The organism is Streptomyces sp. NPDC019396 (genome assembly GCF_040632375.1).
GTDB lineage: Bacteria > Actinomycetota > Actinomycetes > Streptomycetales > Streptomycetaceae > Streptomyces.
Genome location: NZ_JBEYBS010000008.1, coordinates 113,414 through 171,084 on the forward strand (window position 1 = coordinate 113,414; position 57,671 = coordinate 171,084).

At 69.4% G+C, this 57,671-nt stretch carries 40 protein-coding genes, 1 tRNA gene, 1 pseudogene and 1 riboswitch (2 of these 43 running past the window's edge); of the genes and pseudogenes, 26 read left to right on the forward strand and 16 right to left on the reverse strand.

The genetic code is table 11. From position 1 onward, the window contains the following. On the forward strand, positions 1-539 hold the 3' end of the coding sequence (gene ppc / locus ABZ532_RS11845) for a phosphoenolpyruvate carboxylase (RefSeq protein WP_361281390.1). Its footprint begins 2,191 nt before the window's first position; 539 of the gene's 2,730 nt are visible here — the last part of the coding sequence; the start codon falls outside the window, past its left edge; the stop codon is at positions 537-539. Between the two features lie 66 nt (positions 540-605). On the opposite strand, the gene ABZ532_RS11850 is transcribed toward ppc, so the two are convergent. The 7 genes from ABZ532_RS11850 to ABZ532_RS11880 form a co-directional block, all read right to left on the reverse strand. Next, complete coding sequence (locus ABZ532_RS11850) at positions 606-1,115, reverse strand: hypothetical protein (protein ID WP_361281392.1); 510 nt, start codon at positions 1,113-1,115, stop codon at positions 606-608. Between the two features lie 65 nt (positions 1,116-1,180). Then, a complete protein-coding gene (gene pth / locus ABZ532_RS11855) occupies positions 1,181-1,777 on the reverse strand; it encodes an aminoacyl-tRNA hydrolase (RefSeq protein WP_361281683.1) in 597 nt (198 codons plus the stop codon). Between the two features lie 96 nt (positions 1,778-1,873). Continuing rightward, positions 1,874-2,482, reverse strand: a complete 609-nt coding sequence (locus ABZ532_RS11860; RefSeq protein WP_361281394.1) for a 50S ribosomal protein L25/general stress protein Ctc — start codon at positions 2,480-2,482, stop codon at positions 1,874-1,876. 198 nt (positions 2,483-2,680) lie between these two features. After that, complete coding sequence (locus ABZ532_RS11865; RefSeq protein WP_361281397.1) at positions 2,681-3,655, reverse strand: ribose-phosphate diphosphokinase; 975 nt, start codon at positions 3,653-3,655, stop codon at positions 2,681-2,683. A 152-nt stretch (positions 3,656-3,807) separates the two neighbouring features. Continuing rightward, complete coding sequence (gene glmU / locus ABZ532_RS11870) at positions 3,808-5,256, reverse strand: bifunctional UDP-N-acetylglucosamine diphosphorylase/glucosamine-1-phosphate N-acetyltransferase GlmU (protein ID WP_361281399.1); 1,449 nt, start codon at positions 5,254-5,256, stop codon at positions 3,808-3,810. 111 nt (positions 5,257-5,367) lie between these two features. Then, a tRNA-Gln gene (locus ABZ532_RS11875) sits at positions 5,368-5,439 on the reverse strand. Beyond that, positions 5,425-6,324 (reverse strand): hypothetical protein, encoded by a 900-nt coding sequence (locus ABZ532_RS11880; protein ID WP_361281402.1) that lies wholly within the window; start codon positions 6,322-6,324, stop codon positions 5,425-5,427. Before ABZ532_RS11880 ends, ABZ532_RS11875 begins: the two co-directional genes overlap by 15 nt. A 154-nt stretch (positions 6,325-6,478) precedes the next feature. Here ABZ532_RS11880 and ABZ532_RS11885 point away from each other — a divergent pair, with 154 nt between their 5' ends. Further along, entirely contained in the window at positions 6,479-7,888 is a 1,410-nt protein-coding gene (locus ABZ532_RS11885) for a histidine kinase (RefSeq protein ID WP_361281405.1), read from the forward strand. 28 nt (positions 7,889-7,916) lie between these two features. On the opposite strand, the gene ABZ532_RS11890 is transcribed toward ABZ532_RS11885, so the two are convergent. Then, positions 7,917-8,405, reverse strand: coding sequence for an SUKH-3 domain-containing protein (locus tag ABZ532_RS11890; protein WP_361281407.1), 489 nt, complete (start codon positions 8,403-8,405; stop codon positions 7,917-7,919). Between the two features lie 41 nt (positions 8,406-8,446). Beyond that, a complete protein-coding gene (locus ABZ532_RS11895) occupies positions 8,447-8,956 on the reverse strand; it encodes a YwqJ-related putative deaminase (RefSeq protein WP_361281409.1) in 510 nt (169 codons plus the stop codon). A gap of 279 nt (positions 8,957-9,235) precedes the next feature. Here ABZ532_RS11895 and ABZ532_RS11900 point away from each other — a divergent pair, with 279 nt between their 5' ends. Further along, positions 9,236-10,249 carry an SMI1/KNR4 family protein gene (locus tag ABZ532_RS11900; RefSeq protein WP_361281686.1) on the forward strand — a complete coding sequence of 338 codons (1,014 nt, stop codon included), beginning with the start codon at positions 9,236-9,238 and terminating at the stop codon, positions 10,247-10,249. Between the two features lie 7 nt (positions 10,250-10,256). Then, positions 10,257-12,650, forward strand: a complete 2,394-nt coding sequence (locus tag ABZ532_RS11905) for an SUKH-4 family immunity protein (RefSeq protein WP_361281412.1) — start codon at positions 10,257-10,259, stop codon at positions 12,648-12,650. Between the two features lie 105 nt (positions 12,651-12,755). On the opposite strand, the gene ABZ532_RS11910 is transcribed toward ABZ532_RS11905, so the two are convergent. From ABZ532_RS11910 to ABZ532_RS11920, 3 genes are all read right to left on the reverse strand, one after another. Further along, positions 12,756-14,354 carry a cation acetate symporter gene (locus ABZ532_RS11910; RefSeq protein ID WP_361281414.1) on the reverse strand — a complete coding sequence of 533 codons (1,599 nt, stop codon included), beginning with the start codon at positions 14,352-14,354 and terminating at the stop codon, positions 12,756-12,758. Continuing rightward, positions 14,351-14,770 (reverse strand): DUF485 domain-containing protein, encoded by a 420-nt coding sequence (locus tag ABZ532_RS11915; protein WP_361281417.1) that lies wholly within the window; start codon positions 14,768-14,770, stop codon positions 14,351-14,353. Before ABZ532_RS11915 ends, ABZ532_RS11910 begins: the two co-directional genes overlap by 4 nt. Positions 14,771-15,013: 243 nt before the next feature. Continuing rightward, positions 15,014-16,642, reverse strand: coding sequence for an MFS transporter (locus ABZ532_RS11920; protein WP_361281420.1), 1,629 nt, complete (start codon positions 16,640-16,642; stop codon positions 15,014-15,016). Between the two features lie 408 nt (positions 16,643-17,050). On the opposite strand from ABZ532_RS11920, the gene ABZ532_RS11925 reads away from it, so the two are divergent. From ABZ532_RS11925 to mfd, 3 genes are all read left to right on the forward strand, one after another. Continuing rightward, on the forward strand, positions 17,051-17,839 hold the full coding sequence (locus ABZ532_RS11925) for an ABC transporter ATP-binding protein (protein ID WP_361281422.1): 789 nt from the start codon (positions 17,051-17,053) through the stop codon (positions 17,837-17,839). Next, entirely contained in the window at positions 17,836-20,418 is a 2,583-nt protein-coding gene (locus tag ABZ532_RS11930) for an FtsX-like permease family protein (RefSeq protein WP_361281424.1), read from the forward strand. The genes ABZ532_RS11925 and ABZ532_RS11930 overlap by 4 nt, the downstream gene beginning before the upstream one ends. Positions 20,419-20,698: 280 nt before the next feature. Then, complete coding sequence (gene mfd / locus ABZ532_RS11935; protein WP_361281426.1) at positions 20,699-24,241, forward strand: transcription-repair coupling factor; 3,543 nt, start codon at positions 20,699-20,701, stop codon at positions 24,239-24,241. Between the two features lie 36 nt (positions 24,242-24,277). Here mfd and ABZ532_RS11940 read toward each other — a convergent pair. Further along, positions 24,278-24,517: pseudogene (locus ABZ532_RS11940) on the reverse strand (helix-turn-helix domain-containing protein); the annotation flags it as partial. 116 nt (positions 24,518-24,633) lie between these two features. On the opposite strand from ABZ532_RS11940, the gene ABZ532_RS11945 reads away from it, so the two are divergent. The 6 genes from ABZ532_RS11945 (at position 24,634) to ABZ532_RS11970 (ending at position 38,558) form a co-directional block, all read left to right on the forward strand. Further along, positions 24,634-25,398 (forward strand): HNH endonuclease family protein, encoded by a 765-nt coding sequence (locus ABZ532_RS11945; protein WP_361281428.1) that lies wholly within the window; start codon positions 24,634-24,636, stop codon positions 25,396-25,398. A gap of 48 nt (positions 25,399-25,446) precedes the next feature. Beyond that, positions 25,447-26,211, forward strand: a complete 765-nt coding sequence (locus ABZ532_RS11950; RefSeq protein ID WP_361281430.1) for an N-acetyltransferase — start codon at positions 25,447-25,449, stop codon at positions 26,209-26,211. A gap of 158 nt (positions 26,212-26,369) precedes the next feature. After that, positions 26,370-26,714, forward strand: coding sequence for a hypothetical protein (locus ABZ532_RS11955; RefSeq protein ID WP_361281432.1), 345 nt, complete (start codon positions 26,370-26,372; stop codon positions 26,712-26,714). Between the two features lie 116 nt (positions 26,715-26,830). Beyond that, a complete protein-coding gene (locus ABZ532_RS11960) occupies positions 26,831-27,340 on the forward strand; it encodes a BMP family ABC transporter substrate-binding protein (RefSeq protein ID WP_361281435.1) in 510 nt (169 codons plus the stop codon). A 237-nt stretch (positions 27,341-27,577) separates the two neighbouring features. Beyond that, entirely contained in the window at positions 27,578-38,233 is a 10,656-nt protein-coding gene (locus ABZ532_RS11965; RefSeq protein WP_361281438.1) for a LamG-like jellyroll fold domain-containing protein, read from the forward strand. Positions 38,234-38,240: 7 nt separating this feature from the next. Continuing rightward, entirely contained in the window at positions 38,241-38,558 is a 318-nt protein-coding gene (locus tag ABZ532_RS11970; protein WP_361281440.1) for a hypothetical protein, read from the forward strand. Positions 38,559-38,838: 280 nt separating this feature from the next. Here ABZ532_RS11970 and ABZ532_RS11975 read toward each other — a convergent pair whose 3' ends face one another. After that, positions 38,839-39,720 carry a class I SAM-dependent methyltransferase gene (locus ABZ532_RS11975; RefSeq protein ID WP_361281442.1) on the reverse strand — a complete coding sequence of 294 codons (882 nt, stop codon included), beginning with the start codon at positions 39,718-39,720 and terminating at the stop codon, positions 38,839-38,841. Positions 39,721-39,928: 208 nt separating this feature from the next. Between ABZ532_RS11975 and ABZ532_RS11980 the strand changes: the two genes are divergently transcribed. From ABZ532_RS11980 to ABZ532_RS11995, 4 genes are all read left to right on the forward strand, one after another. After that, a complete protein-coding gene (locus ABZ532_RS11980; RefSeq protein WP_361281444.1) occupies positions 39,929-40,906 on the forward strand; it encodes a glycosyltransferase family 2 protein in 978 nt (325 codons plus the stop codon). After that, a complete protein-coding gene (locus ABZ532_RS11985; RefSeq protein WP_361281446.1) occupies positions 40,903-41,391 on the forward strand; it encodes a GtrA family protein in 489 nt (162 codons plus the stop codon). Before ABZ532_RS11980 ends, ABZ532_RS11985 begins: the two co-directional genes overlap by 4 nt. 352 nt (positions 41,392-41,743) lie before the next feature. Then, positions 41,744-42,397 carry a SurA N-terminal domain-containing protein gene (locus ABZ532_RS11990; protein ID WP_361281448.1) on the forward strand — a complete coding sequence of 218 codons (654 nt, stop codon included), beginning with the start codon at positions 41,744-41,746 and terminating at the stop codon, positions 42,395-42,397. Between the two features lie 46 nt (positions 42,398-42,443). Then, positions 42,444-43,418: a nucleoside triphosphate pyrophosphohydrolase gene (locus ABZ532_RS11995; protein ID WP_361281450.1), complete on the forward strand. Its 975-nt coding sequence runs from the start codon at positions 42,444-42,446 to the stop codon at positions 43,416-43,418. Positions 43,419-43,430: 12 nt separating this feature from the next. On the opposite strand, the gene ABZ532_RS12000 is transcribed toward ABZ532_RS11995, so the two are convergent. Then, the gene (locus ABZ532_RS12000; RefSeq protein WP_361281452.1) at positions 43,431-44,072 is read right to left on the reverse strand and encodes a Uma2 family endonuclease; all 642 of its coding nucleotides are present in this window, start codon (positions 44,070-44,072) and stop codon (positions 43,431-43,433) included. A gap of 292 nt (positions 44,073-44,364) precedes the next feature. Between ABZ532_RS12000 and ABZ532_RS12005 the strand changes: the two genes are divergently transcribed. From ABZ532_RS12005 to ABZ532_RS12045, 9 genes are all read left to right on the forward strand, one after another. Continuing rightward, positions 44,365-45,621, forward strand: coding sequence for a cytochrome P450 (locus tag ABZ532_RS12005; RefSeq protein WP_361281454.1), 1,257 nt, complete (start codon positions 44,365-44,367; stop codon positions 45,619-45,621). A 129-nt stretch (positions 45,622-45,750) separates the two neighbouring features. Continuing rightward, positions 45,751-46,719, forward strand: coding sequence for a transglycosylase family protein (locus tag ABZ532_RS12010; RefSeq protein WP_361281456.1), 969 nt, complete (start codon positions 45,751-45,753; stop codon positions 46,717-46,719). 273 nt (positions 46,720-46,992) lie between these two features. Further along, positions 46,993-47,209, forward strand: a riboswitch (cyclic di-AMP (ydaO/yuaA leader). 4 nt (positions 47,210-47,213) lie between these two features. Further along, entirely contained in the window at positions 47,214-47,870 is a 657-nt protein-coding gene (locus ABZ532_RS12015) for a transglycosylase family protein (protein ID WP_361281458.1), read from the forward strand. A gap of 354 nt (positions 47,871-48,224) precedes the next feature. Beyond that, on the forward strand, positions 48,225-49,511 hold the full coding sequence (eno, locus tag ABZ532_RS12020; RefSeq protein WP_361281460.1) for a phosphopyruvate hydratase: 1,287 nt from the start codon (positions 48,225-48,227) through the stop codon (positions 49,509-49,511). A gap of 101 nt (positions 49,512-49,612) precedes the next feature. Then, entirely contained in the window at positions 49,613-50,077 is a 465-nt protein-coding gene (locus ABZ532_RS12025; protein WP_361281462.1) for a septum formation initiator family protein, read from the forward strand. A 62-nt stretch (positions 50,078-50,139) separates the two neighbouring features. Continuing rightward, positions 50,140-50,691: a DUF501 domain-containing protein gene (locus tag ABZ532_RS12030; protein WP_361281464.1), complete on the forward strand. Its 552-nt coding sequence runs from the start codon at positions 50,140-50,142 to the stop codon at positions 50,689-50,691. After that, positions 50,688-51,602: a Ppx/GppA phosphatase family protein gene (locus ABZ532_RS12035; RefSeq protein WP_361281466.1), complete on the forward strand. Its 915-nt coding sequence runs from the start codon at positions 50,688-50,690 to the stop codon at positions 51,600-51,602. Before ABZ532_RS12030 ends, ABZ532_RS12035 begins: the two co-directional genes overlap by 4 nt. A gap of 528 nt (positions 51,603-52,130) precedes the next feature. Beyond that, entirely contained in the window at positions 52,131-53,513 is a 1,383-nt protein-coding gene (locus tag ABZ532_RS12040) for an NAD(P)/FAD-dependent oxidoreductase (protein WP_361281469.1), read from the forward strand. A 213-nt stretch (positions 53,514-53,726) separates the two neighbouring features. Next, positions 53,727-55,073, forward strand: coding sequence for a cyclopropane-fatty-acyl-phospholipid synthase family protein (locus ABZ532_RS12045; protein ID WP_361281471.1), 1,347 nt, complete (start codon positions 53,727-53,729; stop codon positions 55,071-55,073). A gap of 82 nt (positions 55,074-55,155) precedes the next feature. Here ABZ532_RS12045 and ABZ532_RS12050 read toward each other — a convergent pair whose 3' ends face one another. After that, on the reverse strand, positions 55,156-57,671 hold the 3' portion of the coding sequence (locus tag ABZ532_RS12050; protein ID WP_361281473.1) for an FtsX-like permease family protein. 25 nt of this gene lie beyond the right edge of the window; only the last 2,516 of its 2,541 coding nucleotides appear in the window; the start codon falls outside the window, past its right edge; the stop codon is at positions 55,156-55,158.

A 57,671-nucleotide genomic window follows, 5' to 3' on the forward strand; every position in this document is an offset into this window, starting at 1 on the left:
GCGGTGCGGGACTCGACGGACTGCGGGCCATCCCCTGGGTGTTCGGCTGGACCCAGTCACGGCAGATCGTTCCGGGCTGGTACGGCGTCGGCTCGGGACTGAAGGCGATGCGCGACGCCGGACTCGACTCCGAACTCGCAGAGATGTACGAGAAGTGGCATTTCTTCCGTAACTTCATCTCCAACGTCGAGATGACCCTCGCCAAGACCGACCTGCGCATCGCCCGGCACTACGTCGACACCCTCGTACCCGGACACCTGAAGCACGTCTTCGCCGGAATCGAAGCCGAGCACCAGCTCACCGTGCAGCAGGTCCTGCGGATCACCGGCGGCGAGCAGCTGCTCGACTCCAACCCGGCGCTCCAGCAGACCTTCGCCATCCGGGACGCCTACCTCGACCCGATCTCCTACCTCCAGGTCTCCCTGCTCGCCCGGCAGCGGACCGCGGCCGAACGCGGCGAGCCGGCCGACCCGCTGCTGTCACGGGCACTGCTGCTCACCGTCAACGGCGTCGCGGCAGGACTGCGCAACACCGGCTGACACCCGGGGCACGAACAGGTGGGAGGGGCCCGGTCGCACCCGGCCCCTCCCACCTGTTCACCCGCCTCATCCGAGTGCGAAGAACGCCCCCAGCAGCAGCGCCCCGCCGGCCGCCGCCGCACCCCAGGCGACCCGCGTCCACCGCAGCCCGCCCCCGATCACCAGCGCCGCCAGCAGCAGCGCCCCGCCCAGCGGCATCCAGGCGTGGAGCACACCCGGCCAGCCCGCACGCACCACCTCACGCGTGCCCGGCTTCACCACCACATCCAGCTTCTCGCCCCTGGCCACCGCCACGGAGCGGCCTATCGACATGCCCCCACGCGCCGCCGCCGACCCCTCCGGATCGAACGGCCCCGTGCAGGTCTCCTCGCCACAGCGCGCCACCGTCAGCCTGCCGTGCTCACGCCCCTTGGACAGCACCACATGCTGGGCCGTATCCCAGGACGACCACACCCCGGCGACGAGCAGCAGCACCGCGACCGCGACCATGGCGGCACGACGGCCATGGTCGACCATCCGGCCGGACGGCTTCCGCTTCCCGGCGGGCTTCCGCCTCCCGGACGACTTCCGCTTCATGGAGCGCGATACTTCGGTACCCGCCCGCACCAGGTCAACCTCACGCCGGTGCTATGCGGGGCTTGTCAGGAGTTGTACGTGCCCTGCGCCCGCTCCAGGCCCTCCGTCACCAGACACTCCACCGAGTCCGCCGCCCGGTCCACGAAGTAGCCCAGCTCCTTCCGCTCAGCCGCCGCGAAATCCTTCAGCACGAAATCCGCCACCTGCATCCGGCCCGGCGGACGACCGATACCGAACCGCACCCGGTGATACTCGGCACCCATCGCCTTCGTGATCGACTTCAGACCGTTGTGGCCGTTGTCCCCGCCACCCAGCTTCAGCCGCAGCACCCCGTAGTCGATGTCCAGCTCGTCATGCACCGCCACCACATGCGCCACGGGTACCTTGTAGAAATCCCGCAGCGCCGTCACCGGACCGCCCGAGAGATTCATGTACGACATCGGCTTGGCCAGGATCACCCGGCGGTTCCCCGGACCGGGAGGACCGATCCGCCCCTCCACGACCTGCGCCTGCGCCTTCGTCGCCCGCTTGAACTTCCCGCCCATCCGCTCCGCGAGCAGATCGGCCACCATGAACCCCACGTTGTGGCGGTTGCCCGCGTAGTCCGGCCCGGGGTTACCAAGTCCCACGATCAGCCACGGGGCCGCCGCATCCGTCGTCATCTGCTGCATGTCTCCTTCATAGCGGCACCGCCCCCCGCACCGGACGGTACGGGGGGCGGTGCCGGAAAAACAGAAAGGACGGGCCGATCAGGCCGCTCAGCCCTCGGCGCCCTCGGCGGGAGCCTCGGCCTCCACGGCCTCCTCACCCTCGGCAGCCGGCTCCTCGGCCTGCGCGGCCAGAACCTGGAGCACCACGGCGTCCTCGTCGACGGCCAGGGTGACACCCTTGGGCAGCTCGACGTCCTTCGCCAGAACCGAGGCACCGGCCTCAAGGCCCTCGACCGAGACGGTGAACGACTCGGGGATGTGGGTCGCCTCGGCGTCGACCGGCAGCGCGTTGAGCACGTGCTCCAGCAGGTTGCCACCCGGGGCCAGCTCGCCCTCGGCGTGCACCGGAACCTCGACGGTGACCTTCTCGCCGCGCTTCACCAGCAGCAGGTCCACGTGCTCCAGGAAGCCCCGCAGCGGGTCACGCTGCGCCGCCTTCGGGATCGCCAGCTCCTGCTTGCCCTCGATGTCCAGGGACAGCAGGACGTTCGGGGTACGCAGCGCCATCAGCAGCTCGTGGCCCGGCAGCGTCACGTGGATCGGGTCGGAACCGTGGCCGTACAGAACGCCGGGCACCTTGTTGTCGCGGCGGATACGGCGCGCGGCACCCTTGCCGAACTCGCTGCGGATCTCGGCGGTGATCTTCACCTCGGACATGTGCACTCCTCGTATGCGGTGACGAAATGGAACTGTCACCCGGCCACGACTGGCCTGCTACGAAGAGCGCGTCGATAACGGACCGCCGTACATACGTAAGAGCACGTATGAGTACGGCCTCCCTCGCCGAGCAACCCGTGCAGTCTACTCGGCGGGGAGGCCGCCCCGGAAATCGATCTAGCTAGATCCTCGTGAAGCTCACTGCTCCTCGAAGAGGCTCGTCACCGAGCCGTCCTCGAACACCTCGCGCACCGCGCTCGCGATGGTCGGAGCGATCGACAGGACCGTGATCTTGTCCAGCTCCAGATTGCCGGGATCCGGCAGCGTGTTGGTGAACACGAACTCGCTCACCTTGGAGTTCTTCAGCCGGTCCGCGGCCGGACCCGACAGCACACCGTGCGTCGCCGTCACGATCACATCCTCGGCGCCATGCGCGAACAGCGCGTCAGCCGCCGCGCAGATCGTGCCGCCCGTGTCGATCATGTCGTCGACCAGCACACACACCCGGCCCTCGACATTGCCGACCACCTCATGGACCGTGACCTGATTCGCCACGTCCTTGTCGCGCCGCTTGTGCACGATGGCCAGCGGAGCGTCCAGTCGGTCACACCAGCGGTCAGCCACCCGCACCCGGCCCGCGTCCGGAGACACCACCGTCAGCTTCGAACGGTCGACCTTCGCGCCCACGTAGTCCGCCAGCAGCGGCAGCGCGAACAGGTGGTCCACCGGGCCGTCGAAGAACCCCTGGATCTGGTCGGTGTGCAGGTCCACCGTGAGAATCCGGTTGGCACCCGCCGTCTTCATCAGGTCCGCCACCAGCCGCGCCGAAATCGGCTCACGGCCCCGGTGCTTCTTGTCCTGGCGGGCATAGCCGTAGAACGGGACGATCACGGTGATGCTCCGGGCCGAAGCCCGCTTCAGAGCATCAATCATGATCAACTGCTCCATGATCCACTTATTGATGGGAGCCGTGTGGCTCTGGATCAGAAAGCAGTCCGCACCGCGCGCCGACTCCTGAAAACGGACGTAGATCTCACCATTGGCGAAATCGAACGCCCTCGTCGGCACCAGGTCCACGCCCAACTGGTGCGCGACCTCCTCGGCCAGCTCGGGGTGGGCGCGGCCCGAGAAGAACATCATCTTCTTCTCGCCCGTCGTCTTGATCCCGGTCACAGCACTGTCTCCTCAGACGTGTCGCTCTGGTGCTGATCCGCCCGTCCCTACATGCGGCGAGCCAGCCAGGGGGTGTTCACCCAAGGGACATCCCCAGGTCCCCTGCATGTGCACGTATCACGGTACGCCGAGATCGGCGCACCCGTTTCCGGTCAACCCTCGTCGTTGAACTGCCTTACCGCCTCGGCAGCCGCCTGCGCCGCAGCACTCCCCGGCCGCTTCCGAGCCACCCAACCCTCGATATTCCGCTGCTGGCCACGGGCCACAGCCAGCGAACCGGGCGGCACATCCTTCGTGATCACCGACCCGGCGGCCGTGTAAGCACCGTCCCCCACTGTGACGGGAGCAACAAACATGTTGTCCGAACCCGTCTTGCAGTGGGAACCGATCGTCGTGTGATGCTTCGACTCACCGTCGTAGTTCACGAACACGCTCGCCGCCCCGATGTTCGAGAAGGCGCCGATCGTCGCATCACCCACATACGACAGGTGCGGCACCTTCGTCCCCTCGCCGATCGTCGCGTTCTTCATCTCCACATACGTGCCGGCCTTCGCCCGCACACCCAGCCGCGTACCCGGACGCAGATACGCGAACGGACCCACCGACGCGCCCTCGCCGATCACGGCCGACTCGGCCACCGTGTTGTCCACCCGCGCGCCGCTGCCGACCGCCGTGTCCCTCAGTCGCGTGTTCGGACCCACCTCGGCGTCCCCGGCGACATGCGTAGCACCCAGAAGCTGCGTACCCGGATGGATCACGGCATCAGGCTCGAACGTCACCGTCACATCCACCAGCACCGACGCCGGGTCCACCACCGTGACACCCGCCATCATCGCCCGCTCCACCAGCCGCCGATTCAGTAGACCGCGCGCCTCGGCCAACTGCACACGGTTGTTGATCCCCAGGATCTCCCGGTGATCACCCGCCACCGACGCACCCACCCGGTGCCCCGCCTCACGCAGGATCCCCAGCACATCGGTGAGGTACTCCTCACCCTGCACATTGTCCGTACGCACCTTGCCCAGCGCGTCGGCGAGCAGCTCGCCGTCAAACGCGAACACCCCGGAGTTGATCTCCCGGATACCCCGCTCGGCCTCGCTCGCGTCCTTGTGCTCCACGATCGCCGTCACCGCACCCGACGCCGCATCGCGCACGATCCGGCCGTAGCCCGTCGCATCCGGCACCTCGGCCGACAGCACCGTCACCGCATTGCCGTCCGCACCATGCGTCGCAACCAGCGCGCCGAGCGTCTCGCCGGAAAGCAGCGGGGTGTCACCGCAGACGACCACCACGGTCCCCTCGGGCGCACGCCCCAACTCCTCGAGCGCCATCCGGACCGCATGCCCGGTGCCGTTCTGCTCCGCCTGGAACGCGGTGCGCGTACCCGGGTAGTGCGCCGTCAGGTGCTCCCTGACCTGCTCGCTCGCATGGCCGACCACGACGACAAGCTCATCCGGCTCCAGCTCGCGAGCGGCGGAGACGACATGCCCGACGAGCGAACGCCCGGCGATGTCATGGAGGACCTTGGGGGTCTTCGACTTCATGCGGGTGCCCTCACCCGCTGCGAGGACGACGACGGCTGCCGGGCGGTTGGCGCTCACGGGAATGCCCTTCGGCTTCGGGTGGTGGACAACCGAAGGATACCGGGGGGTTTCAGGAGCGAAATGAGGGCGGGTCCTGACCAGAGCGGTCAGGACCCGAACCAAGGAAGGCTCCCCCGCCAGGACTCGAACCCGGACATAGGGCACCAAAAGCCCCAGTGCTACCCATTACACCACAGGGGAATATAAACCAGGCGAACCGGACATTTGGTCGGGCTGCCGAGTTGCACCCAACACTATGCCGTACCAAGCGCCTTCCATGCGACGGTAGAGATCGGCGCTCTTGGTGACGTAGATGATGAGGCAGCCCCGATATGCCTCTGTGATGTTCTTCCGAGTGGTCCTGGGGTTGTGGCGCTTGAGTGACGCCTTCTTGAAGTCCGACGGGGCGACCCCGGCGAGATCGGCCCAGAATCGCTCAGCCTCGCCCACGTCGGCGCTTTCGTGAATGCTCACCCGGAAGTGCATGCGGTCGCGGGTGACGCCGAGAAGCTCGAGCCATCTCAGGTACAGGGTGATCACATTGGGGTCGCTGTTGATGAACTGGAGCACCTCGGTTCGCCGGTACGCCTTGTCCTTGGAGCCCTCGGCCCAGTAAAGCGTGACGCCGGCGATCAACAGTTCCCGGTCTGACAGTCGGCCGATCGCGGCGCGGGCCGCGCGCTTGGTCTCCTGACGTGCCTCGTCCTGTGCGGCGCGGACGCGGGCGAGGCCGGCCTGCATCAAGGCGCGCTGCTCCTCGTCGGTGTAGCGCGGCTCCGGCTTCGGCAGGTCCCGCACCCACAGAGAGATCGAACTCTTCGAGCACCCCAGCTCCACCTGGATCTGGTCGTAGGTCATCCCCTGGAGGCGTAGCTCGCGGGCCCTCTCCCGGAGGTCGTCCCTGGCGTTCGGGCGTCTGGTCCAGTCGGGGGGTGGTTCGCCTTTCACGAGTCTGTTGAGGATGTCGTTGTTGTCGATGTGGAGCCGGTCGCGGATCTGGCGGAGGCTGAGGCCTTCGCGGCGTAGGGCGATCGCTTGGGCGCGGAGGCCTTCGAAGTCGGCGTATTTGCCGCTTGCGGTTGTCATGGGGCCAGGTTCCGGCGGAACGCGGTGTTCCGTGTCGAAGATGTACTCGATTCACCAGTTCGAGCGACCGTGCGGGCTTGTGTCAATGTTCGATCGCATTGTGTGCGGTTGGCGTCACGGAAATTCGATGGCGGGCTTCCGTAGTCTGTGAGACATGACCACAACGGGGGCACACCAGGACTCCACGGGCACCACTGCCCGTTCCTGGCTGTGGTGGGGGAGACGGCGCAGTGTGGTGCTGGATGTGGGCCTGGGGCTCGTGTCTGCGCTGGAGTGTGCGCTGGAGGGGGTGCGGTTCGCGCAGGCGGCTGGGCTTCCGGTGCCGTTCGGGGTGGTCTTCGGGCTGCTCGCCGGGTCGGTGCTGGTGCTGCGGAGGCGGTGGCCGGCGAGTGTGGTGCTGGTCTCGATCGCGATCACGCCCGCGGAGATGGGCTTCCTGATGGGGATCGTGGGGCTGTACACGCTCGCCGCCTCGGAGGCGCCACGGCGGATCATTGCCGCCCTGGCGGGGATGTCCCTGCTGGGGACGTTGATCGTGACGTTTGTGCGGACCCGGCAGGACGTGACGTCGGCGGATTTCGATCCGGGGTCCTGGTACGTGCCGCTGGTGTCGCTGGTGATGTCGGTGGGGCTGACCGCGCCGCCGTTGTTGCTGGGGTTGTACGTGGGAGCGCGGCGCCGGTTGATGGAGAGCCTGCGGGAGCGGGCGGACAGCCTGGAGCAGGAGCTGTCGCTGCTGGCGGATCGTGCGGAGCAGCAGGCGCAGTGGGCGCGTACGGAGGAGCGGACGCGGATTGCGCGTGAGATGCACGATGTGGTGGCGCACAGGGTGAGCTTGATGGTGGTGCATGCGGCGGCGTTGCAGGCGGTGGCTCTGAAGGATCCGCAGAAGGCGGTGCGGAATGCGGCGCTGGTGGGGGATATGGGCCGGCAGGCGTTGACGGAGCTGCGGGAGATGCTGGGCGTGCTGCGTGCGCATGACGTGGGTGGTGGTGTGACCGGCGAGCGCCCGCTGGCTGCGGGGGCCGGGGGCGCTGCGGGGCGTACGGCTGTGGACGGGGCGGACCGGGTGGGTGGGGCTGCCCGGGCGGTGGTGGCCGGGGCGGCGCTGTCCGTGCCGTTGGCCGCGGTGGGAGAGGCGGCTGCTGCCGCGGCTGCCGCTGCGGCGGAGGAGGGTCCGTCGCTGGCGGATCTGGAGCCGTTGGTGGAGCAGTCCCGGCAGGCGGGGATGGCCGTGGAGCTGGTGGTGCAGGGTGAGGCGCGCCCGTACCAGGCGGTGGTGGAGCAGACGGCGTACCGGTTGGTGCAGGAGGCGTTGACGAACGTCCACAAGCATGCGGCGGGGGCGAGGACGTGGGTGCGGGTGGCGCATCGTGCGGGGGAGATCGCGATGCAGGTGGAGAACGGTCCGTCGGAACGCGGTGCGGCGGACGCGGGTCTGCCGAGTGGCGGTAATGGCCTGGTGGGGATGCGGGAGCGGGTGTCGGTCCTGGGTGGGGTGTTTGTGTCGGGGCCCACTGAGGCGGGTGGGTTCCGGGTGTCTGCGGTGCTGCCTTCGGTGTGAGCCGGGGACCGGTTGGTGGGGTCGCGGGTCAGGGTGCGGTGAGCCGGGCGGGCTGGGTGCCGGTGATCAAGGTGCCGAGTGCGTGGTCCAGGGTGGGGCCGAGGTACCAGTCTCCGGTGTGGTCGAGGCTGTAGACGTGGCCGTCGGCGTCGATGGCGAGTACGGCTTGTGCGGTGCCCTCTTCGCCGAGTGGTGCGAGTTCGGTGTCGAGGGCTCGGCCGAGGTCGCCGAGGGTGCGGGCGAGGTGGAGTCCGGCGAGTGGGTTGAAGTGGATGGCGGTGGGGGCGATCTGGCGGCCCTGGCCGGGTGGGGTGATGTGGAGGGCGCCGAATTCGGCCCAGGCTTCGACGGCTGCGGGGAAGACGGTGTGGCGGTGGCCGCCGGGGGATCGGTGGGCGCGCAGGGCGTCGGCCCAGTGTTCGGCTTGTTTGATGTCCCAGCGTCCGGGTTGCCAGCCGGCCTGCCGTAGTGCGGCGTCGACGGGCACGGGGAAGCGGGTGGTGTTGTGCTCGTTCACGATCCGGGTCTGCCGTCCTTGTTCTGCTTCTGGCTGTGGGGCTATTTCTGGGCCGGGTCGACGGTTCGTACGCCGAAGTGGGCGAGCATCGCGGCGCAGGAGCGGCAGGGTGCCGCGTAGCTGCCGTGGAGGGGGTCGCCGTCCTCGCGTATGCGGCGGGTGGTGATTTTTGCTTGTTTGAGGAAGCGGCGGGCTTCGCCGGGCGTGAGGGGTTTGCGCTGGGCGCGTTTGGAGCGGGTGGTTTCGGCGGCGGCGAGGTGGCGGGAGAGCAGGATCGCTTCGGGGCAGCGTCCGGTGAAGCGTTCGCGCTGGCCGCTGGTGAGGGTGTCGAGGAAGTCCTGGACGAGGGGGTGGAGGGCCGGCGGCTGGTCCGCTTTGCCCGCGGTGCAGGTGAGGGTTTCGCCGCGGACGGACAGTGCTGCCGCGACGGTGGGGAGTATTCCGTCGCGTCTGAAGCGCGGGACCGGGGTGTGTCCGGTGTCGTCCGCGTCTTCGGAGTAGGTCCAGTTGAGCCTGGGGTCTCCGGTTGTTCCTGATGGCGCCGTGTGCATGGTGCGTGTTCGTCCCTCCCGTGCCCGTGACGCCCGCCGTCGCTGTGCACGCCCCCGAGTTGAAGGGACAGCCTGCCAAATGGGACGTGCCGTGTGGAAGCGGGGTGGTGGAAACGTGTAGTTGTGTCGCTGTCGCCCGGGCTGTGGGTCACGGTGCGGTGACGGGTCGTTACCGGGGTGGGGTGCGGGGTGCGGGTGGTGGTACCGGGGGCGGCGGCACCTGTTGTCCCACCGCATAGGCTGTGGTCAGTCAGCCAGATCCAGCAGGGGGCAACCGCCATGACGACAGGTCGGCAAGGGCTGGGGGTCACTCCCGGTCATCAGGCCGGTGGACAGGCCGCGCCGCCGAACGCGGCCTATGCCGGGCAGCTCGTGCACTTCCCGGATCCGGTGCGTGCCGCCAGGTACCCCTCGGGGGTGCGGATGGACGAGCGCGGCTATCCGGATTTCTCGCCTTTCGCGCGTGCTGCCGCGGAGATCGCCGAGCCGCCTGAGGGTTTCGGTGTGGATGAGCTGCGGCTCACGGACTATGTGTCGGCCAATGCCGCGCTTGCGGCTGCCGGGCATGAGTTGTGGGACACGATTCCGGCGGTGGCGACGCCGCATGGCTGGACGTGGCATCACGTGGCGGGTGGGCGCCGGCTCGAGCTGGTGCCGGTCGAGGTGAAGGCGCTGCTGAGGCATCACGGTGGCGTGACGACGGCCGGGGTCGACCACGAGAAGCGGGGTACGCGCCCGTTGCAGGAGGTCAGGCCGGTTCATTTCGGGCTGCCGAAGGGTTCGGTGGCGGTGACCGAGCAGCAGCTTGCCGGTGTGGAGGAGGACTTGGGGTATCGCCTGCCGGGCGCGTACCGCTCCTTCCTGAAGGCGGCGGGTGGCTGCGCTCCGGTGGGTGCGGCGCTGGACGCGGGTCTCGGGCTGCTGGTCGACCAGCCGTTCTTCACCGTGCGTGACGAGGCAGCGGTCAATGACCTGGTGTTCGTCAACAAGTGCCTGCGGGACCATCTGACGAAGGACTACCTGGGTGTGGCCTTTGTGCAGGGTGGGCTGCTGGCGGTGAAGGTCCGTGGCAGTGCGGCGGGTTCGGTGTGGTTCTGCGGCTATGACGATGCCCGGGACCGGGACGGTTTGTCGGTGAACGAGCGGGTGGAGCGGTTGCTGCTGCCGTGCGGTGAGGATTTCGACGCGTTCTTGTCGCGGCTGGCGGGTAATCCGCCGGAGCTGGAGACGGTGGCGAACCTGATGGTGGACGGCGGCTTCGCGCGCGTGGTCCCGGTTGCGGTGGAGGGGTGACGGCCGGATGGTGACTTTCGCGCAGGCGCAGGAGCGCGCCGAGGAGTGGGTCAACGGTGACGTGCCTGCGTACCAGCATCGCGAGGTGCACGTACGGGAGTTCGAGCTGGGCTTTGTGGTCTGGGCCGAGGACCGTACCGACGGGCCGACGTCCGACGGGGGCCGGCAGCGGCTGGTGATCGCCCGGGACAGCGGTGAGGCCACGCTGTGGCCTGGTCTGCCGGTGGGCGAGGTGATCCGGCGTTACGAGGAGGAGTACGGCACTCCTCAGGGTGAGCAGGCTCCGGCCGCGGCGCCGCCCGAGCGTATCGATCTGAACCAGACGTCGTTCCTGCTGAGTCCGCCCGAGTGGCTTCAGGACGCGGCGGACAGGCTGGGTATCCCGGATCAGCGGAAGGGTGGCGGCGCTACGCCGGAGGAGCCCGGTACCGGTACGGGTGGGCAGGGTGCCCCCGGTGTGGACGACTCTCCGTCGGCGCGGCCCGCGGTGAGGGGCGTGGACTACGAGCCGACCGCGTCGGACCGGGTGACGCCCGCGTCCGCGCCTGGGGCCGCCTCGTACGGTGGGGCGACTCCCTGGGCCGGGACGGATACGAGCTCCCGTCCCGGTGAGGGTGCCGATGGCTCCGACGGCTCTGTGCCGCTGCCCGAGACGGTGTTCGCGCCGGCGTTGTCGGGTTCCGATGACGATGATGTGCCGCCGCCGTCGGTGGGCGCGGACCTGCCGACCGCGTTGATGTCGGGCGGCAGTCAGCTGCCGCGGACCGCGGTGACCCCTGCGTTCGACGTGCCGGGGAGGCAGGGCCGGCCGGGTCAGCCGTCGGACCAGTCGTCCGGGGCCGCAGGCACGCCTGCCGCCGCGCAGGCCGGCGATATCTCCGACGCCGCCACCAGCAAGGCCGTGCTTCCGCCGCGTGGTTCGCGTAGCCCGCGGGGCAACGGCGCGTCGGCGCCTCCGCCGCCGGCGCCGCCCGGTGTGCCCGGTGCGCGGCCGGGTGCGTCCCCGCCGCCGCCGGCGCCGCCCGCCCCGCCGTCGGGGCCCGGGGTGCCGGGTGCTCCCGCGGGGGGTTATGTGCCGACACAGCTCGTCTCGCAGCTGGGACCCGACGGCCCCCGGCAGCCCCAGCCTCCGGGTCCTCCCGGTGCTCCGGGTGTGCCCGGCACTCCTGCGGGCGGTGTGCACCACGCGGCGACGATGCTGGCGAACCCGACGGCGAATCCGGCGCAGGGCGGCCCGGGTGCTCCCCAGCCGCCGCAGCCGCCGGGTCCTCCCGGTGCTCCTGGCGTGCCCGGCACTCCTCCCGGTGGCGTCCACCACGAGGCCACGATGTTGGCGAACCCGAACCCCAGCGCGGTGCAGGGTCCGCCGCCCCCGGCCCCGCGGCCCCCGTCGGCGTACGGGTATCCGCAGCAGCCCCCGGTCGGTGTCCCGACCGTCGGCCCCGGCTACCAGGCCGTGCTGCGCTACCGCGCGCCCGACGGTTCCGAGCAGCAGCTGATCCGCCGCTCCGCGCCGGGTACTCCGCACCCGGAGTGGCAGATCTACCACGAGCTGCGTGGGATGAACGTGCCCAACGACCAGGTGCTCGAGCTGCACACCGAGCTGGAGTCCTGTGAGCTGCCCGGAGGTTACTGCGCCCGGATGATCCGGGAGACCTGGCCGCAGGCGCGGATCACCAGCATCGCCCCGTACGGCAAGGACCATACGAGTCGTCAGGGCGGGATGCGGCAACTGCTCACCCACCAGGGCGAGCTGCACCAGGTCGCGGACGGCCCGGCCCGGCCGGCGCCGGTGCGGGCGCCGCTGCCGCAGGTCCAGCCGGCCCCGCCGATCGCCCCGGAGGGGATCGCGCAGGAGCTGGCGGGGGCGTTCGGACCGCAGGGCATCTGCCGCTTCGACCAGCGCGCGGTGTCCCGGCAGGGTGTGCCGGACGCCGTGGCGCACACGCTGGTGTGGGCGGGTCTGCCGGGCGACTTCGGGCCGTTCTTCTGGGCGCAGCCGGCCCAGCCGGTGGTGCCGACGCTGGCGGAGCTGGCGCAGCAGCGCCAGGTGCAGCCCGCGTCCGACGCGGGCTCGTACCTGGTCCTGGGCACCGACTTCGGCAAGGCGATCTGTGTCCAGTACGGCACGGCGCATATCGTCGCGGTGCCGGTGGAGGCGGGTCCCGGCGGTCAGCCGGTGGCGCCGCAGTTCGTGAACAGCGGTCTGCCGGAGTTCACGCGCTGTCTGGCCCTGCTGGGCCGGATGTGGCGACTGCGTTTCGGTCTCAATCCGGAGCAGGCGGCCCGCTGGACGGTGGACTTCCAGGCCCAGCTCGCCGCGCTCGACCCGGCGGCGCTGTCGTCGCCGGAGAGCTGGTGGTCGGTGCTGCTCGAGCAGATGTGGGACGGGCTGATCTGATCACCGGTCCCTGCCGCGTGTGACGTACGAGGGGCGTCCGGCCCGCATCGCGCGGATCGGACGCCCCTCGTGTGCCCTGAGCCAGTCGTCAGTCGTCAGTCCGGGTCACTGCGGAGCCGCCGCACCCGCCAGGATGGTCGGCTCCACCGCCTCGTAGCGCTGTTGCTGGGCCAGGGCGTCCTCCGGGGAGAGCACGGTGCCGAGCCATCCCGCGAGGAAGCCGAGCGGCACCGAGACCAGACCCGTCGTGGTGTACGGGAACCAGTTGAAGTCCTCGCCCGGGAACACCGCCTGGGGTGAGCCGGAGACCAGGTTGCTTCCGGTCATCAGGATGATCGCGGCGAGTGCGCCCACGATCAGGGTGTACAGCAGGCCGGTGCGGGTGTACCGGCGCCAGAACAGGCTGTAGACGAGGGCCGGGGCGACGGCGGACGCGCCGACGCAGAAGGAGAGCGTGACCAGTGCCTGGAGGTTCCAGTGCTGGACGAACGCGGCGACGGCGATGGCGCCGAGGCCGACGACCGCTGCCGCGGCCCGGGCGACGCCCATCTCGGCGGCGTGGCTCAGCCGCTTGCGGCGCAGCCCGTGGGCGATGAGGTCGTGGGCGAGGCTGTTGGCGCAGGCCAGCGTGATTCCGGCGACCGATGCGAGCAGGGTGAGGAAGATGGCGGTGGCCACGGCGGTGAACAGAAGTGATTCACCGGTGCCGGGGTCCTTGCCGAGGAGTGCCTGGCTCACCAGCAGGAACGAGGTCTTGCCCTGGGGGTCGGCGATGACCAGGCCCTTGTGCCCCACGATCGCGGCTGCGCCGAAGCCGATCACGGCGATCAGCAGGCAGGTCACGACCACGGTGGACACGGCCCAGGACATCGAGCGGCGTACGGCGGTCGCGCTGCGCGCGGTGAACATGCGCATGGTGATGTGGGGCAGCACTGCCGCGCCGAGCACGACCGTCAGCTGGGCGCTGATCATGTCGAGCCCGTCGTCGAACTGGAGTCCGGAGGTGAGGTAGGCGTCCCCGGCGCCGCTGCCCTTGGCCGCCGCGTCGAGCAGCGCGGGCAGGCTGAAGTCGAAGCGGTCCAGGACGAGCACGGCGATGGCGGTGGCGGCGCCGAGCAGCACGACGGTCTTCACGATCTGGATGAACGCGGTGCCCTTCATCCCGCCGATCGCGGCGTACGCGATCATCAGGATGCCGAGGCAGATGATGGACCCGGTCTTGAAGCCGTCCGAGTCGAAGCCGAGCACGAATGCGAGCAGGTCTCCGGCCCCCGCGAGCTGGAAGATCACCAGGGGGAGCAGCGCGGTGAGGGTGACGGCACTCGCGGTGATCCGCACGGCGGGTCCGGGTGCGCGGCGGGTGAGGACGTCGCCCATGGTGAAGCGGCCGGCGTTCCGCAGCGGTTCGGCGAGCAGGAACATCATCAGCACCAGGGAGAGCACGGTGCTGAGGGCGAGGGTGAGCCCGTCGTAGCCGGCGAGGGCGATGACGCCGATGGTGGCGAGCACGGTGGAGGCGGAGATGTAGTCGCCCGCGATGGCGAGGCCGCTCTGCATGGGGCTCAGGGAGCGGTAGCCGGTGTAGAACTCGCCGAGGTCGTCACGGTCGGGCCCGGTCATCACGCACAGCAGCAGGGTGACGGTGACGACGGCGATGAACGCGACGAACGACATGGTCTGGGCATCGGAGCCGTAGGTGGTCATGCCTGCGCACCTCCCGCGACCCGTGCGGTCTGCTCGGCCTGGTTCCTGATGCCGGCGGCGAGCGGGTCGACGCGCCGCCGGGCGATCTGCTCGTAGGCGGCGATCGCGGCAAGGGTGACGGGGAGCTGGAGGAGCCCGAGCAGCAGTCCGATGGTGAGCCCGCCGCTGACTTCGCCGCTCATCAGGCCGGGGGCATAGCCGGAGAGGAACAGGAACAGGACGAAGTAGCCGAGGGCGGTGAAGGTGGCGACCCGGCGCAGCCTGCGGTAGCTGGCGCGTAGTCCGGGCAGCTCCCGGTGGGGGGCGGGTGCCGGATCACCGGCCGTGTACGCGAAGGAGCCGCCGGGTGGGGCGGCGGGCTGGTTGCCGGGGTAGCCAAAGTCGACGGGATCGTCGAAGTACCGCTCGTACGACATGGGGGGTGCTCCTTGCGGTGCCCTGGTGCGGGCGGGGTGGTGCGGGCGGCGCGGGGGGTGAGCGGGTACGTTACTTGCCGGTACGGGCTGGCGTAAGAGGCTTTCAGACTGGTTGGTATGTCAGTTCGGCAACGTTCGGGTCACGTCGTGGGGGGCCGTGGGGGGCGCTGTGCGCAGGGCTCTCACCTGCGAGGGACCGGTGTGCGTGGTGCGTGCGCGCTGTGCCGGCCGGGACGGTACGCGTCAGTCGTCGTGCGGGTCGGTGCGTACGGGGAAGGTGCGCGGAGCCAGCAGCACCAGGACGACCAGGGCGAGCGCGGCGGCGCCCGCGGCCCCCAGGTACACGTAGTCGACCGCGGCGTCCACCGCCTGCCGCAGGTGTTCCGCCGTGCCGGGGCGGGCGTCGGCCAGGGAGCGGGCGACCTTGTCCAGATCGCCGTCCGGATCGCCCGAGCCGCGGATACGGGACGCCAGCACGGAGTTCGCGAGCGCGCCGAACAGGGCCGCTCCGACGCTCTGCCCGACCTGGCGGCAGAACAGCACGGACGCGGTCGCCGTGCCGCGTTCCGCCCAGGGCACGGTGGACTGCACACCGACGATCAGCGGTAGCTGGAAGATCCCGAGCGCCGCCCCGAGCAGCAGCATCACCAGCGCGGGCTGCCATGCCCGGCCCGGATACGGCAGCAGCAGCGGGAACGCCAGCAGGATCAGCAGGGCCGCGCTGATGCCGATGACGGCGGTGTTCCGGAAGCCGATGCGGGTGTAGAGGCGGTTCGCGTACGCCGCGCTGACCGGCCAGCTCAGGGTCATGACGGACAGCACGAATCCGGCCGCCACGGGGCCGAGACCCAGCACCGTCTGGGCGTAGGTGGGCAGGAACACGGTGGGTGCGACCATCAGCAGCCCGAGCGCACCCAGTGCCAGATTCACCGCGGCGATGGTCCGCCGCCGCCATACCCAACCGGGGATCACGGGTTCGGCGGCCCGGCGTTCGATCAGCACGGTGGCGGCGACCCCGGCGGCGCTGCACACGAGCAGCGTGACCGAGGGTGCGGAGAGCCAGGGCCAGGCGACTCCGCCCTGGACGAGCGCGGTCAGCAGCAGACTTCCGGTGACGAAGACGGCGAGCGCGCCCGGCCAGTCGACCCGGGGGCGGGTCTTCCGCTCCCGTACGGACCCGGTTCGGGTCCTGCCCCCGCTTCCGGCCCTGGCCCCGTCTTCGGTTGCGGTCGTGGCCGCGTCCCCGGTCCCGGCCCGGGCCGGTTCGTTCAGATGGCGGGCGACCAGCCACAGCGCGACTGCCCCGACCGGCAGGTTGACCAGGAAGATCCAGCGCCAGTCGGTGTATGTGGTGAGCAGTCCGCCGATCGCCGGTCCGGCGACCGCTGAGACCGCCCAGACCGTCGACAGCTTCGCCTGGATCCTGGGGCGCTCGTCCAGCGGGTACAGGTCGGCGGCGATGGTCTGCACCGTGCCCTGGAGCGCTCCGCCGCCGAGGCCCTGGACGACGCGGAAGGCGATGAGCGAGGTCATGCCCCAGGCGGCGCCGCACAGCAGTGAGCCGGCCAGGAACAGGACGATGCCCGTGATCAGGACGGGCTTGCGGCCGAAGGTGTCGGAGAGCTTTCCGTAGACGGGGATGGTGACGGTGGCCGCGAGCAGATAGCCGGAGAACAGCCAGGAGAACACCGAGAACCCGCCCAGCTCGCCGACGATCTGCGGGACGGCGGTGGACACGACGGTGCCGTCGAGTGCGGCGAGCGCCATACCGAGCATGAGCGCGGCGACCACAGGGCCGCGGCGTGTGGTGCCGGGATCGGCGGAGGGGGACTTCCTGACGGTCTCCCCCGCGCCGGCGTGTCCCCCGCTCATCGAAATCCCTTCCCTATGCACGTATCTCCGTGGGCCAGCTTCCCACTTGCACCTCACGCGACGGGAGGGGCCAGGCTCTGCGGGTAGCTGCCGGTTCGGGAGACCCAACCCCTAGGGGGAGCTCCTGACTTGCGGCCAGGGTCGGTTCGTCCCGTTGGAGGAGGAGGGACGCAGGGCCCGTTCCCTACCTTGTTCTTACGGCGCTCTTACGGCCGGATCGGGGGACTCCCGGCGCACCCGAGTGGCTCCCATGGGGGCCTTCGGGGCGTCGGGGGTGGGGAAAACCCCCGGCCGAAGAGGGTGCCGTGCACCAGCGCGCCACCACCCCGGCGCGCACCAGACTTACCGCCGGAGCCACCGGATGGTGTGGCGTCCGCTGCTTCCTGACACCGAAATAGGAGACACACTGTGACAACGGCTGTGACCGTCCCCACACACGGGGGCACGGGAGGACGGACGGTCGTCGCCGCACGAGCGCGACAGGTCGTCAAGGCCTACGGCTCCGGGGAGACCCGGGTCGTCGCGCTCGATCATGTGGATGTGGACATCATGCGCGGGCAGTTCACCGCGATCATGGGTCCGTCGGGTTCCGGCAAGTCCACCCTGATGCACTGTCTGGCCGGTCTGGACACGGTGACATCGGGTGGGATCCACATCGATGACACCGAGATCACCCGGCTCAAGGACAAGAAGCTCACCCAGCTGCGCCGGGACCGGATCGGCTTCATCTTCCAGGCGTTCAATCTTCTGCCGACGCTCAGCGCCATCGAGAACATCACGCTGCCCATGGACATCGCGGGCCGCAAGCCGGACGCCGAGTGGCTGAACCGCGTGGTGGAGACGGTGGGGCTGGCCGGCAGGCTGAAGCACCGGCCCAACCAGCTCTCCGGTGGCCAGCAGCAGCGGGTCGCCGTGGCGCGGGCGCTGGCCGCCCGGCCCGAGATCATCTTCGGGGACGAGCCCACCGGGAACCTGGACTCGCGCGCCGGTGCCGAGGTGCTGGGCTTCCTGCGCAGGTCCGTCGACGAGCTGGGGCAGACCATCGTCATGGTCACCCATGACCCGGTGGCGGCCTCCTACGCCGACCGTGTGCTCTACCTGGCCGACGGCCGCATCGTGGACGAGATGTTCAACCCCACGGCCGACCAGGTGCTCGACCGCATGAAGGACTTCGACGCCCGGGGGCGTACGTCGTGACCGTACTGAAGACCTCGCTGCGCAACTTCTTCGCGCACAAGGGACGCATGGCGCTGTCCGCCATCGCCGTCCTGCTGTCGGTGGCGTTCGTGTCCGGCACGCTCGTGTTCTCCGACACCATGAACACCACCTTCGACAAGCTGTTCGCGGCCACCGCCGCCGATGTCACCATCACTCCCAAGACCGCCGCCGGCGACGACGAGGCCCCGGCGACGGGCAAGCCCGAGGCCCTGCCCGCGGCTCTGCTGCCCCAGGTGCAGAAGGCCGACGGGGTGCGGTCCGCCGAGGGCAAGGTCATCTCCATGAGCGTGACCGTCGTCAACGCGGACAACGAGAACATGGGCTCCACCAACGGCGCCCCGACGATCGCCGGCAACTGGACGCAGGGCGAGCTGCGCTCCATGGAGATCGGCTCGGGCCATGAGCCGCGCGGACCCACCGAGGTGATGGTCGACGCCGACACGGCCGAGAAGCACGGTCTGAAGCTGGGCGACGAACTGCGCACCATCGCCGTCACCGGCGACTTCACCGCACGTGTCTCCGGTATCGCCTCGTTCAGGGTCACGAACCCGGGTGCGGCCGTCGTCTACTTCGACACGGCCACGGCCCAGCGCCAACTGCTCGGCAGGACCGGCGCCTACACCCAGATCGAGGTCACCGCGAAGCCCGGCACCGGCCACGAGCAGCTGAAGAAGAACGTGGCCGCGGCGGTCGGCGCCGCCCCGTACACGCTGCGGACCCAGCAGGAGGCGGCTGACCAGGGCCGTGAGGACGTCGGCGGCTTCCTCGACGTCATGAAGTACGCGATGCTCGGCTTCGCCGGGATCGCCGTGCTCGTCGGCATCTTCCTCATCGTCAACACCTTCTCGATGCTGGTCGCCCAGCGCACCCGTGAGATCGGGCTGATGCGGGCCATCGGATCGAGCCGCAGGCAGGTCAACCGCTCGGTGCTGATCGAGGCACTGCTGCTCGGTGTGTTCGGATCGGTCGCGGGTGTCGCGGCCGGGGTCGGTCTCGCCGTCGGGCTGATGAAGCTCATGTCGGCGACGGGCATGAACCTCTCGACGCAGGACCTCACCGTGAAGTGGACGACGCCGGTGGTCGGGCTCGTCCTCGGGATCGTGGTCACCGTGCTCGCCGCCTACATCCCCGCGCGCCGGGCGGGCAAGGTGTCCCCGATGGCCGCGCTGCGGGACGCCGGTATGCCGGCGGACGGCCGCGCCGGGCTGGCACGCGGTGCCGTCGGACTGGTCCTCACTGGCGCCGGTGGCCTGATGCTGTGGACCGCCACACGGGCGGCCGAGGCGAGCGAGGGCTCGCTGTGGCTGGGCCTGGGCGTGGTGTTCAGCCTCGTCGGCTTCATCGTGATCGGTCCCCTGCTGGCGGGCGGAGTGGTCCGGGTCATCAGCGCGCTGGTGCTGCGGATGTTCGGCCCGGTCGGGCGGATGGCCGAGCGCAACGCCCTGCGCAACCCGCGCCGCACGGGCGCCACCGGCGCCGCGCTGATGATCGGTCTGGCGCTGGTCGCCTGTCTGTCCGTCGTCGGCTCCTCGATGGTGGCGTCGGCGACCGACGAGCTGGACCGGACGGTCGGTGCGGACTTCATCATCCAGTCGAACAACTTCCAGCCGATGGTGCCGCAGGCCGAACAGGCGCTGAAGAAGACGCAGGGCATCGAGTACTTCACCCGCTACAAGCTGGTCGAGGCCGAACTGACCGCCCCCGGCCGCAAGGGCAAGCCGGAGAAGAAGATGCTGTCCGCCGCGGACCCGACCTACGCCGAGGACCTGCGGCGCGAGACGACCGCGGGCGAGCTGGCGGCGGCGTACGGCAAGGACGCCATGTCGGTCTCCGGGGACTACGCCGAGGAGCACGGCGTCAAGGTCGGCGACACGCTGACGGTGCGCTTCAAGGGCGGTGAGGCGGCGCGGCTGAAGGTCGCGGCGATCACGTCGGAGGACACCAACGTCGACAAGGGCTCGATGTACGTCAACATCACGACCGTGGCCCGCTACCTTCCCGCCGACCGGATGCCGCAGAACCTGATGATGTTCGCCACCGCGCAGGAGGGCAAGGAGAAGGAGGCGTACGCCGCCCTCAAGAAGTCGGTCGCCGGCTACCCGACGTACCAGGTGAAGGACCAGACCGACTACAAGCAGGATCTGAAGGACCAGATCGGCCAGCTGCTGAACATCGTCTACGGACTCCTCGCCCTCGCGATCATCGTCGCGGTGCTGGGCGTCGTGAACACCCTGGCGCTTTCGGTGGTCGAGCGGACCCGTGAGATCGGCCTGATGCGGGCGATCGGTCTCTCGCGCCGCCAGCTGCGGCGCATGATCCGCCTGGAGTCGGTGGTCATCGCGCTCTTCGGTGCGCTGCTCGGACTCGGCCTGGGCATGGGCTGGGGTACGGCGGCCCAGAAGCTGCTGGCCCTGGAGGGGCTGGGCGTGCTGGAGATCCCCTGGCCGACGATCCTGACGGTGTTCGTGGGGTCGGCGTTCGTGGGCCTGTTCGCGGCGCTGGTCCCCGCCTTCCGGGCGGGCCGGATGAACGTGCTCAACGCCATCGCCACGGAGTAGCCCGGGAACGGGCGGCCGGTCCCCCGCCCGGTGAGCGCCGCACTGCGCGCTCACCGGGCCGGGGCCGTTCCGGATCCTGCCGCGGCGCCCCGTCATCCCCGAGGGGGCGCGCACCCGGTTTTCCCGCGCACCGGAAATCCCGGCGGTTTACCCTGGAGATCCCCGGCACTCCCCTTGTCAGGAACCGCCGTCCCGGAGCCCGGGACGGCCGCCCACGACAGGGGGGACTTCAAAGGCGTCGGGTCATTCGTGTTGTCGGATCCCGGACGGAACCCCCTTCATGAGCTTGCACGGTCTGCTCGACGCCGTGGTACGTGACCCGGCGCTCGCCGAAGCGGTGAAGGCCGCCACGGAGGGTAAGCGTCGCCACGTCGACCTGGTCGGCCCCGCGGCCGTGCGGCCCTTCGCGGTGGCCGCACTGGCCCGGGAGGCGGGGCGGCCGGTGCTGGCGGTGACGGCGACCGGCCGGGAGGCCGAGGACCTGGCCGCGGCGCTGCGCACCCTGCTCGACCCGGACACCGTGGCCGAGTACCCGTCCTGGGAGACCCTCCCGCACGAGCGGCTCTCGCCCCGCTCCGACACCGTCGGCCGGCGCCTCGCGGTGCTGCGCCGCCTTGCCCACCCCTCACCGGACGACCCGGCCGCCGGTCCGGTGAGTGTGGTCGTCGCACCTGTGCGGTCCGTGCTCCAGCCGCAGGTCAAGGGGCTCGGGGAGCTGGAGCCTGTGGCGCTGCGGTCCGGGCAGACCGCCGATCTGAACGGGATCGTGGAAGGGCTCGCCGCCGCCGCGTACTCCCGGGTGGAGCTGGTCGAGAAGCGCGGTGAGTTCGCGGTGCGCGGCGGCATTCTCGACGTGTTCCCGCCCACCGAGGAACACCCGCTGCGGATCGAGTTCTGGGGCGACGACGTCGAGGAGATCCGCTACTTCAAGGTGGCCGACCAGCGCTCCCTGGAGGTCGCCGAGCACGGCCTGTGGGCGCCGCCGTGCCGTGAGCTGCTGCTGACGGACGCGGTACGGGAACGGGCCGCCGCACTCGCCGAGGCCCACCCGGAGCTCGGCGAACTGCTCGGCAAGATCGCTGAGGGCATCGCGGTGGAGGGCATGGAGTCGCTGGCCCCGGCCCTGGTGGACGACATGGAGCTGCTGCTCGACGTGCTTCCGCCGGGCGCGATGGCCGTGGTGTGCGACCCGGAGCGGGTGCGTACGCGGGCGGCGGACCTCGTGGCGACCTCGCAGGAGTTCCTCCAGGCCTCCTGGGCGGCGACGGCGGGCGGCGGTGAGGCCCCGATCGATGTCGGCGCGGCCTCGCTGTGGGGCATCGCGGACGTCCGGGACCGGGCGCGCGAGCTGGGGATGATGTGGTGGTCGGTGTCGCCGTTCGCCGCCGACGAGGAGCTGGATCTCGACAGCGCCGACACGGTGAAGCTGGGGATGCACGCGCCCGAGACGTACCGGGGTGACACCGCACGCGCCCTCGCCGACACCAAGGGCTGGCTCGCGGACGGCTGGCGCACCGTGTTCGTCACGGAGGCGCACGGCCCGGCGAGCCGCACCGTCGAGGTGCTCGGCGGCGAGGGGATCGCGGCCCGGCTCGACACGGACCTGAAGGAGATCTCGCCCTCGGTCGTCCATGTGGCCTGTGGTTCGATCGACTACGGCTTCATCGACCCCGGCCTCAAGCTGGCCGTGCTGACGGAGACCGACCTGTCGGGCCAGAAGGCCGCCGGCAAGGACGGCACCCGCATGCCGACCCGCCGCCGCAAGCAGATCGACCCGCTCACCCTCGAAGTGGGCGACTACATCGTGCACGAGCAGCACGGTGTGGGCCGCTACCTGGAGATGGTGCAGCGCACCGTCCAGGGCGCGACCCGCGAGTATCTGCTGGTCGAGTACGCCCCCGCGAAGCGCGGCCAGCCCGGCGACCGGCTCTACATCCCGACCGACCAGCTGGAGCAGGTCACCAAGTACGTGGGTGGTGAGGCGCCGACGCTGCACCGGCTCGGTGGCGCCGACTGGACCAAGACCAAGGCGCGCGCCAAGAAGGCGGTCAAGGAGATCGCCGCCGACCTCATCAGGCTCTACAGCGCCCGGATGGCCGCGCCGGGCCACACCTTCGGCCCTGACACGCCGTGGCAGCGCGAGCTGGAGGACGCCTTCCCTTACACCGAGACGCCCGACCAGCTGTCCACCATCGCCGAGGTGAAGGAGGACATGGAGAAGTCGGTCCCCATGGACCGGCTGATCTGCGGCGACGTCGGTTACGGGAAGACCGAGATCGCTGTGCGGGCGGCCTTCAAGGCGGTCCAGGACGGCAAGCAGGTCGCCGTGCTCGTCCCGACGACCCTGCTGGTGCAGCAGCACTTCGGCACGTTCAGCGAGCGGTACTCGCAGTTCCCCGTGGTCACACGGGCGTTGTCCCGCTTCCAGTCGGACGGGGAGGCGAAGGCGACCCTGGAGGGACTGAAGGACGGCGCGGTCGACATCGTCATCGGTACCCACCGGCTGTTCTCGTCCGAGACCAAGTTCAAGGATCTGGGCCTCGTCATCGTGGACGAGGAGCAGCGTTTCGGTGTCGAGCACAAGGAGCAGTTGAAGAAGCTGCGCGCCAACGTCGATGTGCTGACGATGTCCGCGACGCCGATCCCGCGGACCCTGGAGATGGCGGTCACCGGCATCCGTGAGATGTCGACGATCACCACCCCGCCGGAGGAGCGGCACCCGGTGCTGACCTTCGTCGGCCCGTACGAGGAGAAGCAGATCGGCGCGGCGATCCGCCGTGAACTGCTGCGCGAGGGACAGGTCTTCTACATCCACAACAGGGTCGAGTCGATCGACCGGGCAGCGGCGAGGCTGCGCGACATCGTCCCGGAGGCGCGGATCGCCACCGCGCACGGGCAGATGAGCGAGGGCACCCTGGAGCAGGTCGTCGTCGACTTCTGGGAGAAGAAGTACGACGTCCTGGTGTCGACGACGATCGTCGAGTCCGGTATCGACATCTCCAACGCCAACACGCTGATCGTGGAGCGCGGCGACAACTTCGGCCTCTCGCAGCTGCACCAGCTGCGCGGCCGGGTGGGCCGTGGCCGTGAGCGGGGTTACGCGTACTTCCTCTACCCGCCGGAGAAGCCGCTCACCGAGACCGCGCACGAGCGGCTCGCGACCATCGCCCAGCACACCGAGATGGGCGCGGGCATGTACGTGGCGATGAAGGACCTGGAGATCCGCGGCGCGGGCAATCTGCTCGGCGGCGAGCAGTCCGGCCATATCGCCGGGGTCGGCTTCGACCTGTACGTGCGGATGGTGGGCGAGGCGGTCGCCGACTACCGCAAGTCGTTGGAGAGCGGCGGGATCGAGGAGGAGCCGCCTCTCGAGGTCAAGATCGAACTGCCGGTGGACGCCCACGTCCCGCACGAGTACGCGCCGGGTGAGCGGCTGCGTCTCCAGGCGTACCGGGCGATCGCCTCCGCCAACTCCGAGGACGACATCAAGGCGGTACGGGAGGAGCTCACCGACCGCTACGGCAAGCTGCCGGAACCGGTGGAGAACCTGCTGCTGGTCGCGGGGCTGCGGATGCTGGCACGGGCCTGCGGGGTGGGCGAGATCGTGCTCCAGGGGTCCAACATCCGCTTCGCGCCGGTGGAGTTGCGCGAGTCGCAGGAACTGCGGCTGAAGCGGCTGTATCCGCGTACGGTCATCAAGCCGGCCGTCCACCAGGTGCTGGTGCCTCGCCCGACGACGGGCAAGATCGGCGGGAAGCCGGTGGTGGGACGTGAACTGCTGGCGTGGACGGGCGAGTTCCTGACGACGATCCTGGGGTCCTGAGCCCGGCCGGGCTCAGGCGCCGGGGCCGCTCTGCTGGAACATGACCTGGAAGTGCGCCGGGTGACCGGCGGCGAAGCGCACGTACCGCACGCCGAGGTCCTGTAGGTCCGCGGCCTCGGCGAACCGCGCGGCCAGGAGTTCGTAGCCTTCCACGGCGATCGCGGTGAGCAGCCCGGCGCGGTCCTTGAAGTGGTGGGTGGGCGCGGCGTGGGAGACACCCGCGCGGCGGGCCAGATCACGCAGGGAGAGGGCGGACGGGCCGCCGGCGGCGATGACGTGCCTCGGTCCCCTCTGGCTGGGCGTGCTGGGATCGGGCCCGCTGCCCCGCGCGACCACGCTCGGCATCGGCAAGCTCTGAGCCACGGGGCGGGCCGGCCCTATGCTTCGTCGACATGAACAGATCACGCGTCGCCAGCCCGGCCCTGGCGCTTCTGCTGGCCGCCGTGATCCCGTACGTCTCGGGCTGCGACGCCCTGGAACAGGGCGGCCCGGAGGCAGGTTCGGCACCGGACACGTCGCACGGGCGGGCGGTGAGCCCCCTGGCGAACCCCGACGGCACCGAACCGGGCCTCGCCGCGCTGACGTCGGAAGCGGACAAGGCCAACGCACGCAAGCTCATCCAAGGACTCACCACAAAGAGGCGTGGGCCCAAGACGGGCTACGAACGGGACGAGTTCGGCCATGCGTGGATGGATACGGCGGACGGGGTACCGCTGGCGAGGAATGGTTGTGACACGCGGAACGACTTGTTGAAACTCCATGGGAGGCACGTGCAGTTCCGTTCAGGTTCCGACTGCGTGGTCGTTGCGATGGACCTGTACGACCCGTACACCGGCGAGGACATCGCCTGGAAGAAGTCGAAGGCCGCCGAGGTGCAGATAGACCACGTGGTCCCGCTGTCCTACAGCTGGCAGATGGGCGCCGTCCGGTGGCCGGAGAACAAGCGCAAGCAACTGGCGAACGATGTGCTCAATCTGCTTCCTGTCGAAGGGCGCGCCAACTCGGCGAAGCGGGACTCGGGGCCCGCGTCCTGGTTGCCGCCGAACAAGAAGATCCGGTGCGCCTACGCGGTCCGCTTCGCGCAGGTCGCCACCAAGTACGCCCTCCCGGTCACCGCGCCGGACAAGGCCGCGATGCTGCGCCAGTGCGGCGGTTGACGTGGAAAACCGATGGGCCGACCGCCTCTTCGCGGTTAGCCTCCCGGCATGAACACGCCGCGTGATCCCGCACTGGCCATCACCACGCTCGCCGAGCGGCCCGAGCTCCGGGACCCCATGTGGCAGATGGCCGAGGACTGGCCTCAGTTCATCCTGCACGATCCTGTGGGATGGGCCTACATGGGCCGGATCATCGCCGAACTGCCCGAATACGTGGTGGTCGCGACCGACGCCGAAGGGTCCGTCGTGGCACGGGGCTTCAGCGTGCCGTTCGTCCTGGACATGGACGGGCGACGGGAGTTGCCCGGGACCGGCTGGGACCAGGTGCTGCTGTGGGCGTTCTCGGATCTCCGTCACGGGCGGAAGCCGGACACGGTGAGCGCGATCGAGATCACCGTGACCACCGGGATGCTGGGCCGGGGGATATCCGGGCGGATGGTCGCCGCGCTGCGGGACAACGCACGTGCCCGTGGGTTCCGGGAGCTGGTCGCGCCGGTGCGGCCGAATGCCAAGCACCTTGAGCCGGAGGTGCCGATGTCCGAGTACGCCTTCCGGACCCGGGAGCACGACGGGCTGCCGTGCGACCCCTGGCTGCGCGTCCATGCCCGCGCGGGCGGGGCCATCCACGCGGTAGCTCCGGCCTCGATGACGGTTTCGGGCTCGCTGGAGCAGTGGCGCGCGTGGACCGGTCTGCCGTTCGACACGGACGGGCCGGTGCTGGTGCCGGGCGGGCTGGTGCCCGTGCGCTGCTCGCCCGAGCACGGGCATGCCGTCTACGTCGAGCCGAACGTGTGGGTGCGGCACCGGCTCTGATCACTCGCGGCCCACTTCGGATCATTGGCCGGCGCCCGGGGTGTGGCGCCCGGGGCTGACGGGGTCCGGATCGGCATGTACCGTACGGCGGCGTCCCTAAAGTCGTATAAGCGTGTCCGTATCCGGACGGACACAGGTCCCCCGAGAGGTAGCCGAACGTGAACCCCGAAGTCTCCGCCGTGCCTGCGGCCCAGCCGGTGAAAGGTGAGGTGCCCGGCTTGTTGCCCCGGGTCCTGCTGGCGGCGGTGCCGGTGTTGAGCCTCGGGATGCTGGGCGCGATTCCCTCGTACGTCATCGCCTCGCGCCGCGGCACGCGCGCCGACTGGGTGGCCGCGATCGTGTTCACGGCCGCGACGGTCGGCTGGGTTTTCCAGGCCGCGCTCACTCCGGTGGAGACGCACGGCGGGCAGTTCGCCCTGGACCTGGTGCTGCTGGGAGTCGCGTCTTTCGGCGCCTCGCTCCACTGCCTGTTCGCCGGACCGCAGGCCGGTGAGTCCCGGTGAAGATCCGACGTAACTGGCGGAACGCGTCGAATTCCGTCGATTCCGGATCCACGGCTCGTATCGGGCACTGGTTGGCTCTCGGGGCGGGATCGCTGCGCGGCCGGCGAGGGTGGGCGGTGGGCAGCGCCGCTGTCGTCGTTCTCGGGCTGCTGGCGGTGTGGCTGTTCGTCCCCGGTGGGCAGGCGGGGCCGCCCGACGCGCGAGCGCGGCAGTACAAGGACGTCGACGCCTGTCTGCTGACGGGAGAGAAGGGCGTCGCGGCCGGCACCCCGGCCGCACCGGTCTGGGAGGGGATGCAGAAGGCGTCCCTGGAGACCCGGGCCCGTGTCAACTACGTCCCGGTCATGGGGGCACAGTCGGTGGAGAACGCCCGGCCGTTCTTCAACGGTCTGATGCAGCGGCAGTGCGAGGTCGTGCTGGCCGTCGGGGCGCCCCAGGTCCAGGTCGCCGAGGCGGGCGCCAAGCAGTACCCCGACGTCCGTTTCGTCGTGGTTGACGGCACACCGGCGGATAGTGGTGTTGATGGCGCTGAGGGTGGAAATCTCACGGTTGCCAAGTCCGGGGAGGGGCTCACGGATTCGGTGGCCGATGTGATCAGAGGGGCCGTTGAGGCGTCCGATTCATGACGGTCGGGCGGCAAATCGTTCCACTGAACGATAAAAATCGCATAACTTGACCGCCCCCGCTTGGAGCTGGCGTGCGGGTATCGGGCAGTCTTGCGAAGCTTCTGTAGGCTTCGTGTAAGTAAAGGCTCGCCCATGCGCGTTCGCTGGGTCCGTAGCCCTCGCTTGTTCCCGCCGGGTCGCACCGGCAGGCGCAGGGCGAGGGCTACTGCTCTGTCTGTCCTTGTTTCGTTCTCCCTCATGCTCACGACGGAAACCGCGGTGGCCAGTGGTGCCACGCTGCCTCCGCTGAGCATGCCGGAGCTTTCTCTCTCCGGCCTGTGGGAGTGGGCCAACAAGTCTCCGCTGGACACACCCGGCCAGGACGGCGGCACCGCGCGGGGCAAGAGCCACAGCGCCTCCACCGGGGACACCAGCGCCGACGGCGGCGTCGGCCGCAAGCCCGGCAAGGGCAAGGGCGAGCTCGACGCCTACGAGCGGCCCGAGGACTCCACGGCGGCGGCCACGACCGGCAAGGCCCGCGGCACGGCGAAGAGCTTCGACGCCCGCACCAGCAAGCGCGACGCCAGGAAGTCCACGGCAACATCGGACTACTACGTCAACGCGGACGGCTCCACCACGATCCGGCACTTCTCCGGCCCCGCCAACTTCAAGGGCGACGACGGCACCTGGAAGCCGATCGACCCCGCGCTGGTCAAGGAGGAGGACGGCCGCTTCGAGGAGAAGTCCAACAAGCTCGGTGTCGACTTCGCGCCGCACGCGGCAGACCAGCAGCTGGCCTCGGTCGACTTCGGGGGCGACCGCAGTCTGGCGTACGGGCTGAAGGGTGCGCGCAAGGTCGCGGCGTCCAAGGACGCGAACGGCGCGCTCATCTACGCCGGGGTCCTGCCGGACACCGATGTGCAGCTCGTCCCGCTCGCCGACGGCTTCAAGGAGAACCTCGTCCTCCACTCGAAGGACGCGGCGAACTCCTGGGTCTTCCCGCTGGACCTCAAGGGCCTGACCCCGCGGATCGCGGAGGACGGCGATGTCGAGTTCACCGACGCCGACGGCAAGGTGACCGCCACCATCCCCCATGCCTTCATGGAGGACTCCAAGATCGACCGGCGCTCCGCCGACCCCACCCGTTCCCAGGCCGTCACCTACGAGCTGACCACGGTGGACGACGAGCCCGCGCTGAGGATGACCGCGGACCGGGAGTGGTTGGACGACCCGGAGCGGGTCTACCCCGTCACCGTCGACCCGACGACCGTCACCGCCAGCAACTCGACGTACACGCAGAACACGATCTCCGGTGATCACTCCAGCGAGTCGATGACGAAGATCGGTTCCTACGACTCGGGCACCAACAAGGCGAACACCTTCCTCCAGTTCTCCTCGCTGGGCACCACGCTCGCCGGGAAGAAGGTCTCCGCGGCGACCCTGAACGTCTACGCCCTGTGGTCCTCCACCTGTGCCGCGCAGTCGTTCTCGGTGTATCCGGTGACCCAGTCCTGGACCCCGTCCGCCGTGACCAGCTACCCCGGTCCGTCCTACGGGTCCGCGATCGGAACCGCCACCCCCGCGCCGGGTGCCTCGTGCTCCAACACCGACGGCGGTACCGACGTCGGCGTGAAGATGCCGGTGACCCTGAGCACCAGCTGGTTCACGCAGGTCGCGACCGGCGGCGCCAACTACGGCCTCGCGATCGCCGCGCCGACCAGCGACGGGCTGCACTGGAAGAAGTTCCACTCCGACAACTCGGCCACCGCCGCCTGGCGGCCCGCGCTGGAGCTGACCTACGCGGCCAACACCAAGCCGCAGGTCAATGCCCAGTACCCGCCGGAGAACCACCAGGCCAACACCCTCCAGCCGGAGCTGCTCGTCTACGCGAGCGACGCGGACAAGTGGCCGCAGTCCGCGCTCACCTACACGTTCGAGGTCTATGACGCCGACACCGGGAGCACCACTGCGGTCGCGACGTCCGGTGCCATCTCGTCGGGTGCCTGGAAGGTGCCGTCGGGCAAGCTGACCTGGAGCAAGAACTACCTCTGGTACGTGGGCGTCAGCGACGGCTACGAGGAAGTGACGTACTCCAGCCGCTTCTCCACCGTCGTGCCGCAGCCACCGGTCACCTCGGGTCTGGCCATGAACACCGACGGCCATGAGTTCGACCCCAGCGACGGCAACTACACGACCGAGGACACCGACGCGGACGTCGAGGTGGTCGGACCCTCCCTGGAGATCGACCGCTCGTACAACAGCCTCGACCCCCGTATCGACAGTGCCTTCGGAGCCGGTTGGTCGACCGTCGTCGACATGAAGGCCGCCGAGGTCAAGGACAGCTCGGGCACGGTCTCCAGTGTGGTGATCACCTACCCGGGAGGCGAGCAGGTCGCGTTCGGCCGCAACGGCAACGGAACGTTCCAGCCGCCGCTCGGCCGCTACGCCCGGCTCCAGACCGTGACCGGCGGCTACACGCTGACCGACAAGGACTACACCGAGTACGCGTTCAAGCAGGCCACCGCCAAGGCCGGCACCTACGCGATCTCGGCCATCAAGGACTTCGCCGGCCGTACCGAGACGTTCGCGTACGACACGAACAAGCGGCTGACGAAGATCACCAACGACACGTCCAAGCGCTCCCTGGCCCTCACCTGGTCGCAGCCGTCCGGAGCGTCCGCCTGGCACGTCGCCACGGTGGCCACCGACGAGGCCAAGACGGGTGACTCGAGCACGGTCCAGACCTGGCAGTACGGCTACGCGGCCGACCAGCTCACCTCGGTCTGCCTGCCCGCCGACCCGACGAAGTGCACGACGTACACCTACGCCACCGGCAACCACTACCGCACCACGGTCCTGGACGCCGACCCGTTCGCCTACTGGCGGCTCGGCGAGACGTCCGGCACCGTCGCCAAGGACACGGTCGACGTCAACCAGGGCGCGTACAACGGCACGTACCGCAATGTGACCCTGGGCAGCTCGTCCGTCCTCGCGGGCTCCACGCAGAAGACGGTGACCTTCAACGGCACCACCTCCTACGTCGAGATGCCGAGCTCCCCCGGCGCCACACCCTCGTACACGTCGATCTCGCTGTGGTTCAAGACCACCACGGCCGGCGGTGTGCTCTTCTACTACGGCGACAAGCCGCTGAGCGACTCCAACCCGGTCGCCAACACGACGAAGAACACCCCCGCGATCTACGTCGGCACCGACGGCAAGCTGCACGGCTGCCTCGCCACCGGCGCCTGCGGCACGGTCATCACCTCCGCGGCGACGGTCACCGACGGTGCCTGGCACCAGGCCGTGCTCACGGGCGCGGGTGACACCCAGACCCTCTACCTGGACGGTGTCTCGCAGGGCAGCAAGGCCGGCCAGATCATGGACTGGGACACCCCGTACATCGCGCTCGGCGCTGGAGTGAACAACCGTGGCTGGCCCTTCATGTCCGCCACCGACCAGCTGGGCCACTTCGCCGGCCAGATGGCCGAGATCTCCCTCTACTCGGAGCCGCTCGACTCCTCGGTGATCACCGCGCAGTACCAGGCCGCCAAGCGGTCCGCCGGACTGCTCAGCAAGATCACCACGCCCAACGGGAAGACCCAGGCATCGGTCGTCTACGGCACCACCGACGACCTGGTCGAGCAGGCCACGGACGCCGACGGCGGTACCTGGAAGCTCAACCCGGCCACCGTCACGGGCTCCTCGCAGGTGTACCGGTCCGCGGTGATGGGCTCCACCCCGCGCGGCTACTGGCGCCTGGACGACACTCAGGGCGCACCGCAGGCCGCCAACGAGCTGCACACCGGCTTCGGCACCTACAACTCCGTCACGCAGGGTGTCGCCGGTCCGTTCGGTGCGGGCGATGTGACCGCCACGCAGTTCGACGGGACCACCTCGTACGCCGAGGTGCCTTCCGGCACCTGGCGCCCCAGCGGCGACCGCGCGGTCGAGCTGTGGTTCAAGACGAGTACGCCCGGTGCCCTGATCGCCAACCAGACGGCAGGCGTCAACGAAGTGCCGGCCAACTGGAACCCCGTCCTGTACGTGGGCTCGGACGGCAAGCTGCGCGGCCATTTCTGGGCCGTTGGCTGCAGCAGTCAGACGAACGTGGCCTCCACCAAGACGGTCAACGACAACGTCTGGCACCACGCGGTCATGTCCGCCTCCGGTTCGGCGCAGACCATGTACCTGGACGGTGTGAAGCAGGGCACCTGCACCGGCGCACCGCCTGCCGCAACCACCGACCGCACCTTCATCGGTGCCGGCTACGTCAAGAACTGGGTCAGCGCCCCGGCCGCCGAGACCAGCTTCTTCAAGGGTTCCATCGCCGAAGTGGCGGTCTACTCGGACCCGCTGACCGAGGACGAGGTCGGGCAGCACTGGTCGGCGTACAAGGCGTCTTCCGGTGTCGCCCCGGTGCGCACGGTCACGCTCACCGACCCGACCGACAAGACGCTGAAGTACGTGTACGACGCGGAGATGGGCAACCGCCTGCTGGCCGCGACCGACACCAACGGCAAGCGGACGACCTACGGCTACGACACGGAGGGCTTCCTGCACTCCGTGACCGACGCCAACGGCAACCGCAGCGTCACCGGTCACGACATCCGCGGCAACACGGTCTCCCAGACCGACTGCCAGGACACGGCAGCCAACAAGTGCGCCACCGAGTACTACACGTACTACCCGGACGCCACCACGGCGTTCCCGGCCATGGACCCCAGGAACGACCTGCTCCTCACCGAGCGGGACGCCCGTTCCACGGGCCCGACGGACAACGCGTACCTGAGCAGCTACAGCTATGACACGAGCGGCAACCTGCTGTCCGTGACCACCCCGCCGGTGGCCGGTCACCCCGGCGGCCGGACCGCTTCCACCACCTACACCACCACCGCCACCGCGGCGGCGGAGGGCGGCACGGCCAAGACGCCGGCCGGTCTGGTGGACACGGTCACCACACCGGGCGGCAAGACGACCCGGAACGTCTACTTCGCCAACGGTGACCTCGCCGAGGTCATCGACGCCAACGGCGCCAAGGTGAAGTTCACGTACGACAACCTCGGCCGGAAGCTCACCGAGACCGAGGTGTCGGACTCCCAGCCCGGTGGTCTGGCCACCAGCTTCACCTACGACAAGAACGACCAGGTGGCCACCGAGACCGGGCCCGCGGTCACCAACCGCGTGACGGGTGCGGTGCACCAGGCCAGGACGACCACCGTCTTCGACCCGGACGGAAACGTCACCTCGCAGACCGTCGCCGACCTCAGCGGCGGTGACACCTCACGTGTCACGTCGCTGACGTACGACGCGTACAACCGCGTGACCACCAGGAAGGACCCGGGCGGCGACACCACGTCGTTCGAGTACGACGCCTACGGGAACAAGGTCAAGGAGACCGACCCCGCGGGGAACGTCAACACCTACACCTTCGACGCCGAGGGCCGTCCGCTCACCACCAACCTGCTGAACTACACCGGCGACCCGAACAACCCGTCGGCGCCGACCACGCTGGTCCAGGAGTCCCGGGCCTACGACCCGGCCGGCCGGCTCGCGTCGATCACCGACGCGATGGGCTGGGTGACCGAGTACACGTACACCGACGACGGCCTGTCCGCCTCGGTCGTACGCAGGGACCCGGCTAACGGCAAGCAGTTCACCGAGCAGGCGAACACCTACGACATGGCCGGAAACCTGATCAGTCAGGTGACCAACGACGGCCAGACCACGACCACCTTCTCGGTGGACGCGGCCGACCGTGTCACGTCGTCCGTGCTCGACCCGACCGGTGCCAACCGCGCCACGAAGGTCTCGTACGACCCGGACGACAACGTGGTGTCGGAAACGGAGACGGACCCGGCGACCGGTGACGTCAGCACGACGGACACGACGTACGACAACCTCGGCAACGTCACGGGCAACACGGTCCACGACGGCACCACTGCTCCGGTGGGCCGCTGGAAGCTCTCGGAGACCAGTGGCCTCGCGGCCGCCGACTCCTCCGGCGGCGCCCGCAAGGCCACTCTCGGCAGCGCGGTCACCCGCTCCACCGAGAAGGGCGGTTCGGCGGTCTTCAACGGGACGGCGAACGCCTACGGCGCGACGGACGGCTCCGTGGTCAACACCGCGGGCAGCTTCACCGTCTCCGCGTGGGTCAAGCTCGGCTCGACGGCCGCCAACAGCACCTTCGTCGCCCAGGACGGCGAGATCGGGAGCGGCTTCCAGCTCTACTACTCCACGGCGTACGGCTGGACCTTCAACCGGCACGCCACGGACACCATGAACCCGGTGATCGCCCGGGCGAGTTCGGGCACCGCCGCGGTCAGCACCGGCACCTGGACGCACCTCACGGGTGTGTACGACAAGGAGGCCGGACAGGTCAGGCTGTACGTCAACGGCGCCGCGTCCGGCACCCCGGCCGCGTTCACCACGCCCTGGGCGGCCACCGGACCGCTCCAGATCGGCCGCAGGCTCGCCAACGGCGTCTACGCCGAGAACGTGAACGGCTCGATCGCCGATGTCCAGGTCTACGGGGAGGCGCTGAGCGGATCCCAGGCGTCCGCCGTGTACGGCGGCACGCTCCCGGCAGCGGGCAGCTCGGTCCGCGGTGCCTCGTGGAAGCTGGACCAGCGGGGTCTGCCGCTGTCCATGACCGACGCGAACGGCAACACGACCGACTACGGCTACGACGAGGCCGCTCAGCAGACGACCGTCACCGAACCGGCCGTGAACGCGGAGCAGAACGGCGGGACCCCGGTCTCCGTCCGCCCCGTCTCGATGACCGGCTACAACACCTTCGGTGAGGCGACGGAGGTCTCCGACCCGCTCGGCAACGTCACGGTCACGGCATACGACGCAGAGGGCCAGGAGTCCTCGACGACGATGCCGGACTACACCCCGGCGGGGTCCTCGACGCCGATCACGGCCAGGGCCTGGAACGAGTACAACAGGCTCGGCCAGGTCACGGCGGAGATCGACCCGCTGGGCAACCGCACCGCCTATACGTACACGCAGCTCGGCGATCTGGCCTCGGTCACGGACCCGGGCGGCGGTACGACGACGTACACGTACGACACCAACGGCGACCAGCTGTCGGCCACCCGGCCGAACGGTGCCCGTCAGGAGAGCACCTGGGACTACCTGGGCAACCAGCTCACCAGCACGGACATCGTGCGTCAGCCGACGCAGCGGGCGTACACGGCGATCAACGAGTACAGCGCTCCGGGCGGCGAGCTGTCCCGGACCGTGAGCCCGACGGGTGTCTCGGAGTCGTACAAGTACAACGCGATCGGCGAGACCACCGAGGTCACCGACAGCGCAGGTCAGAAGTCCACGTTCACCTACGACATGGACGGCCAGGTCCTCACCTCGACGGACCCGGACGGCACCAAGACCAAGAACACGTACGACGGCTTCGGCCAGCTGGTCTCCACCAGTGACCTGGACGCGAGTGGCGCGACGCTGCGCACCATGAGCTCCACGTACGACCGTGCGGGCAACCCGGCTTCGGTGACCGACTACCGCGGCCACACCAGCACGTTCGAGACGGACGCGACGGGTGTGGTCACCAAGGCGGTGCAGCCGGTCTCGGCCACCGAGTCGATCACCACGACCTTCGGCTACGACGCGGCGGGCAACCGGACGCGCTTCACCGACGGCCGCGGCAACGCGTTCCTGACGACCTACAACAGCTGGGGTCTGCCGGAATCGCTGATCGAACCGTCCACCCCGGCCCATCCCAACCCGGCGGACCGCACCTTCACCACGGTGTACGACGCCAATGGCCAACTGAAGGAGCAGCGCTCCCCGGGCGGCGTGGTCATCACCAACGACTACGACGTCAAGGGCCGTCTGACCCGTCAGTCGGGTACGGGTGCCGAGGTCGCCACGACCGACCACACCTACGACTACGACTCCGACGACCGGGTCACGGCCGTGGCCGGTGCGGGTGAGGACAAGAACACCTTCACCTACGACGACCGAGGACAGCTGCTGTCCACGTCCGGCCCCTCGGGCTCCTCGTCCTTCGCCTGGAACGGCGACGGTGCGATCACCTCGAGGACGGACGCGTCCGGCACGTCGACCTACGGGTACGACACCGCCGGCCGGCTGAAGACGGTCGCCGACGGAGCCACCGGCTCCTCGCTGACCTACGGCTACGACGTCACCAGCAAGGTCACGTCGATCGACTACGGCGCCGGCAAGTCCAAGCGGGCGTTCCAGTACGACGCCATGGAGCAGCTGACCGAGGACAAGCTCACCTCGCCGTCCGGCGCGGTGCTCGCCAAGGTCAACTACGCCTGGGACGCCAACGGCAACGAGACGTCGAAGACCACGACCGGTGTCGCGGGCGCGTCCACGAACACGTACGCGTACGACTGGGCGAACCGCCTGACGTCCTGGAACAACGGCACCACGACGGAGGTCTACGGCTACGACGCGTCCGGCAACCGGACCCGTGTCGGCGGCGACACCTACACGTACGACGCCCGCAACCGGCTCACGTCGGACGGGCACAGCACGTACCTGTACACGGCGCGCGGCACGATGAGCCAGTCCACGGACGAGGGTGGGGTTTCCACCGCGGTGAAGGCCGACGCCTTCAACCGTGTGATCAACGAGGGCGACCGTACGTACGCGTACGACGGTCTGGACCGCGTGCTGAACGCCAAGGACGAGACAGGTTCGGAGCTGTACGCCTTCAAGTACAGCGGTGCCGGGAACGACGTGGCATCGGACGGTGTCTCGACCTACAGCCGCGACGCGGACGGTTCGCTGCTGGGCGTGAAGACCGCGAGCTCGGCGGTGCTGGCCCTGACGGACCTGCACATGGACGTGATCGGGCAGTTCACCGCCTCCGGTGAGGCGCTGACCGGCTCGACCACCTACTCGCCGTTCGGCAAGGTCACCGCGTCGCTGGGGATGATCGGCCAGCTGGGCTACCAGTCCGGCTGGACCGACCCGGAGACGGCCAAGGTCAACATGGCCGCGCGTTGGTACTCACCGCAGACCGGCCAGTTCAACAGCCGTGACACGGTGAGCAACAGCCCGCTGCCGGAGTCGGTGAACGCGAACCGGTACGCGTACGCCAACCAGAACCCGATGACGGGCGTGGACCCGACCGGTCACTGGTTCGACTTCATCAAGAAGGCCGTCAAGAAGGTCACCAAGAAGGTCAAGTCGGTCGCCAAGTCGGCCTGGAAGAAGACCAAGACCGCGGTCAAGCGCGCGGCGAAGGTCGTCCGCAAGGCCGCCCGGCACGTCAAGCGCGTGGTCAAGAAGGTGGCCCGGAAGGTCCACCGGGCGGTCCGCAAGACCGTGCGATATGTGCGGGACAGCGTCCGCAAGGTCAAGAGATACGTCAAACGCACCTACAAGCGGGTCAAGCGCTACGTCCACAAGGTCGTCAAGCACGTCAAGAAGACCGTGCGGAAGGTCGCCAAGGCCGTCAAACACGTGGCCAAGAAGGTGGTCAAGGCAGCCAAGAAGGTCGGCAGAGCCGTCAAGAAGGCGGCCAAGGCCACAGCCAACTTCGTCAAGCAACACGCCTCGACCATCGTCTCGGTGGCGGTGGGTGTCGCGGTCTTCGCCGGATGCACCGCGGCCACGGCGGGTGCGGGCGTCATCGGCTGCGCGGCCCTCGCGGGCGCGGCGGCCAACGGCGTCGGCTACCTGATGAGTGACGGCCCCAAGTCCGTGGGCGGCTTCCTCGGCTCGGTCGCCATCGGCGCCGCAACCGGCGCCCTCGGCGGCGCAGCCGGCGGCGCAGCCTCCGGCGCGGTGGGCCGACTGCTCGCGGGCGTCGGCGGCAAGGCGGCCCAGGGCGCGGCCATGGGCGCCGCGGGCGGCGCCGCGGAAGGCGCGGTCGGCTACGGCATCTCCTGCGCGACCAGCGAGGAGGGCTGCAGCGCCAGCGGCGCGGCAAAGGCCACGGCGGTGGGCGCGGCGTCGGGTGGCGTCTTCGGGGCGATAGCCGGAAAGTTCGGCCCCAAGTCCAAGTCGCAGCCTGAGGCGGACTCAAGCCCGTCCGGCGGCACGTGTTCCCGACGTGTACCGCACAGCTTCACCGGCCTGACCGGTGTGCTGATGGCCAATGGCATCACCAAGCCGATCGCTGAGGTCAAGGCGGGCGATTATGTTCTGACCGCTGAGCCCGGCAAGAAGAAGAAGGAAAAGCACCGGGTCAAGGCGGTGATCGTCACCAAGACCGACCGTGACTACGTCGATGTCGTCGTCGCCACGAAGTCGGGTCCGAAGACGATCCAGAGCACCAAGCACCACCAGTTCTACGAGGCCACCCGGAACTCCTGGACCCAGGCAGGCGACCTCAAGGTCGGCCAGAAGCTCCAGAACGGCGACGGGGCACTGACCGCGATCGTCGAGGTCAAGTCGTACACGGCGACCCGCGTCACGTATGACCTGAGCGTTGAGGACCTGCACACGTACCATGTGCTGGCGGGGACCACACCGGTTCTCGTTCACAACTGCAACTCGGGTGTAAACTCTGCTGGCGAAGCGTGTGGTTGCGGAGGCGGCCCACGGGCCTATTCAACGGGCTACGAGATGACTCTGGATGCAGTCGATTTCGGTCGGTCGCGAGGGACGCATTTCAGGCGGGCAAATGAGGCGCTTGATGCGGCGCTTCAGTCGGATGCTGGCTTCGCTCAATCGATGGAGCAAATGATTCCAGGGGTCGGTAGAGCCGTCTCCTCGCAGGGGGGTAGGAGAACCCCGGCTGGGTGGACTTGGCAACACGAGCCGGCTTCCAATGCTGGTGGGCGACAGGGTGTGATGCGTCTCGTGCCGCGTTCCCAGCATGATCCTGGGTCGCTCTGGCAGCATCTACTGCATCCCGGTGGCTCCGGCGGCTACTCGGAGTGGGCGATTCCGAACGGCGCCCCACGCAATAGGAGGTGAGTCGACGATGTCGATTACATTCACGCATCGAGACGGGGGCATGGAGGACGGCACTGAGGACGGTATTCCGTCGCTCGTCGCTGAGCTCGATGGACCCATCGATGATGAGCACCCAGACGTGTCGGTCACGGATGACGAATCCTCCTGGACTGTTTCGGCATTTCAGGACGGAGCTCTGGTGTTTGAAAATCTCGATGACAGCGACGTGCAGCCTCGCCATCTCCAGAACGCTTCGCGCACGGAGATGATCCGGGTGATGGCCATGTTGGTTCGCAGTGACCTGGCGGCTCTCGAGCAGTTGGATTGGCTTCCCGGTTACAACTAACGGGCAGAGGTAAGCCCCAGTCGGAAGGTTTTGCCGACTAGGGCTTCCATAGATCTCAGTGATGTCGAGAAGTGGCCTGAAGCGCCCCGCCGTGGAATCCCGCGGCGGGGCGTCCTTCGTTCCGCGCATCCGGTCTCGGGTCGCTCACCCACCGGGTTATGAACCAGGCTCGAACTCGCCACCGCCCATGCGAGATGGCCTGAAGCGCCCCGTCGTTGCCGTTCCCCGCTTCCAGGCTCCGGAGGAGAGAGGTGGTTTCCGTGTTATGCGGTTTTCCGCATCAGGCCGCCGACGCCCGCAGGAACGCCGTCTCGCCGATCTGCCCCAGGAGCCGCAGCCGCGCACCGTTCGCGAGGCGCTTGGCCAGGGCCTCGCTCACGCCCGGGCGGGTGTTGTCGCCGTGGCCGTCGAGGACGATGACCCCGCCATCGGCTGCGGACTCCTCGGCCCACTCCAGGTCCGCGAGGACCGCCTGCACGGAGTGGGCACCGGCGATGACGACCACGCCGTAGCTCCGCTCGGAGACGGCGCCGCGCACCTCGGGGTCGGCGGAGGTGCCTCGCAGGATGCGGGCCTCCGTGCCCGGGCGGCTGCCGCACAGGGCGAGGTTGGCGCGGACGACGTCCTCGCGGACCAGGGGTTCGCCGCCGGCCAGCGGGTCGACGATGGTCAGCCGCGGCTCGGTGCCCGCGCGGTGGAGCATCCGCAGCAGCGCCGCGGCGAGCAGGCCGTGGCCGGTGCCGATCTCCAGCACCTCGCCGTTCGGCGGGGTGAGCAGCGGTACGGCCGCCAGCTTGCCGCACACATCCGATGCCGAGCCGGGCATGCGCCCGACGCCGAGCGCCTCCAGGGCGACCACCGTCCGGTAGGCCACCGTCAGATCGCGCCGCGCGTGCTCGGCGGACGCGCCGGTCACGGTGACGACCTCGCGTACGAGCGTGTCCAACTGCGTCGCCGTGGGCATCCGGTGGGCGTCGCGTCCCGCGTGGTCGAGCAGCAGCCCGAGTCCGTAGCTCTGCCGCCGCAGATCGGCCACCTCGTGGTGCAGGGCGTCGAGGTCGGCCTGGAGGGCGTTCGTGGCGCGCTCCAGGCGCTGCTCGACCAGTGTGAACGCCGGGCGCAGCACCCGCTTCGCCAGCCGGTTGCTCAGGAGGGAGGGCATGGGCGGGAGCGTACGCTTCGCTGCGTGTTCACGGGACTACCGACGGGTGCTGTACGGGTGAAGTCTTGGTGTCCTGGCGCCCAAGCGCAGGTGTTCGTGTATAGGCCGCCACAGGGCCCGCCTCGCAGAAGAGGTGGTTCACGCGATGGTCGTCTGCGCGCCACGTACCGAATCCGAGCCGGACACACGCGTCGGCTGTTGTTCTCGTGTGCTGATCTCGATTGTTGTCCCGTGCTTCAACGAAGAGGAGATCGTCAACCGCTTCCATGAGCATGTGACCAAGGAACTCGCGCTGCTCGACCAGGAATGCGAACTGGTCTATGTGGACGACGGGAGTCAGGACCGCACACTGCCTCTCCTCGAGGAGCTCGCCGCGTCCGATTCCCGGACCCGCTACGTCTCCTTCAGCCGGAACTTCGGCAAGGAGGCCGCGATGCTGGCCGGACTCCAGCATGCCGGCGGCGACGCGGTGGTCATCATGGACGCCGATCTCCAGCACCCGCCCGAGCTGGTGCGCCGCATGCTGCGCCTGCACGAGGAGGGATTCGACCAGGTCATCGCGCGCCGTACCCGGAAGGGTGACCGTGTCACCCGCACGGTCACGGCCCGCGGCTACTACTGGCTGATCAACCGCCTGGTGGACGTGGAACTGGTCGACGGCGTCGGCGATTTCCGGCTGCTGTCCCGCCGCACGGTGGACGCGATCCTCGGACTGAGCGAGTACAACCGATTCTCCAAAGGTCTCTTCGCCTGGGTGGGATTCCGCACCACGACCTTCGAGTACGAGAACGCGGTGCGCGAGCAGGGACGCTCCAAATGGAGCTTCGGAAAGCTGCTCAACTACGGACTCGACGGGCTGCTCTCCTTCAACGACAAGCCACTGCGCGCCGCCGTCTATCTCGGCCTGCTGCTGCTCTCGGTCGCGATGGCCTACGCGGCCTGGATCGTGGGGGCGGCGCTGGTCAATGGGGTGGACACGCCCGGTTATGTCACGCTGCTGGTGACGGTGGTCGCCCTCGCCGGTGTACAGATGGTGATGCTCGGTGTCGTCGGGGAGTACGTCGGCCGCATCTACTACGAGGTGAAGCGCCGCCCCCACTATCTGGTGGCGGCGACCAACGCCGGTCCGCCCGTGCGGCGCCGGCAGGAGCAGCAGCCGGAGCAGGGAGAGCTCGTACGCCGATGACGGTCCAGTGGCAGATCGTGCGCTTCGCCCTGGTCGGGGCCGTCAATACGGGTACGTACTACGGCTGCTACCTGCTCCTGCTGACCCGGCTGCCCTATATCGCCGCGCATACCTTCGCCTTCGCGCTCAGCATGACCGGCTCGTTCTTCATGAACGCGTACTTCACCTACCGGACCCGGCCGACCTGGCGGAAGTTCCTGCTCTTCCCGCTCACCAACGCGGCGAACTTCGTGATCACGACGGCTGGGGTCTACCTGCTGGTCGGTATCGGCGGCTTCAGCGAACGCTGGTCGCCACTGGCGGCCGCCGCCGCGGCCATCCCGATCACGTTCGCCCTGTCCCGCGCGATCATGCTCCGTCCCGACCGGCCGGAGTCGGACGCCCTACCGGAGCCGGATCCCCGCCCCGGGCCGGTGCCGGAACCGGCGCCTGCCGGTTCGCGTCCGGGCCCCCCACCGGCTGGATCATCGGAGGGCCGTCGATGACCGCCCGGCGGCCGTAGCGGACGGGCAGCGCGGTGTCCGCCGGATACCTCGCCGTCCACGAGTCCGGCCCCGTCCACGAGTCCCGCCCCTTGTGGAGTACCGTGCGGCAGCGTCACGAGCGCGCGCCCGCCGTGCACGACGACCGCTCGCGACGCCCGCGGGCGCCAGAGTGCTCGCGCTGCCGGCGTTCTGCCGGCGCGACGCACCCTGGTGCGCTCCCGAATCGTTGACCGATTGAACCGAACGGGCAGCGCCGAAGTGGTGGCCCAAGCCACGCCGACTGCCTACCATCGATCACCGCAAGGTCTTTGTGCACCGCGTCACAATCACCACCGCACGCCGGGAGGCCCCTTTGCACCGCCGTCGTCGCACCGCGCTCGCCCTCTCCGCCGCGCTCGTCGCAGCGGGTCCCCTGCTCGCCGCCTGCGGAGGTGAGGCGCATCCGGGGGCCGCGGCCGTCGTCGGGGGAGAGCGGATCGAGGTGTCCACGCTCCAGTCGCAGGTGGAAGAGGCACGGGCGGCCCAGGAGAAGGCTCCCGACTCCGCGCAGCTGGTCGGCAACACCGGGCAGCTGAGCCGGGCCAAGCTGCACGGGCTGATCTTCGGCCGGGTGCTGGACAAGGCCGCGGCCGACGCCGGTGTCACGGTCTCGCGCAAGGAGATCCAGGACGCCCTGGCCGCCGCCGAGCAGCAGTCCGGCGGTGCGAAGCAGCTGGCCGGCATGCTGCTCCAGCAGCGTGGCCTGGCGCCGGACCAGATCGACCAGGCCGTACGGGAGGACGTGCAGCTCACCAAGCTGTCCGCGGCCATGGGCGCCGACCTCGGCACCCCGCAGGGCCAGCAGAAGGTCGGGGCCGCGCTCACCGAGGCCTCGAAGAAGCTCGATATCGACGTGAACCCGCGCTACGGCTCCTGGGACGACGCGAAGATCCAGCTCGGGGACTACAAGGCCCCATGGATCACCCAGGTCACCAAGGAACAGGAGAACGCCCAGGCCGGAGCCTGAACCCTGGCGCCGCCGCGGCCGGCGCGAGGGACGTAAGGTCGGGGACGTGAACGCTGAAGCCCCCGTCGAGCCCGGCCGTATCGTCCTGCTCACCGCCAGCCACCGTGTCGCGCCGGGACTGCTGTCCTGGCCCGCGTGGCAGACACTGCGCACGGCGGACCGTGTGCTGTGCGCGGACGGCGACCACCCGCAGCTTCCGTATCTGAGAGAGGCGGGTGTCGCCGTCGAGGCCGCGGCCCCGACGGCCCAGGAACTGGTGGACGCCTGCGCCGGGGGACGGGCCATCGTGGTCCTGGCCACCGGCGAGGGTGACCAGGCACTCACCGACGGCCTGGCCAGGATGGCGGGTTCGGGCCGCGTCCAGATGCCCGACCTGGAACTGCTCCCCGGCTCGTACGACCTCCCGGGCGCCCGGCTGCTCGACCTCGTCCAGGTCATGGACCGGATCCGGCGGGAGTGCCCCTGGTCGTCGCAGCAGACCCACGAGGGCCTCACCAAGTACGGCATCGAGGAGGCGTACGAACTCGTCGAGGCCATCGAGGACGGCGACCGCGACGAGCTGCGTGAGGAACTCGGCGATGTGCTCCTCCAGGTCGTCTTCCACGCGCGCATCGCGCAGGAGGACGAAACGGAGCCGTTCTCGATCGACGACGTGGCCGGCACGATCGTGGACAAGCTGATCGGCCGTCACCCCCACATCTTCGGCGACGAGCAGGCCGAGACCCCGGAGGACGTCAAGGCCCACTGGCTGCGCACCAAGGCGGTGGAGAAGCAGCGTGACTCGGTGACGGACGGCATTCCGCTGGGTCAGCCGGGCCTGGCGCTGGCCGCGAAGCTGGCCTCGCGCGTCCGTACGGCGGGTCTGGACGTGCCGCCGCCCGTCGGCGACGGCGGAATCGGCTACGACCTGCTGACGATGGCCGTACGCGCCGAGGCCGAGGGCCACGATCCGGAGTCGGCGCTGCGCGCGGCGGCCCGCGCCTATCGCGACGCGATCCGGGCGACGGAGAACGGTGCCTGACGCCTGGGCTGATCAGCCCCCGGCCCCTCGCCGTCGGTCGACGGCGGTCAGGTCGACCTCGATCGGGTACGGGACGTCGACCTTGAGCCGGTTGTGGTGGATGCCGGTGACGGCGTAGGTGTTCGTGGCGGGGTCGAGCTCGTAGACGTAGACGACCGGCAGGTCTTCGCTCTTCTCGATCCGCCAGAAGTGCCGGATCCCGGCCGCCGCGTACTTGCGGGGCTTCAGCTCACGGTCGCGCTGTACGGATTCGTCGGAGACGATCTCGATGACGAGCAGGATGTCGGCCGGGGCGTACCAGGTCTGCTCCGGCCCGCTGAGGGCACCTTCACGGACGACCATGAGATCGGGCTCCGGTCTGTCACGCTCGCCGAGCCTCGTCGTCATCTCCCGGATGACGTAGAGGTGGTCCGGTGCCTGCCGCACCAGTGCGGTCTCCAGCAGGCGCAGCGCAGCCATATGGAAATAGGTCTGCGGACTCACGAAGAACAGTCCCCCGTCGATCAGCTCGGTGTGCGGCGGGAGACCCTTGATCCGGTCGAGGTCGTCCGCCGTCCACCCACCGGTCGGCGGCACGGGGAACACGTACTGCTCCTCCCGGCCGTCCTGGCCTTTCCGCCGGTCTTCGGCTGCGGCACTCATCAGCGCTCCCATGTGACGGAGTCTGGCGCGTATGACCAGGCTACCCAGTGGGAATGCCCCGACGTCCGCCGAACGGGTGATCGCACTGACCTGGGTCCTGGCGTTCGGCGACCACGACCGCGAAATCCCGTCGCCCGCCGGTGACGTGGGCTCTCGTCACCGCTTCCGGCGACCACGACCGCGACCGGCCACGGCAGGCAGTCCGCGTCGCCCGGCTTGCCGGATCGTCCGGTCCCGGTCACGCATGTCCCGGAGCTCCGGGCTCCGGGCCTGGCTCCAGGCGGGCAGCGGTTACCGTCGACCCATGCACGACCAGCCCCCCGCCGCCCCCGGTCTCCCCGAGCTCTTCACCTGGGAGTTCGCCACCGACCCCTATCCGGCCTACGCCTGGCTGCGGGAGCACGCGCCCGTGCACCGGACCAGGCTGCCGAGCGGGGTCGAGGCGTGGCTGGTGACGCGGTACGCGGATGCGCGGCAGGCGCTCGCGGACCAGCGGCTCAGCAAGAATCCTGCGCATCATGACGAGCCGGCGCACGCCAAGGGGAAGACGGGAATCCCCGGTGAGCGCAAGGCGGAGCTGATGACGCATCTGCTGAACATCGATCCGCCCGACCACACCCGGCTGCGCCGACTGGTCTCGAAGGCCTTCACCCCGCGCCGGGTCGCCGAGTTCGCCCCGCGTGTGCAGGAACTGACGGACCGGCTGATCGACGGCTTCGCGGAGCGGGGGAGCGCGGACCTGATCCATGAGTTCGCGTTCCCGCTCCCCATCCACGCCATCTGCGACCTGCTCGGGGTCCCGCGCGAGGACCAGGACGACTTCCGCGACTGGGCGGGGATGATGATCCGGCACGGCGGCGGTCCGCGCGGTGGGGTCGCACGCTCGGTGAAGAAGATGCGGGGCTATCTCGCCGAGCTGATCCACCGCAAGCGGGAGGACCCCGGTGAGGACCTGATCTCGGGGCTCATCAAGGCGTCCGACCACGGGGAGCACCTCACCGAGAACGAGGCCGCCGCCATGGCCTTCATCCTGCTCTTCGCCGGGTTCGAGACGACCGTCAACCTGATCGGCAACGGAATGTACGCGCTGCTGCGCCACCCCGGGCAGCGCGCACGCCTCCAGGACTCCCTCGCGGCGGGGGAGACCGGGTTGCTGGCCACCGGGGTCGAGGAACTCCTGCGCTTCGACGGGCCGGTGGAGCTGGCCACCTGGCGGTTCGCGACCGAGCCGCTGAGCATCGGGGGGCAGGACATCGCGGCCGGAGATCCCGTACTCGTCGTGCTCGCCGCCGCCGACCGGGACCCCGGCCGGTTCCCCGATCCCGATGTGCTCGACCTGGCCCGGACGGACAACCAGCACCTCGGGTACGGGCACGGCATCCACTACTGCCTCGGTGCGCCCCTCGCACGGCTGGAGGGGCAGACGGCGCTGGCGACCCTGCTGACCAGGCTGCCCGACTTGAGACTTGCGGTGGATAGTTCTGATTTGCGCTGGCGTGGGGGTTTGATCATGCGCGGATTGCGCACTCTGCCCGTTGAGTTCACTCCTCGTGAAATCTGACGACAGGTCAGTAACGTGACTTTCACGTGATCTTTCCTGCATCGACTTGTGACACTCATCGGGATGCCGTTAGGTTCACCGTCAACTCGGGACCCCGCGGTCCCCTGTCGTCACACGAAAGGCCCACGCATGCTCTCCGGGAATGGTCGACACCGGCGCCCCCGTCAGGCTCCTGCCCTCTTCGTCGCGGCAGGGGTGACGGGATCGGCCATCGCCATCCCGCTGCTCGGGGCGGGTGCCGCCTCCGCCGCCGACGCCGACACCTGGAACCGGGTCGCGAACTGCGAGAGCGGTGGAGCGTGGAGCGCCGACTACGGCAACGGCTACTACGGCGGGCTCCAGCTCTCCCAGGAGGACTGGGAACAGCACGGCGGTACGACCTACGCCCCCAGGCCCGACCTCGCGAGCCGTTCGCAGCAGATCACGGTCGCGGAGAAGGTCCTCGCCGCGGAGGGCTCTTCGGCTTGGGAGAGCTGCGCCACGGTCACCGGGCTCGTCAAGAGCGCGACCGCACCGCAGGTCGACCCGGGTGGCCTGGGAGCGCAGGACCAGACGCTGGGCTCCACCGGTGACTCCGGCGAGGAGGCGGACCCGCCGACGTTCGGTGACGGCGCCGACGCCGCCACTCCGGAGCCCTCGGCCTCGACCCCTGCCCCTGCCTCGCCGGCATCGCCCGGCGCCTCCACGGACGCATCGGGGTCCGCGGAGCCCCCGTCCGGCGACGACGGCACCTCCGAGTCCGCCGACGCTTCCCAGGGGGAGAGCAGCGGCACCGGCAAACATCGCGGCACTCCTGCCAATGAGGATGAGGCGGGCAAGGTGGACGAGCCAGATGATACGGACGAGACGGGCGATTCGGGCGACGGGCGCGAATACGACGGTCATGCCTCACGAGGTGACGCATCGGCACGAGACGTCGCCGGCGCACCGGATGAGTACACCGTCCGCCCCGGCGACAGCCTCTCGGCGATCGCCGACGCGCACGAGGTGCCCGGCGGCTGGCCCGCGCTCTACGAGGGGAACCGCCAGGTCGTCGGGATCGACGCCGATCTCATCCTGCCCGGCCAGAGTCTCGATCTGGCCCCGGAGCGGGAGTAGTTGGCGGGGGCGGTAAGGGGGCTTATGTCCGGTTCTGTGAAAGTGAGACATGAGTCTCTTCCGGTCAACTGACCCCGGATGGCCGCCAAGTGGGGCCATCTACCCTCTCACCTGCAAAAACGGACATCAGGCGCCGTCGGATATGGGTGATTTCTCCCCGATGTTCCTCCTTTGAACATCGGGGAGACGTGTGTTTACGGTCTGACCGCTCGCCATCGCGGGCCCCGTCGACCGTCACGCCGAATCCTGCCGTCGGTCGAAGGGAACAGCCGTCGCGTTCAAGCGCCGTAGGCAGGAGCGGGGGACCCAAGGTTAAGTGCCGTGCCGGCCCGACGAGGGCCCGGAACGGCTTGGGGTGAAGCCGCGCGCAAAGCCGCGCGGCCGGGCAACTCGTCTTCCGGTTCCGTCGGACACCCGATGCGACGGACAGGGGGACACCCCATCGGCCCGAACCCGACAGCTCACCTCGTAGGCGTCGGTGAGGGGATCACTTCATGCTGCTTTCCGGCAAGGGCAAGCGCCGCCGCCCGACCGCCCGCACTGCTCGTATCGCCGCCTACGCCGCCGGGGTCACCGGTGCCGCCATCGCCGCGCCGCTCATGATCTCGGGGACCGCCTCCGCGGCGACCTCCTCCGAGTGGGACGCCGTCGCCCAGTGCGAGTCCGGCGGCAACTGGTCGATCAACACCGGCAACGGCTACTACGGCGGCCTCCAGTTCTCGGCCTCCACCTGGGCCGCCTACGGCGGTACCGCCTTCGCCTCCACCGCGGACCAGGCCAGCAAGAGCGAGCAGATACAGATCGCCGAGAAGGTCCTGGCCGGCCAGGGCAAGGGCGCGTGGCCGAACTGCGGTGTGAGCCTTTCCAGCACCCCGTACAACGGCGGCACCGCCGAGGCCCCCAAGACCGAGCCCGCCAAGAAGACGGCCGCCCCGAAGCGCGCCGAGGCCCCGACCACCCGCTCCGAGCGCCCCGCCGCCCCGGTGAAGAAGGGTGACGGCGAGTACAAGGTCAAGCCCGGTGACACCCTCAGCAAGATCGCCGAGGCGAAGAAGGTCAAGGGCGGCTGGAAGAAGCTGTTCGAGCTCAACAAGGACATCATCGACAACGCCGATGTGATCCACCCCGGTCAGCTGCTCCACCTGCGCTGACCCACCCGGCAGAACCTCGGGGCCCCCTTCCGCTCAGGGGCCCCTGCCCAGGGACTCCCCCCACCGGGGACCCCGTGAGGTGACCCCCTCGCGGCATCCCCGTCCCCCGGCGACCCCGGCCCGGTGACCGCACCTCGCCGTGTCCGTACGCTCCCTTCCCCCCGTAGCGCTATGGACACGGCAGGTGCACCCGGGCCGGGGTTTCTGCTGGATTGCCACCCTTTTTCGTCCCACGGGCCGGGCACCGGCAGGCCCGGGCCCCCCGTCCGGATAGGCTCATGTCGCAAGGCCAAAGCGACCCTGCACCGACGCTGCGGCAGCGGCGTCACTCCTAGCGACACATCCCAGAAGGAGATGCTCGTGCCGTCCATCGACGTCGTCGTAGCCCGGGAAATCCTGGACTCCCGAGGCAACCCCACGGTCGAGGTCGAGGTCGGCCTCGACGATGGCAGCACTGGCCGTGCTGCTGTCCCCTCCGGTGCCTCCACCGGTGCGTTCGAGGCCATTGAGCTCCGTGACGGAGACCAGAACCGCTACATGGGCAAGGGCGTCGAGAAGGCCGTCCTCGCCGTGCTCGAGCAGATCGGCCCGGAGCTCGTCGGGTACGACGCCACCGAGCAGCGCCTGATCGACCAGGCGATGTTCGACCTCGACGCCACCGACAACAAGGCGTCGCTCGGCGCCAACGCCATCCTCGGTGTCTCGCTGGCCGTCGCCCACGCCGCGTCCGAGGCCTCCGACCTCCCGCTCTTCCGCTACCTGGGCGGTCCGAACGCGCACCTGCTCCCGGTGCCGATGATGAACATCCTGAACGGCGGCTCGCACGCCGACTCCAACGTGGACATCCAGGAGTTCATGATCGCCCCGATCGGCGCGGAGTCCTTCTCCGAGGCGCTGCGCTGGGGCACCGAGGTCTACCACACCCTGAAGAAGGTGCTGAAGGAGCGCGGTCTGTCCACCGGGCTCGGTGACGAGGGCGGCTTCGCCCCGAACCTGGACTCCAACCGCGAGGCCCTCGACCTGATCATCGAGGCCATCAAGCAGGCCGGTTACGCGCCCGGCAAGGACATCGCCCTCGCGCTCGACGTGGCCGCCTCCGAGTTCTACAAGGACGGCAAGTACCTCTTCGAGGGCAAGGAGCGCTCCGCCGCCGAGATGACCGAGTACTACGAGGAGCTCGTCTCCGCGTACCCGCTCGTGTCCATCGAGGACCCGCTGTTCGAGGACGACTGGGCGGGCTGGAAGGTCATCACCGACAAGCTCGGCACCAAGGTGCAGCTGGTCGGCGACGACCTGTTCGTCACCAACCCGGAGCGGCTCGCCCGCGGCATCGAGGAGGGCACCGCCAACGCCCTGCTGGTGAAGGTCAACCAGATCGGTTCGCTGACCGAGACCCTGGACGCCGTCGAGATGGCCCAGCGCAACGGCTTCAAGTGCATGATGTCCCACCGCTCCGGTGAGACCGAGGACGTCACCATCGCCGACCTGGCCGTCGCCACCAACTGCGGCCAGATCAAGACCGGCGCCCCGGCCCGCTCCGAGCGCGTCGCCAAGTACAACCAGCTGCTGCGCATCGAGGAGATCCTCGACGACGCCGCGGTGTACGCCGGCCGCAGCGCCTTCCCGCGCTTCAAGGGCTGACGCCGCTTACGGAAGTCCCTTCCGCACGTCCCCGCGCACGGTCACGTACCGTGTGCGGGGACGTTGGCACGTACGGACCGCATCAACGGGGAGGGGCGCACATGGCCCGGGACCGGTTCTCCACCGCGACCCGGCTGCGGCTGCTCGGCGAGCAGACCGCCGCCCGGGTCTACCGCTCGCAGAACCGCCGCCAGGCCCGCCGCTCCCGGCTCACCGGGCGTGCCGCCTTCCTCGCGCTGGTGGTCTGCTCGATGGTCGTCGCCCTCGCCTATCCGACGCGGCAGTACGTGTCCCAGCGCAACGACATCGCCGAGCAGAAGCGGCTCGCCGACGAGGCACGCGAGCGGGTGGAACGGCTGCGGGACGAGAAGGCGCGGCTCCGGGACGACGCGTACATCAAGCGGCTGGCCCGCGAGCATCTGCATATGGTCATGCCGGGCGAGACCGGTTACACGATGGTCGACCCCAGGGCGGGTCAGCAGCCGCGCGACGAGGAGAGCGGCGCCGGCCGCCCCTGGTACTCGAACGTCTGGGACGACGTCGACCACGCCGACGCGGGACGCTAGACGCAGTTGTGCACACACGACCACGTACACACGACACGAACGACGAAGAGACAGACGCACCCATGGACACGCCTCCGCCCAGCACCGAGCACACCCCGCCCACCGAGGCCGACATCGCCGCGTTCCGGGAGCAGCTCGGCCGTCCCCCGCGCGGTCTGCGTGCCATCGCGCACCGCTGCCCCTGCGGCAACCCCGACGTGGTCGAGACGGCCCCGCGTCTCGAGGACGGTACGCCGTTCCCGACGCTCTACTACCTGACCTGTCCCCGCGCGGCCTCGGCGATCGGCACGCTGGAGGCGAACGGCGTGATGAAGGAGATGTCCGAGCGCCTGGCCACCGACCCGGAGCTGGCCGCCGCCTACCGCGCGGCGCACGAGGACTACGTCGCGCGCCGGGACGCCGTCGAGGAGCTGAAGGGCTTCCCCAGCGCGGGCGGTATGCCGGACCGGGTCAAGTGCCTGCATGTGCTGGTCGGCCACTCCCTGGCGGCGGGCCCGGGTGTGAACCCGCTCGGTGACGAGGCGATCGCGATGCTTCCGGAGTGGTGGGCGAAGGGCCCCTGCGTCACCCCGTGCGTGGACAGCGGCGACGGGACTCCCGGGGAGAGCGCGTGAGCCGCGTCGCCGCAGTCGACTGCGGCACCAACTCCATCCGGCTGCTCGTCGCCGACGCCGACCCGGCGACCGGCGAACTGGTGGAGCTCGACCGCCGGATGACCATCGTGCGCCTGGGTCAGGGCGTGGACCGCACCGGACGGCTCGCACCCGAGGCGCTGGAGCGTACGTTCGCCGCCTGCCGTGAGTACGCCGGGGTCATCGAGGCCCACGGCGCCACCAAGGTGCGCTTCGTGGCCACATCCGCCTCGCGCGACGCCGAGAACCGCGAGGACTTCGTGCGGGGCGTCGTCGAGATCCTCGGGGTCGAGCCCGAGGTGATCAGCGGGGACCAGGAGGCCGAGTTCTCCTTCGTCGGGGCCACCAAGGAGCTGGCGGGCCACGAGGAGCGCCTGGTCGTGGACATCGGCGGGGGCTCGACCGAGTTCGTGGTGGGCCAGGCCCAGGTCGAGGCCGCCCGCTCCGTGGACATCGGCTGCGTGCGCCTGACCGAGCGCCATGTCCGCAACGACCCTCCTACCGCGGCCGAGGCCGCCGCCATACGGGCCGACATCGAGGCCGCGCTGGACCTCGCCGAACAGACCGTGCCCATACGCGAGGCCCGCACCCTGGTGGGCCTGGCCGGCTCGGTCACCACCGTCGCCGCGATCGCGCTCGGGCTGGAGGAGTACGACCCCGCCGCCATCCACCACTCCCGCATCTCCCGCACCCAGGTCGCCGACGTGACCGAGGCGCTGCTCACCGCCACACACGACGAGCGCGCCGCGAACCCGGTGATCCACCCCGGGCGGGTGGACGTGATCACGGCCGGGGCGCTTGTCCTGCTGGCGATCATGGAGCGCACGGGGATCGACGAGGTCGTGGTGAGCGAGCACGACATTCTGGACGGAATCGGCTGGTCGATCGCCTGAGGCTGCCCACGGCCCGAGGGGCGCTGCCCGGCGGGCCGGGCTGCCTGCCGGGTGCCGCCGGGGCCGGGGCTGACCACGGCGGCAGGGTGCTCGGCGCATGGAGGGGCCGTATGCGCCGCCCTGCGTGGGGCGGGCTGGAACCGGGCTCGAGCGGGGCTCGGACCGGGCTGCCGCCGGGCTTCGGGAAAACCTTCGTGAAGTTCTTCACAAGGAAAAGCCTCTGCCCGGCCGTCGAAAGTGCCCCTCGGCGGCCCTGTGGGCCTGTTTTTCTGCCCAACTCCGCGCACCTGTCCACGATCCGACATGCCCGTGTCGCCTGACGATCATGGAAGGGAAGGTCGTGGTACGTCTCCCTCGAAGGTCGTGGGCGCAGCTCAGAGGGGTCGGGCAACGTTCCCCGTCACCCCGGGGTTCCCTGACCTCGCCATGACCTCCGTCACGTGGGCGGCGGAGTGTAGCAGAGGGCCGCTGCATGCTTGTGAAGGGGCTCACGAGCGACCCCCTCATGGGGGGTGGATACTCGATGGCATGAGCACCACGGAGCGTCCCAGGATCCTCGTAGTAGGCGGTGGGTACGTAGGCCTGTACGCAGCTCGTCGCATTCTGAAGAAGATGCGGTACGGGGAGGCGACCGTCACGGTCGTCGACCCGCGGTCGTACATGACGTACCAGCCCTTCCTCCCCGAAGCCGCCGCCGGCAGCATCTCGCCGCGGCACGTCGTCGTCCCGCTGCGACGCGTGCTGCCCAAGGCCGAGGTACTCACCGGCCGGGTCACCACCATCGACCAGGACCGCAAGGTCGCCACGGTCGCGCCGCTCGTGGGCGAGGCCTACGAGCTGCCGTTCGACTACCTGGTGATCGCGCTCGGCGCGGTCTCCCGGACCTTCCCCATACCCGGGCTCGCCGAGCAGGGCATAGGCATGAAGGGCGTCGAGGAGGCCATCGGCCTGCGCAACCACGTCCTGGAGCAGCTCGACAAGGCCGACTCCACCACGGACGAGGACGTCCGCCGCAAGGCGCTGACGTTCGTCTTCGTGGGCGGTGGCTTCGCCGGTGCCGAGACCATCGGTGAGATCGAGGACCTGGCCCGTGACGCGGTCAAGTACTACCGGAGCATCAAGCGCGAGGACATGCGCTTCATCCTCGTCGACGCCGCCGACAAGATCCTTCCCGAGGTCGGGCCCAAGCTCGGCAAGTACGGCAGGGAGCACCTTGAGGGCCGGGGTGTCGAGATCTACCTCAACACCTCGATGGACTCCTGCGTCGACGGCCACGTGGTGCTGAAGAACGGCCTGGAGGCCGACTCCAACACCATCGTGTGGACCGCCGGCGTGAAGCCGAACCCGGCGCTGGCCCGATTCGGCCTGCCGCTCGGCCCGCGTGGCCACGTGGACACCGCCCCGACCCTCCAGGTGCAGGGCACCGACTACATCTGGGCCGCCGGGGACAATGCCCAGGTCCCGGACCTCGCCTCGCGCAAGGCCGGTGTCGAGAACGCCTGGTGCCCGCCGAACGCCCAGCACGCCCTGCGTCAGGCGAAGGCACTCGGCGACAACGTCATCTCCGGTATGCGGGGCTTCCCGCAGAAGGAGTACAGCCACGCCAACAAGGGTGCGGTCGCGGGTCTCGGCCTGCACAAGGGCGTTGCGATGATCGTCATGGGCAAGATGAAGATCAAGCTCAAGGGCCGTCTCGCCTGGTACATGCACCGTGGCTACCACGGTCTGGCGATGCCGACCTGGAACCGCAAGATCCGGATCTTCGCCGACTGGACGCTCGCGATGTTCCTCAAGCGCGAGGTCGTCTCGCTCGGCGCGATCGAGACTCCCCGCGAGGAGTTCTACGAGGCCGCCAAGCCCGCCCCGGCCCCTGCCGCCGCCGCGGCCCCGCAGAAGGCCAAGGCGTCCTGACGACTTGACGTCCTGAACGCTTGCACGAACCTGAAGGGGCCGTCCGCCATCCGTGGTGCGGACGGCCCCTTCGGCGTTCCGGTCCGGGCGCTCCTGTGCTGCCGTTGGCCGAAACGCCGTCCATTTGCGCGCTCAGGGGACTGCGCCAACGCGCCGAGGGTGTTTACGTGGTGTTGGGCATTTCCGGAAACCGTCATCACGGAGGTGTGCGCCATGGCCGATGCCGCTTCGCGGCTCACCACTCTTGCCGAGAACCTGCTGGGGGCACCGCCCTCGGTCCGTATCCGCGCCTGGGACGGAAGCGAGGCGGGGCCTGCCGACGCCCCGGTCCTCGTGTTCCGGCACCCCCGCGCCCTGCGCAGACTCATCTGGAAACCCGGTGAACTGGGCCTGGCCAGGGGCTGGGTGGCCGGGGAGATCGATGTGGAAGGGGATCTGTACGAGGCCCTGAACCAGATTTCCGGGCTGATCTGGGAGCGATCCAAGCGGTCCCACCGGTCCGATCACTCCGATCACTCCGATCAGTCCGGACGGCGCCGGGCCCATCAGCTGCGCGACCCACGGTCGGCCGCCGCCGTCGCGGACCTGTGGCGGTTGGCCGGCCCCCGGGCCTGGCTGCCGCCGCCACCACCGGCCGAGGAGGTACGACGGCGCAGCGGGCCGTTGCACACCAGGAGCCGCGACCGGCAGGCGATCAGCCACCACTACGACGTGGGCAACGACTTCTACGAGCGTGTCCTCGGTCCTTCGATGGTCTACTCCTGCGCCTACTGGCGCGACGGCGGCACTCTTGAGGAGGCCCAGCGCGACAAACTCGACCTGATCTGCCGCAAGCTGGCGCTGAAGGAGGGCGGGCGGCTGCTGGACGTGGGCTGCGGCTGGGGCTCGATGGCGATCCACGCGGCCAGGGAGTACGGCGTCCGGGTCACCGGGGTCACGCTCTCGCGGGAGCAGGCCGCGTACGCCCGCAAACGCGTCGCCCAGGAGGGGCTGACGGACCGCGTCGACATCCGAGTCCAGGACTACCGGGACGTCAAGGACGGTCCGTACGACGCGATCTCGTCGATCGGCATGGCCGAGCACGTCGGCTCCGCACAGTACCGGGAGTACGCGGATGTGCTGTACGGGCTGCTCAAGCCCGGCGGACGGCTGCTGAACCACCAGATCGCCCGTCGTCCCGAGGAGGACGAAGCGGCGTACCAGGTGGATGACTTCATCGACGCGTACGTCTTCCCCGACGGGGAGCTCGCGCCGCTCGGCGGCACCCTGTCGATCCTGGAAGAGGCCGGTTTCGAGGCCAGGGACGTGGAGTCGATCCGCGAGCACTACGCCCGCACCCTGCGGGTCTGGGTGGCCAATCTGGAGTCCGCCTGGCCGGATGCTGTACGGCTCACCTCGCCTGGGCGGGCGCGGATCTGGCGGCTCTACATGGCCGCGTGCGCGCTGGCCTTCGAGCGCAACAGGATCGGGGTCAACCAGATCCTCGTGGTGAAGACGGAGGGCGGCGCTTCCGGGCTTCCGCTGCGGGCCCGTGAGTGGACGGAGACGCCGCAGGGCTGAGCGTGTGCGCGAGGGCCGGGCCTCCCGTGGGGGAGGTCCGGCCCTCGGCGTATCCATGAGCGACCGGGTTCTGCTCGGAGTTCTACTCGGTCTTGATGGCGTTCAGCATGTTCAGCCTCGCGGCGCTGCGGGCGGGCCAGAGCGAGGCGAGCACACCGACCAGGCCGGCGAGCGCCAGGAAGATCGCGATCCGGTCCCAGGGCAGCACCAGCTCGTAGCCCGGAATCTTGTCCGCGATGGTCTCGCCGATGGCCCAGCCGAGGAACGAGCCGAGCACGATGCCGACCGTCGCGCCGAAGAGCGAGATGACCACGGCTTCCAGGCGGACCATGCGCTTGACCCTGCGGCGGTCGAGACCGATCGCGCGCAGCATGCCGATCTCCTGCTGGCGTTCGAAGACGGACATCGCCAGCGTGTTGACCACACCGAGCACCGCGATGATCAGAGCCATCGCCAGCAGTCCGTAGAGGATGTTCAGCATGATGTTGATCTCGCCGCCGAACTGGTCGCGGATGTCCTGCTGATCCATCACCTTGATCGCGGGGTTGCCGCCCAGAGCGTCGAGCAGGGCCTTCTCGTTCGCCGCGGACTCACCGCCGTTCATCTTCACGAAGATGTTCGGGATGTACGGCTTGGCCTCGTGGGCGTTCGCGATCTTCGTGTCGATGAGGACACCGGAGAGGAATTCGCTGCCCTTGTAGACAGCACCGACCTTCAGCGTGCCCTTCTTCTTGTCGTTGAAGGTGACCGCGACGCTGTCGCCGACCTTCCAGTCCCGCTCCTTGGCGGTGTCCTCGGGGACCGCGACCTCGCCCTTCGCCAGGGTGTCCAGGCTGCCGTTGACGACCGGGACGTTCAGCACCTTGTCGATGCTGCCGGGAGTGACCCCGGTGGCCAGCTCGTAGTCACCGGCCCCGGCGCTCCCGACGCGGAAGGGGAAGTCCTGCTCAGGCGAGACGGCCGAGACACCCGGGGCCTTCTCCAGCGCGCTCAGCGCGGACTCGTCCAAGGCCCCGCCGCCGGCCATCATGACCATGTAGTCGGCCTTGATGTTGTCCGTGGTCGTCTTCGCGATGGCCTCGCCGACCGTGACACCCAGCACCGAAAGACCGGTCACCAGAGTGAGCCCGATCGCCAGCGCCGAGGCCGTGGCGCCGGTGCGGCGCGGGTTGCGGACCGCGTTCTGTCCGGCCAGCTTGCCGGCCACCCCGAAGACGCCGATGAGCAGCGGCCGCACGAGTGCGATGACGGGCCGGGCCAGCATGGGGATCAGGACGATCACACCGAGCAGGGCGAGGAACGCGCCTCCGGCGATCATCATCCGGCCCGTGTCGCCCTCGGCCGCCGCGCCCCCCACGATGAGGGCGGAGCCGGCCGCGGTGAGGACGGATCCGATGGAGTTGCGCAGCACCAGGGACTTGGTGGTGGCCACGGCGTGGACGCTGTTCATCGCGGCCACCGGCGGGATTTTGGCTGCCCGGCGGCCGGGCAGCCAGGCGGCGAGCATGGTGATCAGGACGCCGACGGAGAGTGCGGCGATGACCGGGGAGGCCCCGATGACCAGAGGTCCGGCCGGAACCTTCATGTCGAAGGCGGCCATCCCGGAGCGCAGTCCGACGGCCAGACCGATACCGATCAGGAACCCGACCGCGGCGGCGGCGAGACCGACCAGGGCGGCCTCCACCAGCACCGAGCGGGTGATCTGCTTGCGGGAGGCGCCGACGGCCCGCATCAGCGCGATCTCCTTGGTGCGCTGGGCGACCAGCATCGTGAAGGTGTTGGAGATCAGGAAGATGCCGACGAACAGGGCGATGGCGGCGAAGCCGAGCAGGATCTGCTTCAGGACGCCCATGCCCTCCTCGATCTGCTCCGCCTGCTTCTGGGCGAGCGCCTGCCCGGTGCTGGCCTCGGCCGACTCCGGCAGCAGCGGCGTGAGGGCCTTCAGGATCGCGGCGTCGTCCGCGCCCGGGGCGGCGGTGACGGTGACGTCGGTGAAGAAGCCGGGCTTGAGGTACTGCTTCTGAGCGAGCCCGGTGTCGAAGAGCACCAGGCTGCCGCCTGCGTTCACGGCTCCGTCCTGGGTCGTGAAGACACCGCTCAGCGTGTAGTCCTTCGCCGGCCCGTTCGTCGCGACGCGCACCTTTTCGCCGACCTTGAACCTGCCCGTGTCCACGGAGTCCTTGTCCAGGGCGATCTGACTGTCCTTCACCGGACCGGAGCCGTCGGTGAAGGTGTAGGCGGGGTCCTTGCCGTCCTTGCCGGGGGCGAAGTTGGATCCCTTGTTGGACCAGCCGGCACCGATCAGCTTGCCGTCGGATCCGGCGACACCGGCGAAGCCGCTGACGCGGCCGTACGCGGCGGCGACGCCGTCCAGCTCGCCGATCCGGTCGAGGTGTTTCTGGGAGATGCCGGACGCGTCGGCGTCGTTCGGGTCGGCATATGAGGTGACTGCGACGGCGACGTCGTCGTAGCTCTTGGCCGACTGGTTGCGGAAGGCGTTGGAGAGGGTGTCGGCGAAGACCAGGGTGCCGGAGACGAAGGCCACGCCGAGCATCACGGCGAGCACGGTCATCAGCAGCCTGGCCTTGTGCGCGAGCA

Excerpts from the sequence above, each read along its gene's own strand:
- ABZ532_RS11965 (WP_361281438.1), top strand. The coding sequence starts at position 27,578 with ATGCTCACGACGGAAACCGCGGTGGCCAGTGGTGCCACGCTGCCTCCG.
- ABZ532_RS11945 (WP_361281428.1), top strand. The coding sequence starts at position 24,634 with ATGAACAGATCACGCGTCGCCAGCCCGGCCCTGGCGCTTCTGCTGGCC.
- eno (WP_361281460.1), top strand. The coding sequence starts at position 48,225 with ATGCTCGTGCCGTCCATCGACGTCGTCGTAGCCCGGGAAATCCTGGAC.
- ABZ532_RS11970 (WP_361281440.1), top strand. The coding sequence starts at position 38,241 with ATGTCGATTACATTCACGCATCGAGACGGGGGCATGGAGGACGGCACT.
- pth (WP_361281683.1), bottom strand. The coding sequence starts at position 1,777 with ATGACGACGGATGCGGCGGCCCCGTGGCTGATCGTGGGACTTGGTAAC.
- ABZ532_RS11895 (WP_361281409.1), bottom strand. The coding sequence starts at position 8,956 with ATGCACACGGCGCCATCAGGAACAACCGGAGACCCCAGGCTCAACTGG.
- ABZ532_RS12040 (WP_361281469.1), top strand. The coding sequence starts at position 52,131 with ATGAGCACCACGGAGCGTCCCAGGATCCTCGTAGTAGGCGGTGGGTAC.
- mfd (WP_361281426.1), top strand. The coding sequence starts at position 20,699 with ATGAGCTTGCACGGTCTGCTCGACGCCGTGGTACGTGACCCGGCGCTC.
- ABZ532_RS12015 (WP_361281458.1), top strand. The coding sequence starts at position 47,214 with ATGCTGCTTTCCGGCAAGGGCAAGCGCCGCCGCCCGACCGCCCGCACT.
- ABZ532_RS12005 (WP_361281454.1), top strand. The coding sequence starts at position 44,365 with ATGCACGACCAGCCCCCCGCCGCCCCCGGTCTCCCCGAGCTCTTCACC.
- ABZ532_RS12025 (WP_361281462.1), top strand. The coding sequence starts at position 49,613 with ATGGCCCGGGACCGGTTCTCCACCGCGACCCGGCTGCGGCTGCTCGGC.
- ABZ532_RS12010 (WP_361281456.1), top strand. The coding sequence starts at position 45,751 with ATGCTCTCCGGGAATGGTCGACACCGGCGCCCCCGTCAGGCTCCTGCC.
- ABZ532_RS11880 (WP_361281402.1), bottom strand. The coding sequence starts at position 6,324 with ATGACAACCGCAAGCGGCAAATACGCCGACTTCGAAGGCCTCCGCGCC.
- ABZ532_RS11850 (WP_361281392.1), bottom strand. The coding sequence starts at position 1,115 with ATGAAGCGGAAGTCGTCCGGGAGGCGGAAGCCCGCCGGGAAGCGGAAG.
- ABZ532_RS12045 (WP_361281471.1), top strand. The coding sequence starts at position 53,727 with ATGGCCGATGCCGCTTCGCGGCTCACCACTCTTGCCGAGAACCTGCTG.
- ABZ532_RS11885 (WP_361281405.1), top strand. The coding sequence starts at position 6,479 with ATGACCACAACGGGGGCACACCAGGACTCCACGGGCACCACTGCCCGT.
- ABZ532_RS11905 (WP_361281412.1), top strand. The coding sequence starts at position 10,257 with ATGGTGACTTTCGCGCAGGCGCAGGAGCGCGCCGAGGAGTGGGTCAAC.
- ABZ532_RS11900 (WP_361281686.1), top strand. The coding sequence starts at position 9,236 with ATGACGACAGGTCGGCAAGGGCTGGGGGTCACTCCCGGTCATCAGGCC.
- ABZ532_RS11985 (WP_361281446.1), top strand. The coding sequence starts at position 40,903 with ATGACGGTCCAGTGGCAGATCGTGCGCTTCGCCCTGGTCGGGGCCGTC.
- ABZ532_RS11975 (WP_361281442.1), bottom strand. The coding sequence starts at position 39,720 with ATGCCCTCCCTCCTGAGCAACCGGCTGGCGAAGCGGGTGCTGCGCCCG.
- ABZ532_RS11910 (WP_361281414.1), bottom strand. The coding sequence starts at position 14,354 with ATGACCACCTACGGCTCCGATGCCCAGACCATGTCGTTCGTCGCGTTC.
- ABZ532_RS11860 (WP_361281394.1), bottom strand. The coding sequence starts at position 2,482 with ATGTCCGAGGTGAAGATCACCGCCGAGATCCGCAGCGAGTTCGGCAAG.
- ABZ532_RS11920 (WP_361281420.1), bottom strand. The coding sequence starts at position 16,642 with ATGAGCGGGGGACACGCCGGCGCGGGGGAGACCGTCAGGAAGTCCCCC.
- ABZ532_RS12030 (WP_361281464.1), top strand. The coding sequence starts at position 50,140 with ATGGACACGCCTCCGCCCAGCACCGAGCACACCCCGCCCACCGAGGCC.
- ABZ532_RS11915 (WP_361281417.1), bottom strand. The coding sequence starts at position 14,770 with ATGTCGTACGAGCGGTACTTCGACGATCCCGTCGACTTTGGCTACCCC.
- ABZ532_RS12000 (WP_361281452.1), bottom strand. The coding sequence starts at position 44,072 with ATGGGAGCGCTGATGAGTGCCGCAGCCGAAGACCGGCGGAAAGGCCAG.
- ABZ532_RS11950 (WP_361281430.1), top strand. The coding sequence starts at position 25,447 with ATGAACACGCCGCGTGATCCCGCACTGGCCATCACCACGCTCGCCGAG.